Annotated in this window: 53 protein-coding genes (2 of these 53 cut by a window edge); 28 read left to right on the plus strand and 25 right to left on the minus strand. The window is 59.9% G+C overall.

All coding sequences use genetic code 11. The features are described from left to right. Window positions 1-98, minus strand: partial view of a glycolate oxidase subunit GlcE gene (gene glcE / locus ACA079_RS12970; RefSeq protein WP_497703793.1) — the beginning only. Its footprint begins 967 nt before the window's first position; only the first 98 of its 1,065 coding nucleotides appear in the window; its start codon is at window positions 96-98; the stop codon falls past the left edge of the window. Then, a complete protein-coding gene (gene glcD, locus ACA079_RS12975; protein ID WP_497703794.1) occupies window positions 98-1,597 on the minus strand; it encodes a glycolate oxidase subunit GlcD in 1,500 nt (499 codons plus the stop codon). The genes glcE and glcD overlap by 1 nt, the downstream gene beginning before the upstream one ends. A gap of 234 nt (window positions 1,598-1,831) precedes the next feature. On the opposite strand from glcD, the gene glcC reads away from it, so the two are divergent. The 6 genes from glcC (at window position 1,832) to ACA079_RS13005 (ending at window position 7,679) form a co-directional block, all read left to right on the plus strand. Beyond that, a complete protein-coding gene (glcC, locus tag ACA079_RS12980) occupies window positions 1,832-2,599 on the plus strand; it encodes a transcriptional regulator GlcC (RefSeq protein WP_497703795.1) in 768 nt (255 codons plus the stop codon). Next, entirely contained in the window at window positions 2,599-3,510 is a 912-nt protein-coding gene (locus tag ACA079_RS12985; protein ID WP_497703796.1) for a LysR family transcriptional regulator, read from the plus strand. The genes glcC and ACA079_RS12985 overlap by 1 nt, the downstream gene beginning before the upstream one ends. A 105-nt stretch (window positions 3,511-3,615) precedes the next feature. Then, on the plus strand, window positions 3,616-4,545 hold the full coding sequence (locus tag ACA079_RS12990) for a hydroxymethylglutaryl-CoA lyase (protein WP_462005247.1): 930 nt from the start codon (window positions 3,616-3,618) through the stop codon (window positions 4,543-4,545). A 24-nt stretch (window positions 4,546-4,569) separates the two neighbouring features. After that, on the plus strand, window positions 4,570-5,760 hold the full coding sequence (locus ACA079_RS12995; RefSeq protein ID WP_497703797.1) for a CaiB/BaiF CoA transferase family protein: 1,191 nt from the start codon (window positions 4,570-4,572) through the stop codon (window positions 5,758-5,760). A gap of 12 nt (window positions 5,761-5,772) precedes the next feature. Beyond that, window positions 5,773-6,297 carry a gamma carbonic anhydrase family protein gene (locus ACA079_RS13000; protein ID WP_497703798.1) on the plus strand — a complete coding sequence of 175 codons (525 nt, stop codon included), beginning with the start codon at window positions 5,773-5,775 and terminating at the stop codon, window positions 6,295-6,297. A 65-nt stretch (window positions 6,298-6,362) separates the two neighbouring features. Further along, window positions 6,363-7,679: an MFS transporter gene (locus ACA079_RS13005; RefSeq protein ID WP_497703799.1), complete on the plus strand. Its 1,317-nt coding sequence runs from the start codon at window positions 6,363-6,365 to the stop codon at window positions 7,677-7,679. A 49-nt stretch (window positions 7,680-7,728) separates the two neighbouring features. On the opposite strand, the gene ACA079_RS13010 is transcribed toward ACA079_RS13005, so the two are convergent. Then, window positions 7,729-9,492 (minus strand): L-lactate permease, encoded by a 1,764-nt coding sequence (locus ACA079_RS13010; protein WP_497703800.1) that lies wholly within the window; start codon window positions 9,490-9,492, stop codon window positions 7,729-7,731. Window positions 9,493-9,664: 172 nt separating this feature from the next. On the opposite strand from ACA079_RS13010, the gene ACA079_RS13015 reads away from it, so the two are divergent. Continuing rightward, window positions 9,665-9,901, plus strand: a complete 237-nt coding sequence (locus tag ACA079_RS13015) for a hypothetical protein (protein ID WP_008151753.1) — start codon at window positions 9,665-9,667, stop codon at window positions 9,899-9,901. Between the two features lie 42 nt (window positions 9,902-9,943). After that, window positions 9,944-10,360 (plus strand): DUF1801 domain-containing protein, encoded by a 417-nt coding sequence (locus ACA079_RS13020; protein WP_497704320.1) that lies wholly within the window; start codon window positions 9,944-9,946, stop codon window positions 10,358-10,360. A 33-nt stretch (window positions 10,361-10,393) separates the two neighbouring features. On the opposite strand, the gene ACA079_RS13025 is transcribed toward ACA079_RS13020, so the two are convergent. Beyond that, window positions 10,394-11,323 (minus strand): LysR family transcriptional regulator, encoded by a 930-nt coding sequence (locus tag ACA079_RS13025; protein ID WP_497703801.1) that lies wholly within the window; start codon window positions 11,321-11,323, stop codon window positions 10,394-10,396. A gap of 67 nt (window positions 11,324-11,390) precedes the next feature. Next, complete coding sequence (locus tag ACA079_RS13030; protein WP_497703802.1) at window positions 11,391-12,365, minus strand: quinone oxidoreductase family protein; 975 nt, start codon at window positions 12,363-12,365, stop codon at window positions 11,391-11,393. Between the two features lie 691 nt (window positions 12,366-13,056). Here ACA079_RS13030 and ACA079_RS13035 point away from each other — a divergent pair. After that, window positions 13,057-14,460, plus strand: coding sequence for an MFS transporter (locus tag ACA079_RS13035; RefSeq protein ID WP_415768602.1), 1,404 nt, complete (start codon window positions 13,057-13,059; stop codon window positions 14,458-14,460). Window positions 14,461-14,517: 57 nt separating this feature from the next. Here the strand turns inward: ACA079_RS13035 and ACA079_RS13040 are convergent, their stop codons facing one another. The 3 genes from ACA079_RS13040 to ACA079_RS13050 all read right to left on the minus strand — a co-directional run bounded on the left by ACA079_RS13040 (window position 14,518) and on the right by ACA079_RS13050 (window position 17,499). Next, window positions 14,518-15,444, minus strand: a complete 927-nt coding sequence (locus ACA079_RS13040) for a sugar ABC transporter substrate-binding protein (protein ID WP_497703803.1) — start codon at window positions 15,442-15,444, stop codon at window positions 14,518-14,520. 247 nt (window positions 15,445-15,691) lie between these two features. Next, window positions 15,692-16,480, minus strand: a complete 789-nt coding sequence (locus ACA079_RS13045) for a TIM barrel protein (RefSeq protein WP_497703804.1) — start codon at window positions 16,478-16,480, stop codon at window positions 15,692-15,694. After that, window positions 16,477-17,499 (minus strand): Gfo/Idh/MocA family oxidoreductase, encoded by a 1,023-nt coding sequence (locus tag ACA079_RS13050; protein ID WP_497703805.1) that lies wholly within the window; start codon window positions 17,497-17,499, stop codon window positions 16,477-16,479. The genes ACA079_RS13045 and ACA079_RS13050 overlap by 4 nt, the downstream gene beginning before the upstream one ends. A 211-nt stretch (window positions 17,500-17,710) precedes the next feature. Between ACA079_RS13050 and ACA079_RS13055 the strand changes: the two genes are divergently transcribed. Beyond that, window positions 17,711-19,699, plus strand: coding sequence for a sigma-54 interaction domain-containing protein (locus ACA079_RS13055; RefSeq protein WP_497704321.1), 1,989 nt, complete (start codon window positions 17,711-17,713; stop codon window positions 19,697-19,699). A gap of 228 nt (window positions 19,700-19,927) precedes the next feature. Here ACA079_RS13055 and ACA079_RS13060 read toward each other — a convergent pair whose 3' ends face one another. After that, complete coding sequence (locus ACA079_RS13060) at window positions 19,928-20,977, minus strand: substrate-binding domain-containing protein (RefSeq protein WP_497703806.1); 1,050 nt, start codon at window positions 20,975-20,977, stop codon at window positions 19,928-19,930. A gap of 182 nt (window positions 20,978-21,159) precedes the next feature. Here ACA079_RS13060 and ACA079_RS13065 point away from each other — a divergent pair, with 182 nt between their 5' ends. From ACA079_RS13065 to ACA079_RS13080, 4 genes are read left to right on the plus strand one after another with little or no spacing between them, the layout of a single operon-like run. Further along, window positions 21,160-22,272 carry a fatty acid desaturase family protein gene (locus tag ACA079_RS13065; RefSeq protein ID WP_497703807.1) on the plus strand — a complete coding sequence of 371 codons (1,113 nt, stop codon included), beginning with the start codon at window positions 21,160-21,162 and terminating at the stop codon, window positions 22,270-22,272. Between the two features lie 37 nt (window positions 22,273-22,309). Continuing rightward, the gene (locus tag ACA079_RS13070; RefSeq protein WP_497703808.1) at window positions 22,310-22,630 is read left to right on the plus strand and encodes a MocE family 2Fe-2S type ferredoxin; all 321 of its coding nucleotides are present in this window, start codon (window positions 22,310-22,312) and stop codon (window positions 22,628-22,630) included. Window positions 22,631-22,647: 17 nt separating this feature from the next. Then, window positions 22,648-23,889, plus strand: coding sequence for an NAD(P)/FAD-dependent oxidoreductase (locus tag ACA079_RS13075; protein ID WP_497703809.1), 1,242 nt, complete (start codon window positions 22,648-22,650; stop codon window positions 23,887-23,889). Window position 23,890: 1 nt separating this feature from the next. Further along, window positions 23,891-24,733, plus strand: coding sequence for a sugar phosphate isomerase/epimerase family protein (locus ACA079_RS13080; RefSeq protein ID WP_497703810.1), 843 nt, complete (start codon window positions 23,891-23,893; stop codon window positions 24,731-24,733). On the opposite strand, the gene ACA079_RS13085 is transcribed toward ACA079_RS13080, so the two are convergent. From ACA079_RS13085 to ACA079_RS13120, 8 genes are all read right to left on the minus strand, one after another. Next, window positions 24,712-25,983, minus strand: coding sequence for an OprD family porin (locus tag ACA079_RS13085; RefSeq protein ID WP_497703811.1), 1,272 nt, complete (start codon window positions 25,981-25,983; stop codon window positions 24,712-24,714). The two genes, ACA079_RS13080 and ACA079_RS13085, sit on opposite strands and share 22 nt — an antisense overlap. A 73-nt stretch (window positions 25,984-26,056) precedes the next feature. Continuing rightward, window positions 26,057-27,262 (minus strand): 3-(3-hydroxy-phenyl)propionate transporter MhpT, encoded by a 1,206-nt coding sequence (mhpT, locus tag ACA079_RS13090; RefSeq protein ID WP_497703812.1) that lies wholly within the window; start codon window positions 27,260-27,262, stop codon window positions 26,057-26,059. Between the two features lie 91 nt (window positions 27,263-27,353). After that, entirely contained in the window at window positions 27,354-28,406 is a 1,053-nt protein-coding gene (gene dmpG / locus ACA079_RS13095; protein WP_497703813.1) for a 4-hydroxy-2-oxovalerate aldolase, read from the minus strand. A gap of 10 nt (window positions 28,407-28,416) precedes the next feature. Beyond that, window positions 28,417-29,352: an acetaldehyde dehydrogenase (acetylating) gene (locus tag ACA079_RS13100; protein WP_497703814.1), complete on the minus strand. Its 936-nt coding sequence runs from the start codon at window positions 29,350-29,352 to the stop codon at window positions 28,417-28,419. 32 nt (window positions 29,353-29,384) lie between these two features. Continuing rightward, window positions 29,385-30,179 carry a 2-keto-4-pentenoate hydratase gene (gene mhpD, locus ACA079_RS13105; RefSeq protein ID WP_497703815.1) on the minus strand — a complete coding sequence of 265 codons (795 nt, stop codon included), beginning with the start codon at window positions 30,177-30,179 and terminating at the stop codon, window positions 29,385-29,387. A gap of 14 nt (window positions 30,180-30,193) precedes the next feature. Then, window positions 30,194-31,063, minus strand: coding sequence for an alpha/beta fold hydrolase (locus ACA079_RS13110; RefSeq protein ID WP_497703816.1), 870 nt, complete (start codon window positions 31,061-31,063; stop codon window positions 30,194-30,196). 17 nt (window positions 31,064-31,080) lie between these two features. Then, window positions 31,081-32,034: a 3-carboxyethylcatechol 2,3-dioxygenase gene (mhpB, locus tag ACA079_RS13115; protein ID WP_497703817.1), complete on the minus strand. Its 954-nt coding sequence runs from the start codon at window positions 32,032-32,034 to the stop codon at window positions 31,081-31,083. A 1-nt stretch (window position 32,035) separates the two neighbouring features. Next, entirely contained in the window at window positions 32,036-33,694 is a 1,659-nt protein-coding gene (locus tag ACA079_RS13120) for a bifunctional 3-(3-hydroxy-phenyl)propionate/3-hydroxycinnamic acid hydroxylase (protein WP_497703818.1), read from the minus strand. A 134-nt stretch (window positions 33,695-33,828) separates the two neighbouring features. Here ACA079_RS13120 and ACA079_RS13125 point away from each other — a divergent pair, with 134 nt between their 5' ends. Together ACA079_RS13125 and ACA079_RS13130 are read left to right on the plus strand one after the other, a co-directional pair. Beyond that, window positions 33,829-34,605: a DNA-binding transcriptional regulator gene (locus ACA079_RS13125; RefSeq protein WP_497703819.1), complete on the plus strand. Its 777-nt coding sequence runs from the start codon at window positions 33,829-33,831 to the stop codon at window positions 34,603-34,605. A gap of 513 nt (window positions 34,606-35,118) precedes the next feature. After that, complete coding sequence (locus tag ACA079_RS13130; RefSeq protein ID WP_497703820.1) at window positions 35,119-35,559, plus strand: cupin domain-containing protein; 441 nt, start codon at window positions 35,119-35,121, stop codon at window positions 35,557-35,559. Window positions 35,560-35,572: 13 nt separating this feature from the next. On the opposite strand, the gene ACA079_RS13135 is transcribed toward ACA079_RS13130, so the two are convergent. After that, window positions 35,573-37,003: an MFS transporter gene (locus ACA079_RS13135; RefSeq protein WP_497703821.1), complete on the minus strand. Its 1,431-nt coding sequence runs from the start codon at window positions 37,001-37,003 to the stop codon at window positions 35,573-35,575. A gap of 134 nt (window positions 37,004-37,137) precedes the next feature. Here ACA079_RS13135 and ACA079_RS13140 point away from each other — a divergent pair, with 134 nt between their 5' ends. The 6 genes from ACA079_RS13140 to ACA079_RS13165 all read left to right on the plus strand — a co-directional run bounded on the left by ACA079_RS13140 (window position 37,138) and on the right by ACA079_RS13165 (window position 44,159). Further along, window positions 37,138-38,028, plus strand: coding sequence for a LysR family transcriptional regulator (locus tag ACA079_RS13140; protein WP_497703822.1), 891 nt, complete (start codon window positions 37,138-37,140; stop codon window positions 38,026-38,028). Window positions 38,029-38,563: 535 nt separating this feature from the next. Then, window positions 38,564-39,901 carry a TackOD1 domain-containing metal-binding protein gene (locus ACA079_RS13145; RefSeq protein ID WP_497703823.1) on the plus strand — a complete coding sequence of 446 codons (1,338 nt, stop codon included), beginning with the start codon at window positions 38,564-38,566 and terminating at the stop codon, window positions 39,899-39,901. Between the two features lie 6 nt (window positions 39,902-39,907). Then, a complete protein-coding gene (locus ACA079_RS13150) occupies window positions 39,908-41,236 on the plus strand; it encodes a glycosyltransferase family 2 protein (protein ID WP_497703824.1) in 1,329 nt (442 codons plus the stop codon). Between the two features lies 1 nt (window position 41,237). Beyond that, the gene (locus ACA079_RS13155; RefSeq protein ID WP_497703825.1) at window positions 41,238-42,086 is read left to right on the plus strand and encodes a hypothetical protein; all 849 of its coding nucleotides are present in this window, start codon (window positions 41,238-41,240) and stop codon (window positions 42,084-42,086) included. Window positions 42,087-42,092: 6 nt separating this feature from the next. After that, on the plus strand, window positions 42,093-43,208 hold the full coding sequence (locus ACA079_RS13160; protein WP_497703826.1) for an HlyD family secretion protein: 1,116 nt from the start codon (window positions 42,093-42,095) through the stop codon (window positions 43,206-43,208). A gap of 3 nt (window positions 43,209-43,211) precedes the next feature. Next, window positions 43,212-44,159 (plus strand): NAD-dependent epimerase/dehydratase family protein, encoded by a 948-nt coding sequence (locus ACA079_RS13165; RefSeq protein WP_497703827.1) that lies wholly within the window; start codon window positions 43,212-43,214, stop codon window positions 44,157-44,159. Here ACA079_RS13165 and ACA079_RS13170 read toward each other — a convergent pair. Further along, a complete protein-coding gene (locus ACA079_RS13170; RefSeq protein WP_497703828.1) occupies window positions 44,131-44,391 on the minus strand; it encodes a hypothetical protein in 261 nt (86 codons plus the stop codon). The genes ACA079_RS13165 and ACA079_RS13170 overlap by 29 nt on opposite strands. Before the next feature lie 296 nt (window positions 44,392-44,687). On the opposite strand from ACA079_RS13170, the gene ACA079_RS13175 reads away from it, so the two are divergent. Together ACA079_RS13175 and ACA079_RS13180 are read left to right on the plus strand one after the other, a co-directional pair. Continuing rightward, a complete protein-coding gene (locus ACA079_RS13175) occupies window positions 44,688-45,755 on the plus strand; it encodes a hypothetical protein (protein ID WP_497703829.1) in 1,068 nt (355 codons plus the stop codon). Window positions 45,756-45,770: 15 nt separating this feature from the next. After that, window positions 45,771-46,124 carry a DUF1428 domain-containing protein gene (locus ACA079_RS13180; protein ID WP_497703830.1) on the plus strand — a complete coding sequence of 118 codons (354 nt, stop codon included), beginning with the start codon at window positions 45,771-45,773 and terminating at the stop codon, window positions 46,122-46,124. A gap of 14 nt (window positions 46,125-46,138) precedes the next feature. Here ACA079_RS13180 and ACA079_RS13185 read toward each other — a convergent pair whose 3' ends face one another. Then, window positions 46,139-46,333: a hypothetical protein gene (locus ACA079_RS13185; RefSeq protein ID WP_008151815.1), complete on the minus strand. Its 195-nt coding sequence runs from the start codon at window positions 46,331-46,333 to the stop codon at window positions 46,139-46,141. A gap of 60 nt (window positions 46,334-46,393) precedes the next feature. On the opposite strand from ACA079_RS13185, the gene thpR reads away from it, so the two are divergent. Further along, window positions 46,394-46,933, plus strand: coding sequence for an RNA 2',3'-cyclic phosphodiesterase (gene thpR / locus ACA079_RS13190; protein ID WP_415768620.1), 540 nt, complete (start codon window positions 46,394-46,396; stop codon window positions 46,931-46,933). Between the two features lie 252 nt (window positions 46,934-47,185). Here thpR and ACA079_RS13195 read toward each other — a convergent pair whose 3' ends face one another. The 5 genes from ACA079_RS13195 to ACA079_RS13215 form a co-directional block, all read right to left on the minus strand. Further along, a complete protein-coding gene (locus tag ACA079_RS13195; protein WP_497703831.1) occupies window positions 47,186-48,283 on the minus strand; it encodes a polyamine ABC transporter substrate-binding protein in 1,098 nt (365 codons plus the stop codon). A 177-nt stretch (window positions 48,284-48,460) separates the two neighbouring features. After that, entirely contained in the window at window positions 48,461-49,345 is an 885-nt protein-coding gene (locus ACA079_RS13200) for an ABC transporter permease subunit (protein ID WP_497703832.1), read from the minus strand. Then, entirely contained in the window at window positions 49,342-50,223 is an 882-nt protein-coding gene (locus ACA079_RS13205) for an ABC transporter permease subunit (protein ID WP_161990859.1), read from the minus strand. The genes ACA079_RS13200 and ACA079_RS13205 overlap by 4 nt, the downstream gene beginning before the upstream one ends. A 29-nt stretch (window positions 50,224-50,252) precedes the next feature. Next, on the minus strand, window positions 50,253-51,395 hold the full coding sequence (locus ACA079_RS13210) for an ABC transporter ATP-binding protein (RefSeq protein ID WP_497703833.1): 1,143 nt from the start codon (window positions 51,393-51,395) through the stop codon (window positions 50,253-50,255). Between the two features lie 333 nt (window positions 51,396-51,728). Then, window positions 51,729-52,490, minus strand: coding sequence for a gamma-glutamyl-gamma-aminobutyrate hydrolase family protein (locus tag ACA079_RS13215; protein WP_497703834.1), 762 nt, complete (start codon window positions 52,488-52,490; stop codon window positions 51,729-51,731). A 280-nt stretch (window positions 52,491-52,770) separates the two neighbouring features. Here ACA079_RS13215 and ACA079_RS13220 point away from each other — a divergent pair, with 280 nt between their 5' ends. The 3 genes from ACA079_RS13220 to ACA079_RS13230 form a co-directional block, all read left to right on the plus strand. Further along, entirely contained in the window at window positions 52,771-54,147 is a 1,377-nt protein-coding gene (locus ACA079_RS13220; protein WP_497703835.1) for a glutamine synthetase family protein, read from the plus strand. 170 nt (window positions 54,148-54,317) lie between these two features. Further along, window positions 54,318-55,808 (plus strand): aldehyde dehydrogenase, encoded by a 1,491-nt coding sequence (locus ACA079_RS13225; RefSeq protein WP_497703836.1) that lies wholly within the window; start codon window positions 54,318-54,320, stop codon window positions 55,806-55,808. A 52-nt stretch (window positions 55,809-55,860) separates the two neighbouring features. Continuing rightward, on the plus strand, window positions 55,861-56,287 hold the beginning of the coding sequence (locus ACA079_RS13230) for an NAD(P)/FAD-dependent oxidoreductase (protein ID WP_497703837.1). It continues 857 nt past the right edge of the window; only the first 427 of its 1,284 coding nucleotides appear in the window; the start codon lies at window positions 55,861-55,863; its stop codon lies off the right edge, out of view.

Consider the following 56,287-nt stretch of genomic DNA (forward strand, 5'->3'; position numbering starts at 1 on the left):
TTGGCGCCTTGAATGCGCAACGGCGTGGCGTTTTGCAGGGCCTGGTTGACCTGTTCCAGCAGCGAGACGCTGTCGTCGATATCGTGTTCGCTGCGCATCAGAAACGCTCCAGTTCAGGGAAGGGTAGCTGACCCATGTGAACGTGCATGGCGCCGAACTCGGCGCAGCGGTGCAGCGTCGGAATGTTCTTGCCGGGGTTGAGCAAACCACTCGGATCGAAGGCGGCTTTGACGGCATGGAACACGGTCAACTCATCGCTATTGAACTGCGCGCACATCTGATTGATTTTCTCCCGGCCCACGCCGTGTTCACCGGTAATGCTGCCGCCGACCTTCACGCACAATTCGAGGATCTTGCCGCCCAGCGCTTCGGCGCGATCGAGCTCACCCGGTTGATTGGCATCGAACAGAATCAGCGGGTGCATGTTGCCGTCACCGGCGTGAAAAACGTTGGCCACCCGCAGGTCGTACTCGGCGGACAACGCGGCGATCGCGTGCAGCACACCGGGCAACTCGCGGCGCGGAATCGTGCCGTCCATGCAGTAATAATCCGGTGAGAGACGGCCCACCGCCGGAAAGGCATTCTTGCGTCCGGCCCAGAAACGCACGCGTTCGGCTTCATCGCGGGCCTGGCGCACTTCGGTGGCGCCGGCCTGTTCCAGCACCTGGCGCACGCGGTCGCAGTCATCATGAACGTCGGCTTCAACGCCATCGAGCTCGCACAGCAGAATAGCTTCGGCGTCGACCGGATACCCTGCGTGGATGAAGTCTTCGGCGGCGCGAATGGCCAGGTTGTCCATCATTTCCAAGCCGCCGGGGATGATGCCGGCGGCAATAATGTCACCCACCGCGCGGCCAGCCTTCTCGACGGAATCGAACGCCGCCAGCAGCACTTTGGCGGTCTGGGGTTTGGGCAGCAGTTTGACCGTGACCTCGGTGATGACACCGAGCATGCCTTCGGAACCGGTGAACAACGCCAGCAGATCGAAGCCCGGAGAATCGAGCGCCTGAGAACCCAAGGACAGGTGTTCGCCATCGACGGTGAGAATGTCGACCTTGAGCAGATTGTGCACGGTCAGCCCGTACTTCAGGCAATGCACGCCACCGGCGTTTTCCGCCACATTACCGCCGATAGAACAGGCGATCTGCGAGGAAGGGTCCGGTGCGTAATACAAGCCAAACGGCGCAGCCGCCTGGGAAATCGCAAGATTGCGCACCCCCGGCTGAACCCGAGCCGTGCGGGCGGCAGGGTCGATGTGCAGGATGTTGTTGAAGCGCGCCATCACCAGCAGCACGCCTTTTTCCAGCGGCAATGCACCGCCGGACAAACCTGTGCCGGCACCGCGGGCGACTACCGAGACCTGCCGCTCATGGCAAAGTCGGAGCACGCCTTGCACCTCGTCGATGTGGCGCGGCAGCACCACCAGCATGGGCGTGGTGCGGTAAGCAGAAAGTCCGTCGCATTCGTACGGTTTGAGCTCTTCCTGTTGATGCAGGACTTCCAGATCCGGCCACTGCGTGTGCAGGGCTTGCAGCAAGGCAGCTCTGTCGACATCAGGCAGGACGCCGTCGACGCGTTCATCGTAAAGAATGTTCATAGTCGGTTGACGACCCTCAGTTGTTTTTATAGGAGGTCTGTGTCCGTTTACCACTGACTTGCATCATTGGCCTGAGGCGTTCTACTGTCTATGTGTTGTTTGGCTGGTCGAACCAGTTTTTTATTCGATGGTTTTTTATTCGTGTAAAAAAACGTTTTTAAAACATAAGCTTATGGTTGTGTTTGAACATTTGTGGTTTTGGTAGTGAGACTGGTCATACCAGTTGGAGAGTCGATGGAAAGGGCAGAAACGAGCCGTAATCCACAAGTCGCAGACGTGGTCTGTGAACGCATAGAACGGCTGATCGTGGACGGGGTACTCAAGACCGGGCAACTGTTGCCGTCGGAGCGTCGCCTGACCGAAAAACTCGGCGTTTCCCGCACGGCACTTCGCGAGGGTCTGAAGCTGTTGCGTGCTCGCGGGATCATCAAGACGGAGCAGGGCAAGGGTTCATTTGTAGCCGATCTTTCGGGCCACGGTGCTGCGTCACCGCTGATGCACTTGTTCAGCTCACAGCCACGCACGCTCTACGATTTGTTCGAGGTCCGCAGCCTGCTCGAAGGCGAGTCCGCACGCCTCGCGGCGTTGCGCGGAACCGACGCCGATTTTGTCCTCATCACCCGCAGCTACGAGGCGTTGCTCAATGCGCACACCCGTTCGCTGGAGGCGTCCGAACACGCCCGGCTCGATCATGCGTTTCACCTGGCGATTTGCGAGGCCTCGCACAACCCGGTGCTGGTGCAGACCTTGCGCTCGCTGACGGACTTGCTGCTGAACACGGTGTTTGCCTCGGTCAATAACCTCTACCACCGCGAGCCACAAAAGCGTCAGATCGACCGTCAACATGCGCGGCTCTACAACGCCGTCACCGGCCGTATGCCGGAACAGGCACGCAAGGCGGCCATCGCGCACATTCAGAGCATCTGCGAAAACCTCAAGGAAATTGAAAGCGAGGAACAACGTTTGGTCAGGGCCACGCTGCGACTTGAGGGGTGGGCGTAATGCCGCATCTGGATCACTTCTCCTTGCACCTGTTCATTCTGGTCTGCGACGAAGGCACCATCGCACGGGCCAGCGAGCGGGCATTCATTGCGCCATCGGCGGTCAGCAAACGAATCTCCGACATTGAGCTGCGCTTCGGTACGCCGCTGCTCAAACGCAGCAAACGCGGGGTTGAACCGACGCCGGCGGGGCAGGCTTTGCTGCGGCATGCCCGGTCGCTGACGCGAGCGATGGAACGGCTCGACAGTGAACTCAGCGAATACGCGGAGGGTGCTCGCGGGCATGTCCGGGTATTAGCGAACGTGTCCTCGATCATGGAGTTTTTGCCGGAAGAACTGTCCGATTTCATGTTGGCCAACCCGAGAATCCAAGTCGATATCGAAGAGCGTTTCAGCCCCGATGTGGTTCGTGGGGTGGCCGAAGGTAATGCCGACCTGGGCATTTGCAGGCGTTCGATGGCTGTGGGCGATCTGGAGTTTCTGCCTTACCGCCAGGACCATCTGGCCGTTGTGGTGAGTTCGGATCACCCCTTGGCCGATCGCACCAGCCTTGCGTTCGAAGAGACGCTGGATTTTGATCATCTGGGATTGTCGGCCTTCGCCACGCTCAATACCTTCATGCGCGAAGATGCGGAAAAGCACGGCCGGGAGCTGCGTTTCCGCTCCTATGTATCGTCATTCGACGCCGCGTTCCGGTTGGTGCAGTTCGGGCTGGGACTGGCGGTGTTCCCGCTGGAAGCCGTGGCGCGCTACAGGCAACTGTTCGACTTGCGCATCATCCCCCTGACCGATGATTGGGCGCTGGGCGAGTTTGTGATCTGCGTGCGGGATCGTGATGCGCTGTCGCTTTCAGCCCGTCGGCTGCTGGATCACCTGCTGTTACGGGCACCGCCACGACAAACCATGACCTGAATCCATCCATCGCGGTTGACGATGGATCAAGCCGTGAATGACGTCTTTTCGCTGCGTCGGTGTCTCTCTAGTCTGAGCCTGTGCTTCAGCCTGTGAGAGAACTTCATGACAACAATAACGATCAACGAAGTCGGCATGCGCGATGGATTGCAGAGCCTGCAAGCCATCATGCCCACTGCTGCCAAACGCCACTGGATTGATGCCGCCTACGCGGCTGGCGTACGCCATATGGAAGTCGCGTCCTTTGTGCCTGCCAAACTGCTGCCGCAAATGGCCGACGCCAAGGAAGTCGTGGCCCACGCCTTGAGTTACCCCGATCTGATTGTCTCTGTACTCGCGCCGAATCTGCGCGGCTGTCGGGACGCGCTTGAGTCCGGCGCCCACCGGATCATTGCGCCGGTTTCCGTCAGCGCTGCCCATAGCCTGGCCAATGTTCGGCGTACGCCGCTGGAAATGGTCGAAGAGCTGGCGCGGATGTGCCAGTTGCGCACCGAGCTGGGCTTGCACAACGTTCAACTGATTGCCGGAATGTCGGTGGCCTTCGGCTGCACCCGCCAGGGCGATGTGCCGTTGAGCGACTTGTGCGAATTGACCCGACACGTGCTTGAGGCCGGTTGCGATCTGGTCTCGCTCGGCGACACCACCGGATACGCCAATCCCGGCCAGGTGGCGACCACGTTGCAGGCGGTTCGAGCCATCGCCGGTGACAAACTCGGGGCCGCGCATTTCCATGACACCCGCGGTCTGGCGCTGGCCAACAGCCTGGTGGCCGTGCAGCAAGGCATCACCGAACTTGATTCGTCCCTCGCCGGGCTGGGCGGTTGCCCGTTCGCACCGGGCGCGTCCGGCAACACCGTGACGGAAGACCTGGTGTTCATGCTGCACAGCATGGGTTACGACACCGGCATCGATCTGGCCGCACTGATCGAATCACGGGACGTGCTGCATGCCGCGTTGCCGGACGAAACCCTTTACGGCTGCATTGCCCGTGCCGGTCTGCCACTCAATTACACGCCACCCGCCAGCCGCGCTTGAGCTGTCCGATCGAGGAAAACATTCATGTCCAGACTTCCATTGGACGGCATTCGTGTCGTCGAAATTTCTCACATGGTGATGGGCCCGACCTGCGGGATGATCCTCGGCGACCTCGGTGCCGAAGTCATCAAGATTGAACCGACCCGCGGCGACGGTACGCGTCGTCTGCTGGGGGCCGGGGCCGGATTCTTTCGCACCTTCAACCGCAACAAGCAGTGCATCGCCATTGACGTCAACACCCCGCAAGGGCGCGACGCCGTGCTGGAGCTGATCGACACCGCCGACGTGTTCATCGAGAACTTCAAACCCGGGCGCATGCAGGAACTCGGCTTCGGTTACGCCGCGATGCGTGAGCGTAACCCGCGCATTATTTATGCCTCGCACAAAGGCTTTCTCAACGGTCCGTATGACAATCGCCTGGCCCTGGATGAAGTGGTGCAGATGATGGCGGGCCTGGCCTACATGACCGGCCCCGTCGGCAGACCGTTGCGGGCCGGCAGCTCCGTGAACGACATCATGGGTGGGATGTTCGGTGCTATCGGCGTGCTTGCCGCGCTCAATGATCGCCACGCCACCGGTGTCGGCCGTGAGGTGCAAAGCGCGCTTTACGAAAATTGCGTATTGCTCGCGGCCCAACACATGCAGCAGTACGCCGTGACCGGGCAGGCGGCCGCGCCAATGCCAAACCGCATCAGCGCCTGGGCGATCTACGACGTGTTCGAGTTCGCCAACGGTGAGCAGATGTTCGTGGCGGCCACCGGCGAAGGGCAGTGGAATGCCTTGTGTCAGTTGCTCGGTCAGACCGCGTTGCTCGACGACCAGACCCTCGCCACCAACAACGATCGCGTGTTGCAGCGCCCCCGGTTGCTGGCTCACCTGGCCGAAGTCTTTGCCACGATGGATGCTCAGGCGCTGGCTCTGGAGTTGGAGGCCCACAGCATTCCCTTTGCGCCGATCCGTCGTCCTGAGGAGTTGTTCGACGATCCTCATCTGCTGCAAAGCGGTGGCCTGGCGAATCTCGAGCTTGAAGACGGATCGTTCACCGCCATGCCATTGCTGCCGTTGTCCCTGGATGGCGAACGACTGCAACCGCGCCAATCGATTCCGCGCATCGGCGAGCATACGCACAAGGTCATGCGTGAACTCGGTTACAGCGACGAGCACATTGCCGAACTGTGTGCGGCCGGTGTGCTTAAAACCGACGCTCAGGCCTGAGGAGGCGCTGCCATGGCTATCTATCAATACGACACGCTGATTCCCGTCATCCACGCCGAAACCTTCGTCGCCGAAGACGCCACCGTCATTGGAAATGTCACGCTGGAGCAGGGTGTCAGTGTCTGGCCCCAGGCGGTTCTGCGCGGTGACAACGAGCCAATTCGAATCGGTCAGAACAGCAACGTACAGGAAGGTGCGGTCTTGCATGCCGACCCCGGATTTGCGCTGACGGTGGGCAATGGCGTCACCATCGGCCACCAGGCCATGTTGCATGGCTGCACCATCGGTGATGGGGCGCTGATCGGGATTCAGGCGGTGGTGCTCAATGGCGCGGTCATCGGCAAGAACTGCCTGGTCGGTGCCGGCGCGATTGTCACTGAAGGCAAGGTGTTCCCGGACAACTCGCTGATTCTGGGAGCACCCGCCAAAGTGGTGCGAGAGTTGACGTCTGAAGCCATCGCCGGCCTGCAGCGTAGCGCCCAGGACTATGTCGCCAAGGGCCAGGTTTACAAGGACAAACTGATTCGAATCAGCTAAACCCGTTGAGCAAGGTCCTGAAGGACGTTGCCTCTCTCCAATAATTACAACAATGGAGAAACATCATGGTTGCCATGACTGGCGAAATTGCACTGGCGCGCAATGAAGAAACGATCAATGAGCTGCTGCTCTATCGGCGCGTGGCTTGGCGCATCATGCCGTTGGCCATTATCTGCTTTCTGTTCTCTTATTTTGACCGGATCAACATCAGCTTCGCCAAGACCCAGATGCAGCATGAACTGGGCTTGACTGATGCAGCATATGGACTGGCCGCGAGCATGTTCTTCATCGGCTACGTGCTGTTCGAAGTGCCCAGCAGCCTGGGCCTCAAACGCTACGGCGCCCCGGCCTGGATCTGCCGGATCATGGTGTCGTGGGGGCTGGCCACCGCCGCAATGATGTTTGCCTACACCCAATACACGCTCTACTTTTTGCGTTTTCTGATTGGGGTTATGGAAGCCGGTTTTGGCCCGGCAATTCTGTTCTACCTGGCGTGCTGGTTCCCGAAAAAGCACCTGGCGAAGATGAATGGCCTCTGGTTCCTGTCGGTCCCTCTGGCTGGAGCGCTGGGCGGGCCGGCTGCCGGGATCTTGTTGGGCACGATGGATGGCGTGCTTGGCCTCGCGGGTTGGCACTGGCTGTTCCTGATGTCGGGTTTACCGTGTGTGGTGCTGGGTGTGCTGGTGTTATGGAAACTCGATCGTGACATCGAGTCGGCCAAGTGGCTGACCAGGGGAGAGAAAGACCTGCTTGCCGCCAATCTGGCGCATGACAAAGCCAGGCAAAAGCCGATACTGGGGTCGCTGTGGCGAGTGTTGCTGACGCGGGAAGTCGCGATCATGGCGTTCATCTACTTCGTGATCAAGACCGCTTCCTATGGCCTTAATTTCTGGATGCCGCACTTGATCAAGTCGTCCGGCGTGCAAAGCGTTTTTTGGGTCGGCATGCTCTCATCCCTGCCTTATATCGTTGCGTGCATCGGCATGATCTGGCTGACACGACTCTCGGACCGCACCGGTGAGCGCAAGAAATACCTGGTGATGTGCCTGTTTCTGGCGGCCGTGGGGTACTTGCTGGCCTGCCTGTTTTCTGATTCGTCCTGGGCCATGATGGCGGCACTGGTCCTGGCGACGGCGGGCACGTTCATCGCGATTCCAATCTTCTGGACGATTCCGCAATCGACTTTCTCAGGGCTGGCGATTGCCAGTGGAACCGCAGCCATCAACTCCATCGGCCAGCTCAGCGGCATGGTCGCTCCGGTGATGGTGGGCAAGATCAACGATGTCTCCGGCACCAGTTACATGGGCATGCTGTCCATCGCGCCGATGATCCTGATCGCGTGCTTTGTGGTCATGCGTTGGGTCAAGAATCCCAAGCCTTGATCCCTACGATGCACCAGGGACCAAGACTTGAGAATGGCGGGCTAGTCAATCAATGCCCGCCAACAACCATATGACTGAACGGCGCCACATACGCCTGCAACGTCACCAAACCACCGACCAGAATGGCCAGGATGATCGAGTGGAAGAACACATAACGCAGGATTTCCCCTTCATGCCCGTACCAGCGCGTGGCGGTGGAGGCCACCACGATGGACTGCGCGTCGACCATCTTGCCCATGACCCCGCCGGAACTGTTGGCGGCAGCCATCAACACCGGGCTGATTCCCAACTGCTCGGCGGTCACCCGTTGCAAGCCGCCGAACAGCACGTTGGACGCCGTATCCGAGCCGGTCAACGCCACGCCGAGCCAGCCGAGCAGGGTGCCGAACATGGGGTAGAAGATGCCCGTCGCGGCGAAGGCCAGGCCCATGGTGGCGTCCAGTCCTGAATAGCGGGTGAGGAAGCCCAGGGCGAGCATCGCGACGATGGTGATCAGCGAGTAACGCACGACCCAGATCGTTCGCAGGTACTGGTGGATCAGTTGCGGAATGGAGTAACCCATCAGCAGTCCACCGAGGATCGCCGCCAGCAGGATGCCGCTACCGGTGCTGGTGAGCCAGGTGAACTTGTAGACCGCGTCCTCGGTTTTAGGCGCGGGCACCACGGGCGGGACCTTCTCGATCTGCTGGTGAATCGTGGTGAAGGTCACGACCGGGGCGAAGATCGGGTTCGCTTCGCGCATCGGTTTGCCCTGAAGGTCGAGCTTGGCCGAGTTGGTGGCCGGATCAATCGCCGGGCGGGTATCGAACATGTTTTTGAAACCCTGGGTGCCCCAGGCAAACACGAACACCGTGAGGATGATCCACGGCATCCAGGCGCGCATCACCGCAGGCTTGGCATCGCTGGCAAAGGTCGCGCTGGCGACGGGTTTTTCGTCATGCTCTTCGGCAATTTTTGAGTTGTCGACGCGCCCGGACAGTGCGGCGGAGGTATGTACGGTGGCCGGTTTCCAGACCCTGAGGAAACCGGTCAGACAGGCCATGGAAATCAGTGCGGCGATCACGTCCACCAGCATCGGTCCGTGGTAGTTGGACACCAGGAACTGCGGCACGGCGAAAGTGACCCCGGCCACCAGAATCGCCGGCCAGATTTCCAGCATCTTGCGCCAACCGGCGAAGGCCCAGATCAACCAGAACGGCACGATCACCGAGAAGAACGGCAATTGCCGGCCGACCATCATCGACAGTTCCATTTCATCCAGCCCGGTCACCTTGGCCAGGGTGATGATCGGCGTACCCAGCGCACCGAACGCCACGGGTGCGGTGTTGGCGATCAACGCCAGGCCAGACGCGGCCAGTGGCGAGAAGCCCAGTCCGATCAGAATCGCCCCGGTCACCGCCACCGGCGTACCGAAGCCTGCGGCCCCTTCGAAAAACGCACCAAAGCAGAAGGCAATCAGCAGCAATTGCAGGCGTCGATCGTCAGTGATGCGCGCCAGGGAATCCTGCAGCACTTTGAACGAGCCGTTCTCGGTGGTCAGCCGATGCAGGAAGATGATGTTGAGCACAATCCAGCCAATGGGCAGCAAGCCGTTGGCGGCGCCGTACAGTGCGGCCGAGCCGGCCATGTTCGCCGGCATGCCGAAGGCGAAGATCGCGATCGCCAGCGCAGACGCGAGGGCCATCAATGCGGCCAGATGCGCCTTGACATGGAAAAACGCCAGGGCTGCCAGCATCACCACGACCGGCACTGCTGCCATGAGGGTTGAAAGTATCGGGTTGCCGAACGGATCGTAGATTTGCTGCCAGACCATGTTCCACCTCTGCTTTTTATTGTTGGGAGTGCAGACCCCGAGGGGGCGGTGGCTTCTAGTATAGGTGGCATTACGCCGCTGTCCTGGCAGGCCTTTTAGTGGGCCGCACTGAGCTAACATGGCCAATGGGTAAATGCGCTACTCGGACTTCAACGACGGGAGAAATGCAGCCATGACTGAACGCCATATGCACCACAAGGAAACGCTGTCGAACGGATGCAAGATCGAGGTCAAAGCCGAGATATTGAAGGACGGCTCACTGGGGATGTTCATCGGTGTATACCGGCCGGACGGCACGGCCATTTTTGAGGACCATGATCCAAAACCGCATCTGCTGGACATGGAGGCTGCCTTTGACTGGGGGATCGAGAAGGCCAAGACCCTCGGCAACAGTCAAAAAACGCTGTAAAGCCCGGGTTTGGACACCCTCATGAAGAAGGCGACAATCACCATGAAGAACGAGCAGGTCGGTGCAAAGGAAGAAGAGGGCGCAGATTCGGCCTCTCAGCTGATAGACGCGAGAATCAAGGAGCTGGGAGATTGGCGGGGCGAGACGCTCGCTCGGGTCCGAACGCTCATCCAGCAGGCCGACCCCGACGTGGTCGAGGAATGGAAGTGGCGGGGGGTTCCAGTGTGGTCGCACGCCGGAATCATCTGCACCGGTGAGACCTACAAGCAGGTCGTGAAACTGACTTTTGCCAAGGGCGCCTCGCTGGACGACCCTTCAGGTCTCTTCAACGCCAGCCTCGAAGGCAACACCCGACGTGCCATTGATTTGCACGAGGGCGACACGCTTGATGAGAAAGCATTAAAGGCGCTCATTCTCGCCGCCGTGGCGCTCAACACGAACGGGCGTGCGAAACCCTGACGCGGCCTCGCCGACAGGGTTAGGTTTCAAGCGCTACGGTCGGGGCAACTGCCATGGCGCACCTCGCGCAAACGCTGCCTCGATCCAGTGTTTGAACGCCGTCGTCGTTGCCGTGTTGTACTTGGCTGACGGGCGCACCAGATAGACACCCGCGTCTGCATCCAGCTGCCAGTCGGGAAGCACTCTGACGAGATGACCGCTATCGATGTCCCTCGTCATGAGCCACTCACCGCCGGCAAGAATGCCCAGCCCCATGCGGGCGGCGGACAGCAGCGCTTCATTGTCGTTACTGACCATGGCGCTGCGCACCCTGATGCTCTGCTGATCGCCGTCGCGTGTCAGCTTCCATTCCGGGTACGAATGCAGTCCGGTGAAGCCCAGACAATTGTGCTCAGCGAGGTCTGCCGGCGTCTTCGGTTCGCCCCGGCGTTGCAGGTAGGCGGGTGCAGCACAGAGGATTCGGCGGTGATCGCACAACTTCCTGGCAACCAGTCGATTGTCTGATAGCTCACCAATGCGGATCGCGGCATCGAAACCCTCCGCGACGATGTCGACGAATCGCTCTGAGTATTCAACCTCTAGCGACACCTCGGGGTAAACCAGGGCGAACTCCGACACCACCGCGCTGAGCCATAATCGCCCCATCGCGGCGGGCAGGGCGAGTCGCAACCGGCCCCTGACCTGTGCCGCGCCTTGGGCTGCCTCTTGCTCCGCTTGGGAAATTAAACTGACGGCATGACCAAGCTGCGAGACCAGACGCTGTCCCTCGTCGGTAAAGCGCAGTTGCCTTGTCGTTCGCTCGACCAGACGTATTCCGAGACGAAGTTCCATCGCGCTGAGCCGTTTGGACAGCACCGACGGGTGCCGTTGCAGCATTCTTCCGGCGGCGGCAAAAGAGCCGTGTTCGGAGAGCGCCAAGAGTGTGGCGAGTTCATCTGCCTGTCGGCTATCGAACAGATCCATGCAACGGCAAACCTCGCAAATACAAGGAAACAAGGGCTCGGGACACAGGCTTCGTCCCGGCTTCTACTCAGGGTGTCAGGACAATTGCACCTTGCGACAGTCCACTTTCCATATCGGCGTGCGCCCGTGCTACGTCAGCCAATGGGTAGCGACGCCAGATTCGAGGTTGAATGATACCGGCGGCTACCGCTTGCAACACCTCCTGTGCGCGCAGCTGATACTCGTGCGCGGTGGCCGTATGCGCGGCGAGAGACGGTCGGGTCAGGAACAGAGAGCCCTTGGCATTGAGGGTGCTGATCTCGACAGCCGGCGGGATTCCCGAGGCCATGCCGAAAGACACCATCAAGCCACGCGGGCGAAGGCTGTCGAGGGAGGCTTCGAAAGAAACCCGCCCGATGGGGTCATACACGACGTCAACCTTTTGCCCGTGGGTGACTTCCGCAACCTGGGCGGCCAGTGTCGCTGCGTCGAACACCAGCACTTCATCACAACCGGCGGCCTTGGCCCGCTCGACACTGTCCTGTTTCGAGACCACGCCTATCACGAAGGCGCCAAGGTGTTTGGCCCAAGGCACCATGATTTGCCCCAGCGCACCCGCCGCTCCATACAAAAGCACTCTCACGCCTGGGCCAACGGGGAAGGTCGTCTTGAGCAGGTAGTGCGCGGTGATGCCCTTGAAGAGCAGGGCCGCCGCTTCGTCGAAACCGAGGTCATCGGGAATCTTCACCAGTCGATTGGCCGGATAGAGGCGACCGCTTGCATAGGCACCCATCGGGCCAGTGGCGTACGCGACCCTGTCCCCCACGGCGACTTCGGTGACGCCTGGCCCAATCGCCGTCACCTGTCCGGCGCCTTCCAGGCCGAGTCCGGAGGGCAGGGGAACAGGGGCAGCTCCGGAGCGTTGGCTCACGTCCAGAGGGTTGAGCCCAATGGCCGCTTGCTCCAGCCAGACTTCTCCGGCACCCGGTGATTGCGCAGTGGTTGTTTCGAACCGCAAAACCTGAGGCCCGCCAGTTTCCTGAATTGTGACGGTGCTTACCATTTGGAACTCCCGATGCGTTGGTCGTCCTGAGAGTCTATTGAGTTGCCAGTGAAGCACTAGTAAGGGTAATTGCAGTTCATTGTTGTAACAGGTGCAGCAATGGGTGCTGAGTGGATACGGTCTGGTTTCGGCCAGTCATCGTTCTGGATGTCGTTGTCGTACGACTTTGCCTGGTATCAAAACACCCAGATCTTGCGATCACCCCCCGAAAAACAAAAACCTTACGGGCCCACAACCAGCGGCATCTGTACGAAGTTGCACTTTTAATGGGCAACCCATGTCGAGACGAACGGCAATTTTTCAGATTGACAGCCCGGTATTGATCTCGATATAAAAGACACGGTTGTACGACGACAGACGATTATCGGCTGTTAAACCCTAAAAATAAAAAAGAGTGTCGGCCCCATCATGAATTCAACCCGCCTGCGCGCCTCCCTGATTGCCGCTGCATATGGTTCGACCTCGACTGCTTGCCCATCCCCACGGTCAGGCCTGTCGCATACGACTGTCCCACCAAACGCCTGTTAGCTCTTGCCAAATGTCCAACTCCAGCCGCTGAGCATGGAGTACCCATTTTCGAGCCCGCAATACAGTGGCGTGGACCCATCGCGTTTTGGCGGTGCTCTACGACACAATTGATCTCGCTTGAAACCGAGAGATCATCACCATAATCCAACAATAAAGTGATGCCATGAATCTGAACGAGCCCATCAATCCGCAACGAATCGGCCAGGCCGTCGGCAAGTACCGCTGGACGATTTGCGCGCTGTTGTTTTTTGCCACCACCGTCAATTACCTGGACCGCCAGGTACTGAGTCTGTTGGCGCCGGATCTGTCGACGCAATTTGGCTGGAGTAACACCGATTACGCGAACATCGCCTCTGTCTTTCAGTTTGTGTACGCGATTTCCATGCTGTTCGCCGGGCGCTTTGTTGACAAGATCGGCACCAAGAAGGCCTATGTGGTAGCGATCTGCATCTGGTCGACCGGCGCGATCATGCACGCCTTTGCGGAGCCGATGGGCGAGGGTATTGCAGGCATCAGCAGCGCCTTGGGCCTTGCCGTCATCCCGGTTTCGATCGCAGGTTTCATGCTAGCGCGCGCCGTGCTGGCGATCGGCGAAGCGGGTAACTTCCCGATCGCGATCAAGGCCACCGCCGAATACTTCCCGAAGAAGGAACGCTCCTTCGCCACCGGTATCTTCAACTCCGGCGCCAATGTGGGCGCGATCCTCGCACCGATCAGCGTGCCGCTGATCGCCGGCCTTTGGGGCTGGGAAGCGGCGTTCATCGTGATCGGTGCGTTGGGCTTCGTTTGGGTGGCGGTGTGGATTGCACTGTACGAAAAACCGGAGCAGCAAAAGCGTCTGTCGGTGCAAGAGCTGGCCTACATCCGCAGCGATCAGGGCGCGCAAGCGCTCACCGCCACAGACTCGGGTGCCGCCGCTAAAAAAGTATCGTGGTTCAAGCTGCTGACCTACCGCCAGACCTGGGCCTTTGCCTTCGGCAAATTCATGACCGACGGCGTGTGGTGGTTCTTCCTGTTCTGGCTTCCGACCTATCTGTCGGCGCAATACGGCATGAAGGGCCAGGCCATCGTGTTGCCGCTGGCCGTGTTGTACAGCATGACCATGGTGGGCAGCATCGGCGGCGGCTGGTTCCCGAGCTATTTCATGTCACGCGGCGATGCGCCGTATGACGGTCGTATGAAAGCCATGCTGGTGATCGCTTTCTTCCCGCTGCTGGTGTTGCTGGCGCAGCCATTCGGCTACATCAGTTTCTGGGTGCCGGTACTGCTGATCGGCGTGGGCGCATCGGCGCATCAGGCGTGGTCGTGCAACATCTTCACCACCGTGTCTGACATGTTCCCGCAAAAATCCATCGCTTCGGTGGTTGGCATTGGCGGTTTGGCCGGCGGCTTGGGCGGGGTAGTGATGACCAAGACCGGCGGGTGGGTGATCGACCATTACAAACTGATCGGCGATATCCATACCGGCTACATGATCATGTTTGCCATCTGTGCGCTGGCCTATCTGGTGGCGTGGAGCGTGATGAAGGCGCTGGTGCCACGTCATAAGGAAATCACCGATCTGTAAACGGTGACGCGATTGGCCTGCTGACTTCCCGTCCGCAGGCCATTCGACTGTTTGACGTTATTTGTAGCGTTGCTCAAACACGGCCACTTGCTCCGGCATGATCAGCTGGAAGGGCACCCAGACATCCGCCTCGACCGGCTCCCCTTTGATCATTTTGATGGCTGCTTGCAGCGCACTCGTCGCTTGCGCTTTGGGGTCTTGAAATACCGAGGCGACGAGCATCCCGCGCTTGATGGCCGCCAGGCCGTCAGGCAGCCCGTCGATACCGACAATCGCAATCTCGCCCTTGGCTTTGCCGGCTTGCTGCAATGCCATGGCGGCGCCGATGGCCATCTCGTCATTGTTGGCAACGATGGCATCAAAACTGGTACCTGCCAGCAACCAATTGCTGGTCAGGTCCATCCCTTTGTTGCGCTGCCACTCGGCACTTTGTTGTTCGACGACCTTGATCTCGGGATAGTCCTTGAGCACCTGTTTCACACCTTCGGTGCGGTCGTGCGTGGAGTTTTGCGCCAGGTCGCCCATGATGATCGCGATGTTGCCTTTGCCCCCCAATTTGTCCGCCAGGTAGCGCATCTGCAGTTGCCCGGCCTCAATGTCATTGGACGCCACCGTGACCACGCCTTTGGGCAGGACGCGCTCATCCGGGTGGCGGTTGACGTAGACCAGCGGTGTCTTCGCCTCGACGGTGGCGCGAGTCATGTTGGCGGTGGCGGCGGTGTCCACCGGCAAGACAATGACGGCATCCACTTTCTGGCTGAGAAAACCCTCGACCTGATTGAGCTGGCGAACCACATCGCCCTGGGCGTCCTCGAACTGGATCTGGACGTTCTCCTTTTTGGCGGCCTCTTCGAGACCGCTGCGCACGTAGGTCATGAAGTTGTCGTCGACCCTGGCAATGCTGACGCCGATGCGATAGTCGGCGGCGGCCCATTGGCTGACGAGTAATAACAGCGTGGCAAAAAGCAGTGTGCAACGACGCATGATGGTTTTCCTTTTGTTGTTATGAGTCGACATTCATCAAGACCAGTCAGTTAAGCCGCAATGCGATCTGTAGCAGCTGTCGAGCTTGCGAGGCTGCGTTCGGCTGCGAAGCAGTCGTCAAACCAGAAGCCGCGGTGCGTCAGGCAGACCGTATCAGCCGGATTCACGACTGCTGCGCAGCCGAACGCAGCCTCGCAGGCTCGACAGCTGCTACAAAGAGTGCGTTGCAGCTGAAATTGCTTAAGGCTCAATCCAGCGTGAAGGCCTGTCGAAAGCGTTCCAGTGCCGCTTCGCTGTCACCGCTGGCCCAGCCCTCGAGCCCGACGACCCCGGTGTATCCCATGCCAAACAACGCTTTGGCAATGGCCGGATAATGGATTTCACCGGTGCCCGGTTCCATGCGGCCGGGGACATCGGCGACCTGGATTTCCCCGATGGCGCTGCCGGCGCGCTGGATCAGTTCGATCAGGTTTCCTTCGCCGATCTGCGCATGGTAAAGGTCCAGGTTCATCTTCAAATGCGGGCTGCCCACGGCCTCGATCAACGCCAGGGTATCGTCGGCGCGAGCGAAAGGGGTGCCGGGGTGGTCCACCTCGGTATTGAGGTTTTCCAACAAGAATACCCGGCCTGCGTCTTCGCCCAGGCGGGCGATTTTTTCCAGGGTCTTGCAAGCGCTCAACCACATGCGTCCCGTGGTGAGGGCCACGGGTTTGACCGGCAAGCCTTTGTCGCCCAGGCCAGTGCCATGCAGGTTGAGGCTCGGGCAATTCAATTGGGCGGCGACGGCCAGCGATTCGCGTGCGCTGTCGAGCAGGTGCTGGATGTCGTCGGGATCGGTCAGGTTGCCCGAGATGTAACCCGTCATCGAGGTGAAATCAGCGCCGGTGGCGACAAGGGCTGGAATGTCTTTCTGCGTCCAGTCCCAGAGTTCGGCGCTGAAGCCCAGCGCGTGAATCCGTTTGACGCGTTCGGTGAACGGCAGGTCGAGAAAGACCATCTCGGCACTGATCGCCAGTTTGAACGGTATGAAACTCATGAGCGGGCTCCTTGTACTCGCACAGGTTTGCCCTGCTGGAACGACTCGATGCATGCGCGGGAAATGGCCAGTGCAGCCCGGGCATCTTCGCCGCTGGCGAGTGGTTTTTCGCCGGTGCGCAGGCAGTCGACAAAGTGGTTGAGCTCGGCCACATACGCATCACGCAGCAGGTCGGTGTCCAGACGCTGGGTGTCGGCCTGGATTCCATTGGCCAGATAACGGACCAGGTCAGACTCATTGACGCTGCCCATGGTCAGCATGCCGGCGCTGCCGAACACTTCTCCCCGAACATCGTAGCCATAGACCGCCTGGAAGTTGGCCTCGGCTGTTGCGATGGCGCCGTTGTCGAAGCGGATGGTGACCACGGCAGTATCCAGAAACCCTTTGCTCTTGTAGTCCGGTGCAATCAGGGCATCGGCCATGACAAAAACCTCAACCGCTTCGGTGCCGGGATTCAGGTAGCGCAGGGTATCGAAATCATGAATCAGGGTTTCTAGGAAAATCACCCACTGCGGCGAGGCGGCCGGATTGTTCAGCGCAGGGTCGCGCGTGAGCGAGCGCAGCAGTTGCGGCGTTCCGATACGGCCGGCGACCACGTCCAGGTGAGCCGTTCGGAAGCTTTTGGCAAAGCGGCGGTTGAAGCCTACTTGCAGCGTCACCCGTGCGTCGGCAGCGGCGGCGATGGCACGGTCGGCTTCGTCGAGGGTAATGGCCATGGGTTTTTCACAAAACACCCCTTTGCCGGCGCGGGCTGCGCTGATCACCAGTTCGGCGTGGCTGCGGGCCGGGGCGGCGATCAAGACACCGTCGATTTCCGGGTCATCGAGCAATTGCTGTGGATCGGTATAGACCCGCTGCACACCTAACTCGTCCGCGAGGCGGGCGGCCTGGCCGGGTGTCGGGTCGGCGATGGCAGCCAGGCAGGCGCCGGGAATGTGCCGCGCGGCAGTCAGGCCGTGAAAGCTGCCCATGCGGCCAGCACCGATGAGACCCAGGCGGATGATCTTGGACGTACTCATGAAATGACTCCCTTTTATTGTTGTTCAATGACTCGACAGCAGGAATGTCCTCGCTGGTACAAAGCAGGGAGCAAGGGCTGTGCCAATATTTAAGTCATTGATATTTAAGGGAGTATTCAAAGCACTTTAAAATAAGTGTTCATTCCGATGACATGTCTATACTGACATGTCGAAAATATGAACATAGGAGCGAACGGTGATCTCACAGCCAATGGCCTTCAGCGTGCAAGACCTCGATTACATTACGGCGCTCGGTCCGGCGTCGTTAAATGAAGGACCGATCGCTGAGCTGGAGCAGGCCTGGCTGGCGTGTCTGAACGGTCGCACCGATCGACATGTCGGGGTCAGGCAGGTGATTTGGGACTCCTGGTTGCGCAGCGTCAGTGCTGGTCTCGATCCTGATGATGGTCAGTACCGATTTGTCGCCCCCGAGGTGCTGGCCGCAACGCTGGCGGCCAATCGTGTGTTGATCACGGCCGCGGCGGAGGTCATGCGAGGGTTGCTGGCTTACAACCCCAGAGGCCATATCAATCTGACCGATGCCGAAGGGACGACGTTGTATTTCTGTGGCCTCGATCTCACGCCTGTGGGCAGCCGACTGCTGGAATCAGTGCAGGGCACCAACTGCACGGGGCTGGCGCTTGCCGAAGACCGCTTGGTGTATGTGCTGGCCGAGGAAAACTTCGGGATCGGCCTGCGTCGGCGGCGCATGCATTGTGCCGCCGCGCCGATCAGGGATGCGCAGGGCCGGACACTGGCCATGCTGACCCTGACCGCAGAGCCGGGCTGGTTTCATTTCCATACGCTGGGCACCGTGCAGGCAGCGGCCGAAGCGGTCTCGCGGCAGATGGCGCTGCAAGCATTGCTGGAAGAACAACAAACCGTGCTTGAAGTGCTCAACGAGGGGCTGGTGGTGCTGGATGAACGGGGCTGCATCAAGGCGCTCAACCGGTATGCCCGCCAGTTGTTCCGCGTGGGCCGGGATCTGCTGGGCAGCCCGTTCCAGCGCCTGGGCCAGAGCGAACTGACCGATGAGATTCTGCTGCGCGGCGGGGAAGGGCTGCGAGATCTGGATTTCACGTTTGAGCTGCATGATCGCAGTCAACTGGCGTGCCTGGTGTCCGTGTGTTCACTGGAGCAGGGTGGACGCATTGTCTCGTTGCGCGAGAACCGCCGCATCCGGGAAATTACCCGGCGGATCATCGGCACCCAAGCCAGCTACACCTTCGAAACCATTCAGGGCAGTTCGCGCGCCATACACGACGCGTTGCACCTGGGGCGTATTGCCAGCCGCAGTGATTCGACCACGCTGATCCTGGGTGAAAGCGGCACCGGCAAGGAGCTGTTTGCTCAGGCGATCCACAACGCCAGTGACCGTTGCAGCGGTCCTTTTGTGGCCGTCAATTGCGGGGCCATTCCGCGCGATCTGGTGCAGAGCGAACTGTTTGGTCATGTCGAGGGCGCCTTCACCGGATCGGCGCGCGGAGGCTCTGCCGGGAAGTTCGAACTGGCCGATGGCGGAACAATCTTTCTCGATGAAATCGGTGACATGTCGTTTGATGCCCAGGTCAGCCTGCTGCGCGTTTTGCAAGAAGGCGAGGTGACGCGCGTGGGGGCGAAAAAGTCGCAGCAGGTGAACGTGCGCATCATCGCTGCTACTCACCGCAACCTGAGTCAGGCGGTGGCCGAAGGAGCCTTCCGCGAGGATCTTTACTACCGACTCAACGTACTGAACCTGACGGTTCCGCCGCTGAGGATGCGCCACGAAGATGTGCCGTTACTAGCGCGCCATTTTCTCAGCCGTTGCGCCCGCTCGCTGCGCAAATCGGTGCAGGGCATCTCGCCAGAGGCGCTGGATATCCTGTCGGCCTACCACTGGCCGGGTAATGTTCGCGAGTTGGAAAACACCATTGAACGGGCTACCAACCTGGCCGTTACCGAACTGATCCAGCCGGCTGATCTACCGCTTGAAATCAAGCAAAGGCAACGGCCGTCGGCGCCGGGAAATGCGCCCGAACCCCGGGCCGCCCTGGACCTTGGCGCCCATGAAATGAATGCGATCATTGCGGCCCTGAAGGATACCCGGGGCAACATTCGCCTGGCCGCTAAACAGCTGAATGTTTCTCGGGGTGGGCTGTACAACAAGATGAATCGGTTCGGGCTGAGTGCCGATGCTTTTCGTGTGGGAGCCAACCTCTGATAAGTAATGCTGTTCAGTTAAGCCGTAATGCGATCTGTAGCAGCTGGCGAAGCCTGCGTTCGGCTGCGAAGCAGTCGTGAGTCGGGCTGCCGTGGTGTACCTGACGCACCGCAATTGCTGATTTTACGACTGCTTCGCAGCCGAACGCAGGCTTCGCCAGCTGCTACAAAGAATGTGTCGCGGCTGAAATTGCTTAAGTGAACAGCGTTAACCTTTGATGGGGTGAGTTCAGCCTCGAGTGTTCTCCGAGGTGACGATCTGCAACGGAATATGGACCCGATGCCGGGCCGGATCAAAGTCCGGCGCGGTCTGCAATTCCACCAGCAAATCGACCAGCGCCGCCGCCAGCAATCGCGGCTGGGAATCGATGACCAAACTGATCAAGCCCTGCGACAAAGCCTGGCGCGACAGCTCGGTCGATTCCTGCAGAATGCAGCACAGCGACGGCCGCTTCGGTAACTGCGAAAGGGCACTGATGATGCCGTCGCCGCCACCGCCGACCACGCACAAACCCCGCAAATCGTCATGCCGTGCCAACAGTTCCAGCGTCGCTTCTTCGGTGATGTCGCAGTTGTCCAGGTTGATCACCGCTTCAAGCAGCCGCAACCCGGGTGCACGCTCCGCCAGGTAACTGCGTAGCCCTTCGACCCGAGCCTGATGGCCAAGAAAACGGTGGCCGCCGAGCAGGACCCCGACGCTGCCTTTGCGCGCACCACAGGTGTGAGCTATCAGCCAGCCCATGGTGCGCCCGACCTCAAGATTATCCTGGCCGACGTAAGGCTCATTCGCGGCCTCATCGATGTCGGACAGCAGGGCAATCACCGGCACGCCGGCCTCTCTGATCTGGGCGATGGCGGCATTGATCATCGGGTGAGCGAAGCTGACCACCGCCAGGCCATCGCACTGCACCGCCAGTTGTTCAATCTGAGCAACGATGGCGTTTGGTGTGCGATCGAATACGTACTCAAACTGACAGCTCAGGTTGGCGCCGGTCTGACGCTGCGCCGCCTCGGTGATTGCGGCGGCAACATTGGAATAGAACGCCTGGGCGGTACCGAGCAAGAGGATGCCGAAACGATAGCTGGGACGACGTTCGCGGATCCGCTGCCCGATCAGCCGAGCGGCGAAATAACCGACGGCTTCGGCGGCCTGGAATACCTGCTCGGCAGTGGCCGGGTTGACCGGTGCTCTGGCATTGAGTACCCGGTCGACGGTGGCGACACTCAAGCGAGCGTGCTCGGCGACCGTGGCGATGGTGGGGCGTTTAGTGTTGTTCATGGCGGGTCCCGAAAGCGCCTTGATAGAAAACTATCAAGCCTTGCTGGGCCTGGATGATAGCTTGATAGGGAATGTATTCAAGGGCTTGAGGGTAATCTTTGGGCTCTCTATCTTTTCTCCAACGATGTGATCCCGCGTCGAAGCAAGTGCCTAAAACCATCAAGCTTGCGGAGAACAATAAAATGCCTGAACAAAACGCAGCCTATGAAAACCGCGGTAAACCCGTGCCTCGGGATTATCGATTGATCGGTCCCGAAGCCGCCGAAGCGGCGCAAAAAGGCTTGGTGTCGGCCAACTGGTACCAATCGCCCATTTCTCGTAAACGCATGAAGGAACTGATGCAGCGCCGCGACGGCCCGGCCTTGCGTGATACCGCGATATGGTTGCTATCGATGGTCGTCACCGGCTTCGGCGGTTACTGGTTCTGGGGCTCCTGGGCCTGCGTTCCGTTCTTCTTCGTCTATGGGCTGCTTTACGGCACGGCGTCCAATGCCCGTTGGCACGAAGCGGGTCACGGTACGGCGTTCAAAACCCGCTGGATGAATGATGCGGTCTACCAGTTGTCGAGCTTCATGTTCATGTTCGAACCCCAGGTCTGGCGCTGGAGCCATGCGCGGCACCACACCGACACCATCATCGTCGGCCGCGATCCGGAAATCGTCGAGCCGCGTCCGCCGAGCCTGATAAACATGGTGCTGAGCCTGTTCAGAATGCCCTACGCGTTGAAGACGATGGGGTCAGTCTGCCGGCATGCAGTCGGGCGGATGGATGAAGAAGAGCAGACGTTCATCCCGGAATCCGAGTGGCCCAAAGTGGTGAGGGACGCGCGCGTCTGGCTGGTGATTTATGGGCTTGTCGTGGGCGCTGCACTGTATATGCAAAGCTGGTTGCCGCTGATGTTTATCGGTCTGCCGACGCTGTACGGTGGCTGGCTGTCCTACCTGTTCGGCCTGACGCAGCATGTCGGCCTGGCTGAAGACGTACTCGATCACCGCAGCAACTGCCGCACGATTTACATGGGCCCGGTGATGCGCTTCATCTACCTGAACATGAACTATCACCTTGAGCACCACATGTATCCGATGGTGCCGTTTCACGCGTTGGCGCAACTTCATGAAGAAATCCGCCACGACTGCCCGCCGCCGTACACCAGCCTGTTCGAGGCCTTCAAAGAAATCCTCCCGACCATCTGGAAGCAGCGCAAAGACCCGACTTATTTCATCCGTCGCCCTTTGCCCCAACGCGCAGAGCCTGCCGCAACCGCTCGGGCGGAAGCTGAAGTAACGCCGGCCTGACACCTTCCTGGCTGTACCCCTAACAAGAGAAAACACCATGACCGACCAATGGATCGATGTATGTGCCGTGGGCGAGATTAATGAAGAAGACGTCATTCGTTTCGACCATGGCCAGCACACCTATGCCGTCTACCGCTCCGCCGACGACGAGTTCTTCGCCACCGCGGGCCTGTGCACCCACGAATCCATCCACTTGGCCGATGGCTTGGTGATGGAGCATGTCATCGAGTGCCCCAAGCACAACGGTCGCTTCGACTACCGCTCCGGCAAAGCCCTTGGCGCACCGGTGTGCGTCAACCTCAAGACCTATCAGGTGCGGGTCGAGGCGGGGCGTGTCCTGCTCGCCATCACGGTTTAATGCAGGGAGTCTGTGCCATGAATTCTGCCAATGCTCCACTGGTCATCGTCGGCGCCGGGCATGCGGGTGGCCGCGCCGCGCTGACCCTGCGTGCTGAAGGTTATAGCGGTCGCCTGATACTGATCGGCGACGAGTCCCACCCTCCGTATGAGCGTCCGCCGCTGTCCAAGGGGTTGTTGCAGGGCACGGTAGATCTGGCGGGCTACAGCTTGTGCGACAGCGCTCGGCTCGCCGAACTGGACATCGAACACCTGGCTGGCAATCCGGTGAAAAGCCTGGACCCGCAGCAGCATCGTCTGCAGTTGGCCGACGGTAGCTGGCTGGTCTATGCGCGTCTGTTGCTCGCGACGGGAGGGCGCTCGCGGCGACTGGCCTCTGTGCCCGAGCATCTGGGCAACGTGCTTTATCTGCGGACCCATGACGAAGCGCTGGCGCTGCGCGCTTCGTTGCAGCCCGGTGCTCGGTTGGTGATCATCGGCGGCGGCTTCATCGGCCTCGAAGTCGCCGCGACTGCCCGCGCCTTGGGTTGCTCGGTGACCTTGCTCGAAGCCGGACCGCGTCTGGCGGGTCGCGTCCTGCCGGAGCGATTGTCCAGCGTCCTGCTGGAACTGCATCGCAGCCAAGGCGTGGATGTCCGCTTGAATGTGGTCATTCAGGCGGTGCAAGGCAACGCTTGCGTCGAGGCGGTGCAACTGATCGACGGCGAGCTTCTGCCCTGCGACCTGGTGGTGGTGGGTATCGGCATGCAACCCAACACTGAATTGGCCGCGGCGGCGGGGATCGAGGTCGGGCAGGGCATCCGTGTCAATGCTCAGTTACGCACCAGCGCGCCTGACATCTTTGCGGCGGGCGATGTCTGTGAATTTCAGTTGCACCCGCAAGGCGTTTTCCAGCGTCAGGAAACCTGGCGCAACGCCGAGACTCAGGGCCATCACGCTGCCCTGAATCTATTGGGCGGCGAGCAGCCCTTCGAGGTCATTCCCGGTTTTTGGTCTGATCAGTACGACTGGGGGCTGCAGATCGTCGGCGTGATCTCAAACACAGAACCCACGGCGAGCCGGGCAACCCCGGAGGGCGGTTTCCTGTTGTTCTACCTCGATGCCGAGCACCGTCTGCAAGGTGCTTGCGGTTGGGGCCAGGGCAATAGCGTCGCCAAGGACATCAAGCTGTGCGAACGGCTGATCGCCAACCATAACCCCCTCTCGACGGACGCGTTGGCGGATGCCGGTGTGCCACTCAAACAACTGCTCAGGAGCTGACATGCGTGAATTTCTGGTATTTCAGTCCCTGTGGGCCATGCAGGATCAGCACGGCCAATGCGACCTTCCCCTGGAAGCGCAGCTGGAGAAAATCGCCGCCGCCGGCTTCGACGGAATCACCGACCATTTCTGGGTCGCGCAACATGCAGCACGCCTGAGTAGCGCCGCCAAGGCGCAGGGCCTGCAAATTGAAGGTCAGCTGTTCCCCCGCACCGTGGATGATCTGGCGGCGGCGATTGATGTCGCCTCCTGTTACGGCTGCCACCACCTCACGCTGCAAGCCGATGTGAGGCCGCGCACGCTGACGCAAGCGATCAAACTGATCGAAGGCTGGCAGCGTCTGGCCGAACAGGTGGACTTTCCGATCCTGCTGGAAACCCACCGCTATCGCCTCACCAGCGACCTGTTATTCACCCTCGACATTCTTGCTGAAATGCCCGATCTCAAACTGTTGGCCGACTTGTCCCACTATGTCGTGGGCCGCGAACTGCCAGAGCCGGCCGTTGCCGAGGACGACGAACAGATCCATACCATCCTGCGTCACAGTTGGGGTTTTCATGGTCGTGTCGCCAACGGCGAACAGGTGCAGGTGCCTTTGAGTTTCGCCCAGCATCGACCCTGGCTGGAGCGTTTCCTGGGCTGGTGGCGCTATGGGATCGAAGATTGGCTGGCCCGACCAAACACACCCGCGAGTCTGTCCTTCACCTGTGAACTCGGCCCACCGCCGTATGCAATTACGGGGGCCGACGGAAGTGACATCACCGATCGCTGGGCCGAGGCGTTGATGCTGAAGGAGCTGATGCGCAAGGTCTGGAAGGAGTGTCACCATAACTTCCACGTGTAATCGACGTTAACTCGCAGCTCATTGTCATCCCGATGACTGGCCTGGGCGCTGAAGTCGTTGCGGTACCAGGCATTGCGCACGCGCAGTGCCAAGCCTTTCAGTTGGCCGCTCTGCAGCACGTAGGACACCTCGATGTCCTTTTCGCTCTCGGTCAGGTTGGAGCCTCCCAGCTTGGCCAGTTCGATATTGTCGCCACTCACGTAGCGCAGCATGCCATTGAGTCCCGGCACGCCAAGGCCTGCAAAATTGTAGTCATAGCGTACCTGCCAACTGCGCTCTTTGGGGTTGAGAAACTCAGAGCTCAGCGTGCCTTCGGTGATCACCAACGGTTCGGTGCCGAACAGGTAGGGCATGGCTGTCTTGCCGGTCAGTTGCATGTAGCCGGCACCGAATTTGTGGGCGCCCACGGCATACGTCAGCATCAGTGCCGCATTGCGGTTGTCCACCGCGCCGGCCTTGGCCGCGCCATCCTCGCCGGTGACGAACAGACGGAAATCGCTTTTCAGGCTGCCGGGGCCGAGAGGGCGGTTGTCGACAAAGCCGTAGAAGTCCTTGCGGTACAGGTCTGCGAGTTCTGCGTGGTAGTACTTCAGCGTCAGTTGCGGCGACCAGGCGTAGTCGCCGCCTACGAAAGAAAAACGGTCCGACTCGGCGGCGCCATTGAAGCGTCCGTTAGGAGAACCGACCGACATTTTCTGGTAGTCGGTGGAGTCGCGCAGGTTGATGCGATCCAGCCAGCCAACGTGCAGGGTCAGGTTGTCGATTTCCTGGGACTTGAGGTACGCGCCGCGAAAGGTCTGTGGCAGCAGGCGGGTAGGGCTGGCGAAAGCAATCGGCAGAAACGTGCTGATGGTGCCCAGTTGCAGCTCGCTTTTCGATGCCCTGACTTTGGCTGTCAGGCCCAACTCCGAGTATTCATCGGCCGGCTCACGGGTGGTGGCGCTGTACGGCAGCAGGCCGGTGCCGGTGCGAGCGCGTGAAGAATCCAGGCGCACACCCAGCAAGCCTTGGGCGTCGAGGCCGAACCCCACAGGCCCTTCCGTAAAACCAGAGCGCACGTTGAGAATGAAACCCTGGGCCCACTCGCGGGCGGCGGCCTGAGGGGTTGCGTTCACGTAGTTACGATCGAAGTAAAAGTTGCGCATCGTCAGATCGGCGTGGCTGTCATCGACAAAACCGCTGGCACACGCCTGGCCAAAGGATAAAACGCAGGTGCAGGCGCTGAGCGCCCGAAGAGAAGTCTTGAGCATGCCGGTGTTCACTTTTATTGTTGTTGGGGGTGAACCCGCACCGTTTCCGGCACGGGGTGTTACGCGGAAGTTGTCAGTCAGGCTGAGCGCCGTTGCGGCGCACTGACAGGTAAAACATCGCCACTGCGGCGATGACGATCCCTGGCGCCGAAGCCAGCATCACCCCTGCCGTGCCGGTGCCCAAGGCGAGCATCTTGCCGGCCACCAGCGGGCCGCTCATTGCGCCGAGTCTGCCGATGGCCACCGCGCTGCCCACGCCCGTGGCGCGCACAGACGGGCGATAAAAATGCGGCGCCAAGGCATACAGCACGCATTGCCCGCCGGTGGCGAAAAAGCCCGCGACGAAACCCGCTGCCAGCATGCTTTCCAGGTGGCTGGCCATACCCAGAGCGGTCAGCGAAGCGAGAATGCCGATATAGATCAGTGCGGATAGGGCCCAGGCTGACAGTCGGTCCATCACCCAGCCCAGCAGCAAGGTACCGACCGCAGCGCCAAGCTGCAGGGCAAACATCACCCAACTGGCCTCGCGGCCGCTGAAACCCTGGCCGACCAACAAGCTGGGCAGCCAGTTGATCAAGATGTACACGACCATGAGCGTAAAGAAATAACTCACCCAGATCATTGCGGTCGGCAGGGCTGCGCCCTCGCGGAACAGGCCCCGGACCACGCCGATGGGCGCGGCGTCCTGGACGCTGCGAAACTGCGCCGATTCCGGTAGATAAAGCCCCAGCAGAGGCACGATCAACAGCGGTACCAGGCCACCCACGTAAAACACTATCTGCCAGCCACCGGCCAATTGAGCGATGCCAATGCTGGCCGCCACCGCAGCACCCAGCGGCACGCCGCAATACATCAGGCTCACGGCCATGCCGCGCAGGCGCGGGCCAGCCACTTCACTGGTCAGTGCGATCAGGTTGGGCAAGGCGGCGCCCAAACCCACGCCCGTGAGACAACGGGCAACCAGCAAGCTGTTGAAGTCCCAGGCCATGGCCGTGACCAGCGAGAACAGCCCGAACAGGGCCACCGACGCCATCAGTACACGTTTGCGGCCGATGCGGTCAGCCAGCAAGCCGCCCAGGAACGCACCGGGCAGCAGGCCGAAAATTCCGGCACTGAAGACCCAGCCCATGTGTAATTTATCCAGCTCGAAAGCGGCCGCCATGCCTTGGGCAGCGATCCCGGAGGCTTGCAGATCAAGGCCCTCCATCAGGGCCACGAGGAAACACAGACCGATGGTCCGCGTCATTTGCAACGGTGTTGTCAGTTTTAGCGCAGTCATGGGTAGTACCCGTTTTATTGTTGTATGGGCAAAGCAGGGCCGCCCGACCGCTGCGTGGGCGGTCAGTCGGTGTGGTGCTTCTTGTCAGGTTTTACGACTGCTTCGCAGCCGAACGGGGGCAAGCCCCCTCGCCACAGAGATCCAGCGCAACGTCGACGATCATGTCTTCCTGACCGCCGACCATCCGCCGCTTACCCAGTTCGACGAGGATGTCGAGGGTCTTGAGGCCGTACTTGGCCGCAGCGATTTCAGCGTGGCGCAGGAAGCTTGAGTAGACGCCGGCATAACCCAGCGCGAGCGTCTCGCGGTCGACTCGAACCGGACGATCCTGCAGCGGACGAACGATGTCATCGGCGGCGTCCATCAGCGTGTAAAGGTCGGTGCCATGGTTCCAGCCCAGGCGCTCGGCGGCCGTGATAAACACTTCCAGCGGCGCGTTACCGGCACCAGCACCCATGCCGGCGAGGCTGGCGTCGATGCGGTCGCAACCTTCCTCGACGGCAGTGATCGAGTTGGCCACACCGAGTGACAGGTTGTGATGGGCGTGCATGCCGGTTTCGGTTTCCGGCTTGAGCACCGCCTTGAACGCACGGAAACGGTCCCGCACATCCTGCATGTTCATCGCGCCACCGGAGTCGGCCATGTACACGCACGTCGCGCCGTAGCTTTCCATCAACTTGGCCTGCGCGGCCAGCTGCTCGGCCGGAATCATATGGCTCATCATCAGGAAACCGACGGTGTCCATGCCCAGCTCGCGGGCATACTCGATGTGCTGTTTCGACACATCCGCTTCGGTGCAATGGGTGGCGATGCGCACCACCCGGGCACCGGCGTTGTAGGCCGCTTTCAAGTCATGCACCGTGCCGATGCCAGGTAACAACAAGGTCGTGATTTTGGCGTGACTGATGACGTCGGCGGCGGCTTCGATCCACTCCAGATCGGTGTGCGCCGCGAAGCCGTAGTTGAAGCTGGAACCTTGCAGGCCGTCACCGTGGGCCACTTCGATGCTATCGACGCGCGCCTGGTCCAGGGCGCGGGCGATGTCCTGCACGTTTTGCAGCGAATACTGATGGCGAACGGCATGGCTGCCATCGCGCAGGGTCACGTCGGAGATATAGAGTTTTTTGCCGGGATTAAAAGTCATGTCGGTCTCCTCAGGCGTTCAGCATCGACTGCGCCATGCGCTCGGCGGTGGCCAAGGCAGCGGAGGTCATGATGTCGAGATTACCGGCGTAGGCCGGCAGGTAATGGGCGGCCCCTTCGACTTCGAGGAACACCGAAGTCTTCAGGCCGGAGAATTTGCCGAGGCCGGGGATGTGCAGCGGCGCGTCTTCCGGGATGACGTCGAACTGGACTTTTTGCTTCAGGCGATAGCCCGGCACATAAGCCTGTACGGCGGCCGCCATCTCGACGATAGAGGCTTCGACCAGCGCCTGATCGGCGGCTTCGGACAGCACAAACACCGTGTCGCGCATCATCAGCGGCGGTTCGGCCGGGTTCATCACGATGATCGCCTTGCCCTTGGCCGCACCGCCGATCACTTCGATGGCCTTGGAGGTGGTTTCGGTGAACTCGTCGATGTTGGCGCGAGTGCCAGGGCCAGCGGATTTGCTGGCGATCGAGGCGACAATTTCGGCGTAGTGCACCTTGGCCACTCGCGATACGGCTGCGACCATGGGGATGGTCGCCTGGCCACCGCAGGTGACCATGTTGACGTTGAGCTGATCCAGATTCTGTTCCAGATTCACCACCGGCACGCAGTACGGGCCGATGGCTGCCGGGGTCAGGTCGATCAGGCGAATGCCAGGTTTGATCGAGCGCAGGAACGCATCATTCTTCACGTGGGCGCCCGCCGAGGTGGCATCGAAGACGAATTCGATGTCCTTGAAAACGTCCATGCGGGTCAGGCCCTCGACCCCTTCATGGGTCACGGCTACCCCGATGCGCTGGGCGCGGGCCAGGCCGTCGGAGGCCGGGTCGATACCGACCATGACCGCCATTTCCAGGTGTTTGGCATTACGCAGAATCTTGATCATCAGATCGGTGCCGATGTTGCCGGAACCGATGATGGCGACTTTGAGTTTGTTCATTGTTGTTGCCTCATTTGCACGCAAGTCGCCGATCACTCGGCGGTGAACCCAATACCAACCCGACCGATGCCTTCGATCTCGGCCTCGAAACGATCACCGGCAGCGACCGGCACCATCGGCCCGAGTGCCCCGGTGAGAATGATGTCGCCCGCACGCAGCGGATCGCCCAAACGAGCCATGGTGCAAGCCAGCCAGACGGCCGCATTGAGTGGATGACCAAGGCATTCGGCGCCACTGCCGCTGGAGACCTCTTCACCATTGCGGGTCATGCGGATGCTGGCCTGGCGCAGGTCGAGTCCATCGATACGTCGAGCCGGGCCACCCAATACAAAGCAGCCACTGGAGGCGTTGTCGGCCACGGTATCGACGAAGCGGATGTTCCAGCCCTGCACGCGGCTGCCAACGATTTCGAGTGCCGGGACGACCCAGCCGGTGGCCGCCATCACGTCGGCAAACGTGGTGTCGGCGCGGGGCAGATCGCGTTCGAGGATCAAGGCTATTTCCGCCTCGATCTTCGGTTGCAGTACGCGACCTACGGGCACGCTTTCGTTGTCGCCGTAGCACATGTCGGCGAACAGAGTGCCGAAGTCCGGCTGGTCGACGCCCAGTTGCGCCTGAACCTTGGGATTGGTCAGGCCGATTTTGCGGCCGACCACACGACGGCCGTTGGCCACGGCGTGAGCGACGTTGATCTGCTGGATGGTGTAAGCGGCCTCGGCGTTGTCTTCGCCAATCTGTTCGCGCAGAGGGGCGATGGCTTCGCCGTTGGCCTCGGCATGGCGCAGGTCAGCGGCCAGTCGTTCCAGCGTGTGTTGAGTCAGGGTCATGTCAGCCTCGGTGATCAGTGGGTCAGGAAGTCCAGGACCATGCGGTTGAAGGTCTCGGCGTGTTCCCACTGGGCCCAGTGGCCGCAGCGATTGAACACATGCAGTTGTGCATCGGGCAGGCCGGCGAGCAGACGCAGGCCGGTGTCCATGGGCACGAAGCGATCTTCGCGGCCCCAGACGAGCAGCGTCTGGGCGCTGATTTCGTGCAGGCGGTGGCTGAAATCCGGGAACTGTTTTGGATTGAGGGTGCTGCTTTTGACGAAGTTTTCCAGGTGGTCGCGGCGCGCGAGGATGTTGTCCAGGCGGGTCTGGAACAGTTCGTCGGTCAAGCTGCTGGCATCGAAGACGAAGACGTTCATCATCTTCTTCAGGTTTTCAATGGTCGGTTCGCGGTACAGCGCGCCGATCAACTTGATGCCTTCGGTGGGCTGTGGCACGAAGGCGCTGGGGCCGCCGGTGCCGCCGCCCATCAGTACCAGTTTGCCAATGCGCTCAGGGTTTTCCAGGGCGAAAGCGACGGTACTGTGGGCACCCATCGAGTTACCAACGATGTGCACACTGTTCAGGTCCAGCACATCGAGCAGCCCCTTGAGCGCTCGTGCGTTGAGGTCTGAGCGCGAGCCGTCGCAAACAACCGGGTCGCTTTTACTCCAGCCCGGGCAATCCATCAGGATCACTCGGTAACCGGCAGCCACCAACGGTTCGATGTTGCGATGGAAGTTGGCCCAACCGCTGGCACCGGGCCCGGAACCGTGCAGCATGACCACGGTTTCTTCTCCCTGGCCGACGTCGTTGTAATGCAGTTGCAGGTCCAGGTCGCCTTCCTTGATGTGTGCAAAGCGGCTAGTGGAGGCTTCGGTGAATGCGGATTCAGTGGCAGTCATGGCAGTGTTCCTCGGATTCAGTGGTTGTTGTTGCGCGGCTGGGCGCCAAGGGCGGCGAAGCCTGCGATCCATTCGGGAATCGGACGGTAGTAGCGCCCTTCGGTCTGATATGGGCCGAAGGCGCGAAGGGCAGCGAAGGCGGCGACCCAGGTTTTCACTTCGTGAGTGGACTTGCCGGCCAGTGCCGACAGTTCGTCATTGCCCAGGGCATCGAGGTCGCTCAGGCGGCCCTGTTCCAGGGTGTCGAGAAACTGCTGATCCCACGCGGGATTAAGCGGATGCAGGCTGCGTTGGTCTTCAACGAAATCCCGGGCGGCCTGGATCACTCGTTGCTGGCGCGCCTGTCGCTCATCCGCCGGTAATTGGCGACCGCTGCCCATCAGTCGATCGGCCATACGCGCATCGACCCTGGCCAGTTCCGGCACCGGAGGTTGATGGGACAGCCCCCCGGAAGCCAGGAACAGCACGCGCTTGTTCAGCGACTGCGCCCACTGGCCAATCGCTTCACCGAGCAGGCGGGAACGCTTGAAGCCGGGCAACGGCACGGCGACCGAATTGATGAACACCGGAATCACCGGGCAGCCTTGTAAGCCGCCCAGCAACAGCTCCAGCGGTTGGGCGAACGCGTGGTCGACCTGCATGCGATAGGACACGGCGGCGTCGACACCGGCATCCAGGACCGCCTGGGCGCAGGATTCGGCCAGCGCTTTGGGCACGTCCAAGGGGCCGGCGGCGGTGTCGAAATCACCGATGGCGTGGGCGGCCATGCCGATGCAGAAGGCCGGCATCACGTCGTAGAAAAAGCCGTTGTAGTGGTCGGGGCCGAAGAGCACGATCAGCTCCGGCTCGAAGCGGGCGATACGCTCACGGGCCTCAGCGATCATGCCATCGACCTCGGCCAGCACATCGGGCGTCGGGTCGACGTAGCCCACCAACGGCGTGTGGGAAAGGCAATGCAGATAGGCGCTCATGTCAGGCCACCTTGCTGGCGGGGATCGCCACTTCGGGTTGCGGCAGTGCCTTGAGCGCCAGGGCCAATTCATCACAGGCCTGGCCGACGGTTTGCGGAATGGCCAGGCCGGCAAGGAAGCGATCCGGACGCACCAGGGCGATAGAGGCAGAGCCGCGGGCGAACCATTCCTTGAGGCGGCCGGTGCTGTCACCGATGCGGATCACACCTTGGCTGACGTCACTGGCGGCTTTGAGCTGGACGTCCGGCAGTACCTGGATAAAACGCGTGCCCAGTGTTTGCCATTGATCGATCTGTGCAGCCGTCAGGCCCCAGGTCGGGTCGCAGCCCCAGGCGATAATCGCGAAGTTCTCGCCGATTACCTCATCCAGCAACACGGTTTTGCCAGCTTCGGTCAGTACCCGGGGCTGAATGAACATCTTGCCCACCGGTGAGCCTTTTTCGCTGGGTACGATCAAGGCGCCCTGGGCGTATTGCGGCATCGGCTTGAAGCGCATTTCCACGAAGTAGCGTTTGACCGGCGGCACATAGTTGAGCAGCCACGACACGCCATCACGCAAAGTGCCTTGCCAGCGTTTGGGCGGTGCCAGCACGTGGCCGGCCAGCACAGAAAGGTCGATCATCGCCTTGGCGTGGTCGCGGCGTTCTTGTTCATAGCTGTCGAGCAGGCTGTCGGCGGCCAGGCCTTTGATCACCAGTGACAGTTTCCAGGCCAGGTTGGAGGCGTCGCGCATGCCGCTGTTGTAACCCTGGCCCTGCCATACCGGCATGATGTGCGCGGCATCGCCGGCCAGCAGCACCCGGCCCTCACGGAACCGACCGGCCAGGCGAGCGTTGTGGGTATAGACGCGGCTGCGGATCAATTCGATGCGATCCGGATTCGGCAGCACCTTGGCCAGCAGCTTGCGCATGTTCTCGGGTTTGCTCAGTTCGGCCTCGGTCTCGCCGGGCATGACCATGAACTCGAAACGGCGAACAGCGTGGGGCAGGGCGGCGGAAACGTAAGGGCGCACCGGGTCGCAGCACAAGTAAACATGGGGCGTGCTCAGCGGGTCGTTGGCGATGTCGACGACGATCCACTGATTAGGCGCGGTCTTGCCCTCGAAACTGATGTTCAGACTGCGTCGCACCAGGCTGTTGCCGCCGTCGCAACCGATCAGATAGCGGGCTTGAAGACGCTCGCCGCGACCGTTCTGATCCTTGAGGTTGAGCACCACGGCGTTGTCACTTTGTTCGAAGCCTTCGAGCTCACGGCCGAACAGCACCTTGACGTTGTCAAAACGCTGCAGGCCTTCGAACAGTACGCGGTCGGCCAAGGGCTGGATGAAGGCGTTGCGGCGCGACCAGCCGAACTCATCGGTCTTGGGCTGTATATCGGCAAAGCAGCGACCCTTGGGGGTCAGGAAACGCATGGCGTGCCAGGGAGTGGTGTGCGGCAGCACGTTGTCGGCCAGTCCGACGGCCTGAAAAGTACGCAGGCTTTCGTCGTCCAGACCGATGGCGCGGGGGTAGTCGATCAGGCTGTCGAGCTTTTCCACCAAGGTGACGTTCACACCACATTGGCCCAGGTAATTGGCGATCATCAAGCCGACAGGTCCGGCACCAACGATGGCGACGTCGGTGGTCAGGTCCAATGTGGAAGGAGTGGGTGCAGAACTCATGGTCATCTCCGTACAGCGCTTTTGGATTTCTTGTTGGGCGCAGTATGGAAATCACAAGGCTGGTCGACAATGACAACCCTTGTTAGTGTGCACTGGGTGCACATGATTGATTTACAAGAATAAAGGGCTTAGCTATGAGCGAGACCGAATACAAAGCCGTGCGTGGCCTGATGCGAGGTCTGGCACTGATCAATGGCTTGAACCGCTTCGACGGCGGCGCCAGCACCGCGCAACTGGCGGAGCAGAGCGGGCTGCACCGCACCACGGTTCGGCGGCTGCTGGAGACCTTGCAGGCCGAAGGTTATGTACGGCGTAGCGAGTCGGATGACAGCTATCGACTGACGTTGAAAGTTCGCGAACTCAGTGAAGGTTTTCGCGATGAGCAATGGATCTCCTCAATCGCCGCCCCCTTGCTCGGCGAGTTGCTGCAGGAAGTTGTCTGGCCCACCGACCTGTGCACGCTGGACGGTGACGCCATGGTGATTCGCGAGACCACCCATCGTTTCAGTCGCCTGTCTTTTCACCGATCCATGGTCGGCCGGCGTCTGCCCTTGCTGATGACCGCGACCGGGCGCGCGTACTTTGCGTATTGCCGACCCGCAGAGCGAGAAGAGCTGATTGAGTTGTTGATCAGTCGGGAAGATGCGCAATCGGCACTGGCTGCCGACCGCCGATTTGTAGACCGGTTGGTGGAGCACACGCTCAGCAAGGGGTATGGCGAAAATAATGCCCATTGGGGCGAGGAACGCAAAATTGCCGCCATTGCGATCCCGGTGATGCACGCGGACCAAGTGATGGGTTGCCTGAATCTGGTCTACATTGCCAAGGCTATGCCCGTTGAGGAAGCCGCTCGCCGCTACTTGCCAGCGATGCGAGGCGTAGTGGAAAAAATCCAGGCTCAACTGGGGTAGTTTTGAGGTGCACCACTGGCGATAGCATTTTTCCCTCCTGCCACGCTTGCTACAGGAAAAAATCGTTCTAAAAAGCCCGCCTTGCGCTTTGGAGTTTGTACTACTCTTGAAGTTGTAGGTGAAGACGCAGACTGATGCGCAAGCGGATGGCGAGGAAACGTGGGGCGCGTTCCGAAGGGTACACGGTTAGAAAGATCTCCGCGCTGAGATCCAGCCCTTATGCCGTGTGAAGCAGGACAGCACAAAACTGTTCTGTGGGAAGCCTGATAAACCTTGTAAGCCGGAGACCAGCACCGGCCACCTACTCGATTTACAAAGCCCGCCTTGTGCGGGCTTTTTCGTGTCCGCGGGGTCCGTTTGTATCGGAACGTATCCAGCACGCTTGCAGCTAACTTCGCATACAAATCCAGGGCATTGGCGACACTTGCGCGATACACGGCGGCCTCTGAATAGAGCCACCGCACCCGCGGCAACCTCCGCGCGTCATTCCCGCGCACCCCTTGGAGAAATGCCATGTCCCGTTTCAACAACCGTATCTCCGCTGGCATGCTCGGCGTCGCCGTTGCCGCGGCACTCACTGCCTTCGCGGGCCTCGCTCAAGCTGAAGAGGCGCCTCCAGCAAAAAGCTGGCAGGCGGGCCTTCATCGCACCGATCTGCTGCGCAAGGACCTCGACGTCGCCGGTCGTGAAGTGATCCAGGTTCTCGTTGATTTTGAGCCGGGTGTGGTATCACCCAAGCATTCTCATCCTGGCGTGGAAGTGGCCCACGTGATTGAAGGCACGTTTGAATATCAACTCGCGGGTCAGCCTCCTATAACGCTCAAGGCTGGCGATTCCTTGTACATCCCCGCAGGCACTGCGCACGTCGCGAAGAATATCGGCGCGAACAAAGCGTCGGAGCTGGCGACGTACATTGTGAAGAAAGACACGCCGCTGGTAGTGCTGGAAAAGTAAACGACCTGTCGGCTTACCGGCGGTCACGACGCACTGCCAGCGCGCGGCTTCCCTGCGCGATGGCCAGTGCGACAGCGATCAGCACCAACGCCACGGCGAAGGTGATCCGCAGACCGCTGGCAACCGCTTCGGGTCGCGCCGTTGCAATGTCGACCGAGGTCGATGCGAGCGCGAACACCGCGCCCAAGGCGGACGCCCCGGTGATGAGCCCCAGGTTGCGCGACAGATTCAGCATGCCGGAGATGACGCCCCGTTGGTCCGGCTGAACATCCGTCATGACTGTCGTGTTGTTGGCGGTCTGGAACAGGGCATAGCCGATGGTTATCACGACCATGGGGCCGATGTAGCCGCCGATGCCGAACGTCTCCGGCAATACCGACAGCGTGAGGCATCCAGTCGCCATTGCCGTGAGCCCGGCGAGGGTCATGCGTTGGGCGCCAAAGCGGTCGGCAATACGGCCTGCGGGCACCCCCGTCATTGCCGCGACAAACGGCCCGACCGACAAGACCAGTCCAACCAGAACGGCATCGAGCCCCAGCCCATGGGCGAGGTAGAAGGGCCCGACCACGAGCGTCGCCATCATCACGGTCGCGACGAGCAGGCTCATGGCGAGGCTGCCACTGAGCACGGGATCACGGAACATCGCCAATCGAATCAACGGTGAGGTGACTCGAGCCTCGGCGAACACAAAGAGGCAGGCGCCGCAGCCCGCCCCCAACAGCAAGGCGATGTTGAACGGACCGAAACTGCCTCGCCCAAGGGTCATCGCCAGCGCATAAGCGGCAAGCGTCGACGCCAGCAGCAACGTGCCCAGTGGGTCGAAGCCGACGCGATCGGTCTTGGGCTTCTGGCGATCGGCGGGCAAGTAACGATGCGCGAGTACCAGCGTCAGCAAGCCCAGCGGTACGGTGATGAGGAAGATCGCCTGCCAGCCAAACACGCCAATCAACAGGCCACCGAGCGACGGTCCCATCGCGGTGCCAATCGCCGACATCGTCCCGAGCAAGCCCATGGCGCTGCCGGTTTTCGTCGTCGTCACGGTCTCGCCGACAAAGGCCATGGTCAGCGCCATCATGATTGCCGCACCGATTCCCTGTAGTGCCCGGGCGCCAATCAGCATCCAGAGTGTGGGCGCCAAACCGCACAGGGCCGACGCCAGCGTGAATAAACCGATGCCGGCCAAGAGCAGCCGCCGACGGCCAGTGATGTCACCGAGCCGCCCAACACTGACAATCAGAGTGGTAATCGCCAGAAGGTAGGCGAGGACGATCCACTGCACGTGCTGGAAGGAGGCGTTGAACACCTGGGCCAAGGTCGGCAAACCCACATTGGCGATGCTGGTACCGAGCGAGGACAGCAGCATCGACAGCGAAAGACTGGCCAGGGCCCACCGAACCGACGGTGTCTGTTGCGCACGCTCTGCGATTGCACTGAGTGATTTCATGCTGTTCCTCTTTTCTGGCCACTCCCGAAGCGGAGCTATCAGAAATCTACGCCCCGGCCTAACATGGCGTAAGGCGCACCGTTTGCACTTGATACGTGCGTTCAACGCCATATCACTCTGCCGCGGGGCGCAACATGTCCACTCCCGATTTCAACTTGCTGATCACCCTTGATGTGCTGCTCGCCGAAGGTAGTGTGGCGCGCGCCGCCAAGCGCTTGCGCCTGAGCCCGTCGGCCATGAGCCGGGCGCTGGCGCGATTGCGTGAAACCACTGGCGATCCACTGTTGGTCAGGGCCGGGCGCGGTCTGGTTGCCACTCCGCGAGCGCTCGAACTGCGCGAGCGGGTCAGTCAACTGGTGCAGGACGCCGAAGCGGTCCTTCGGCCTGCCGAGCAACCCGATCTCAGCCAGCTGAACCGCACGTTCACGCTGCGCACCAGTGAAGGCTTTGTCGAGAATTTTGGTGCGGACCTGATTGCGCGCATCGCCGAGCAAGCCCCTGGCGTGCGGCTGCGCTTCATGCACAAACCCGACAAAGACAGCGCGTCACTGCGCGACGGGACGGTCGATCTGGAAACGGGTGTGGTGGGGAAGACCGCTGGGCCGGAGCTGCGTACGCAAGGCTTGTTCCGCGACCGTTTTGTAGGCGTCGTGCGAATGGGGCATCCGCTGAGCGAAGGCGAGATATCCCCCGCGCGTTATGCGGCAGGCAGCCACATCAGCGTCTCTCGGCGGGGGCTCGACAAGGGACCCATTGATGGAGCCCTTGAGCTCCTGGAACTGGAGCGGCACATAGCAACAATCGTTGCAGGCTTCTCCACTGCGCTGGCGCTCGCCCGGGCCACTGATTTGATCGCCAGCGTTCCCGAACGCCACACCGCCAGCCTGCGCACCGGCATGCACAGCTTTGCACTGCCGTTGTCTCTTCCGGCGTTTACCGTCGCCATGCTCTGGCATCCGCGGCTGGATGCCGACCCTGTGCATCGCTGGTTGCGGGGTTGCCTTCGAGAGGTTTGTTCCGAGTAAAAAATTGTCAGATTTGATCTAATGTTCATTATTGAAACTAGGATGTTTCGCTTGTGTAACTACTGCATGATTATTCTGGTTATATAAGTGGGTAATTTTGGTATAAAAATACCTTGAACTTATTAATATATAGGCGGTAGCTGCAAGGAATTGGCGTAAATGGGAATTAACCGCTGATACCATTCAATGGCGCAACGCTATCAATGGTGGCCATTAACTAGTAGTGAGTATAGTTGTAATTCTTGAGTTACTTAGTGTGTATAACTTGATGAAATATATATGAATATACTTTGGCGGCGATCAGCCGCTATGCCAGGCTGCAGCGCAATCAGCAAGTTTGGATCCAATTAAGATTAATGGCGAAATATTGGCAGCCGATATATCAAGAAAATAACTTCATAATAATACTGACGCATTTCCGATGCGGTGCTAGTGTTTCTAACTCCTTTTAACCGTACTTGTCTGTCTGCAGAGGCCATGCGTCATGCCGACTTCAAATCCACGGATTGCGATACTGGGTAATAGAGTTCCAAGCTTGAATCTTCCGGAGCTTGAGCACTTCGCCGATCTGGGCAGCTTGTTGGCTGCACCCGCATTTGATGTGGTGCTGCTGGACCTGCCAGCGGTTTATTCCGGGCGAGTGCTTCGCAAGTTGCGCACCCTTCACCCTTATCGCTACAGCCTCATTTACTGTTGCCGTGATCAGAACGGCTGGTGTGAAGCCTTGGGTGATGGCGCGTGCCCTGTCGAATCCAGCGAGATAAGAACGCTCTGGGGGGTGTGGCAAGAACGCTACCGGTTGTTCAAACGGGGTTCTGCCCCCGAGCGTTTTGAAAGTCGGGTGCTTTCATGGTTGTGGTTGCGCGACAACGCTCAAATCTATGCCCTTCGAGACCCGGAGGTGCCTCAGCATTATCGCTATCCGTTGCTGGATGCCCTGGCTGATAACGAACAGGTCAACTCGTTTGTCTGGCTCAGTTTGATGGTGCAACAGGACTGGCTGGAGGAGGGGGTTCTGGTCGATCGCGTTCGCCTGTGTTCGGAGTGTGGCTCGGGCCGGCTCAATTACATTGATGTGTGTGCCGAATGTCAGGCCCTGGACATTTCACGGCAGCCTTCATTGCACTGCTTTACCTGTGGGCATGTGGGGCCACAGGAATCCTTTCTCAAAGACGGTGTGTTGTTGTGCCCCAACTGCTTGAACCGGTTGCGCCATATCGGCAGTGATTACGACCGCCCTATGGAGAACTATCGCTGTCGGTCATGTCAGGCGTTTTTTGTCGATGCCGACGTGCAGGCGCGCTGCCTGGATTGCGGCCTGTCACACACGCCTGACAAGTTGCGAGTACGCGAGGTCAGAGACTTCCGCCTGGCCGAGGCCGGCCGTTTCCGCTGCCGCCAGGAGTTCAGCGATCAAACGGTCCATCACTTCGGTCGACTCAATCTGTTAGGTGGCAAGGATTTCTATGACCTGCTGACCTGGCAGATGCAGGTCGTACGCCGCTACCAGACGCCTGCCTTCTCACTGCTCGGTCTGCGCTTCGTCAACCTGGCCGGTACGTTGACTCGCCTGGGTGAACACCACGGCCATGCCTTCATCGATAGCGTGGCTGATCGGTTGAAGGAAACCGTCAGGGAAACAGACCGCTGCTCTCGAAGTACCGAAGAGTACTTCTGGATCATGCTTCCCCATACCGATGGCAAGGGCCTGGAGACCGTCAAGCAACGCTTGGGCCGGGTCGCCGAGTTGTTTTCCGCACCGGAGGTCAGTGACATTTCCCTGCGTGTCGTCAGCATCACGGCGCCCCACGATCTTCTCGAACAAGAAGATGGCGAACTACTACTGGCCCGTCTGGCCAGTGAGTTGGCGTAATCCGCCATGAGCCCTTTACTGGAGCAACTCTACAACGCACTCAGCGGGCTCATGGGGCCGGATGGTTTGAGCCGGTTGTTTTTCATGCTTTTCCCTTTGTTTCTGATCTTTGAATTGCCCCTGATGATCATGGTGATGCTGGGTGTTTTGCGCTGGTTCACTCGTCGGCGCACTCGTGTGCCGAAGATCAGTGTCTATCGGCCCAAGGTCTCTTGCATCATTACTTGCTACAGCGAAGGGATGGATGTTCAGACCACGCTGTTAAGCCTGTGCGAGCAGACGTACCCCGGCCACATCGAGATGATTCCAGTGGTGGACGGGGCCACGGTGAACCAGCCGACGCTCAGCGCCGTGCGCAGTTTCAACGTGGATCCGCAGTTGTACCCCCGGCGCCATTTGCGCCCGATCGCCAAATGGCAGAGGGGCGGGCGGGTGTCGTCGTTGAACGCCGGCCTGTCGCTTGCCAGCGGTGAAATCGTGATGGCGCTCGATGGTGACACGTCCTTCGACAACAACATGGTCAGCTCCATCGTGCGCCATTTCGAGGACCCGTCAGTGCCTGCGGTCGCCGGTAGCCTGCGAGTGCGTAATGTCTGGGCTTCCTGGGTGACCGCGATGCAGGCGCTGGAATACCTGTTGTCCATCCATATGTCGAAAATCGGTCTGGCCGAATGGAACCTGGTCAATAACGTTTCGGGGGCCTTCGGCGCATTCCGCCGCAGCTTTCTGGTGAAAATCGGTGGCTGGAACACGCACACCGCGGAGGATCTGGACCTGACGTTGCGCATCAAAAGTTACTTCAAGCGACACGACTTGAGGATTCCCTTCGAGCCAGAAGCGATTGGACACACCGATGCACCGTCGACGCTCAGTCAGTTTCTGATGCAGCGCTTGCGCTGGGATGGCGACCTGTTTTTTTTGTACATCAGAAAGCATAACCACAACATCAACCCCAGCTTGTTGGGCTGGCCGACCTTTCTGATGATCCTGCTCAGCGGCTTCTTTTTTCAGCTGGTGCTGCCGTTCCTGATCTTCAGCTACACCTTGCTGGCGTTATTTGTTCTGCCGGGCAAGACGCTGTTGTTTCTGTTTGTACTGATCTATGCGCTGTACCTGACGATCACCGCGCTGTTGTTCGGCGCCATGCTGTTGATGGTGTCCGACCGACCTGGAAAGGACATGACCCTTGGGTTGTTGGTGCCTTTCTTCCCGCTGTTCATGCTACTCCTGCGGTGCTGGAGCGCAGTGGCCATGCTCAACGAGATCTTTCGCCGGGGCCACGAAGAAAGCTCGATGGCGCCGTGGTGGGTGCTTAAACGAGCCACGAGGTTTTGATATGCGATCGATACTTCTGCTGCTGACGCTGTCGTTGCCCCCGATGATACTGGCCGCACAACCCCTTTCGGCTCAGGCAGTGGGGGCGCCGTCGAGCCAATGGTCCCAGGCCAGTTATGTCTGGGACAGCGAAGCGTTGCTCGATCCCGATCAACGAAAGGCAGAGCTCGAGCAACTGCGTAAAGCCGGGATGGACAAGATCTACCTTGGCCTCAAGTCCGCCCAGTTGAAAGACCTTGCCACCACGCGCCAACGGCTGGAGCAATTGCTGCGGGACGCGACCGGCAAGGGGGTGCAAGTCAGCCTGTTGCTCGGCGATCCGGCCTGGATCGAGCCGCAGGAACGCCATCAGCTCACCGATTTACTGGCGAAGCTGAAGGGGCTTTCATTCACCAGCCTGCACCTGGACCTGGAACTCGAGCAACTGGGCGTGCCGGTCCCGGATCAACGCTTGAAGGACTTGCTCGATACCTTGCGCGCAGCCTCCGCAGCCAGCCCTTGGCCGGTAGAAATCTCCAGCCACCATCGCTGGTTCGCTGAGGCAAAACCCGGAAAAACCTGTCTGCCGTGCGCGCTTCCCGAGGCGGGCGTGCGTCAGGTCAGCCTGATGATCTACACCCGTAACCCGAAAAACAGCGCACGAATGGCAGAGCAGATCGCCCAACGTTGGCCCGATCTGCAGTTTCGCCTGGCGCAAAGCACGGAGCCGCAACTGGATGCCACAGAATCCTGGGCCGGCGCGTCACCTGAGCAGTTGCAGCACCAGACCAATGTCTGGCGCGAACAGCTGCAACCACGGGGGATTGCCGGCATTGACTGGCAAGCCTGGCGAGACTTTCCAAAACGGTGAGCCGTCATGAAGATTCGATTCGACAGTCGCAAAGAACTGAACCCCACCCAGGAGCAGGGTTTGACTGTGCTCTACGCGCCGGGCAAGCGCATGGCGTTTCGCGTGCGTTGGTATTTGATCCTGTTCCTGGTTGCGAGCCCCTTGATCTGGCTGGGAGGGAAGCTGGCTTACGGCATGGTGATGATCGACGCACCGGCGCAATTGCGCCTGCCGATTCTTGAGGTGCGCGCGCGGGATGCCGGTCGGGTCGATCAGCTGTTCGTCATGGCCGGGGAGCAGGTCCAGATCGATCAGCCGTTGGTCAGTCTCGACAATCCCGAATGGCGTGCGCGGCTCTCGCAGCTCGCCGCGATGCCGACCAAAGCGGTGCCCGCCACCAACACCAAACTGGACGCGAGGGAGCGTCAGTTGCTCAGGACCCGAGTGAGCAGGACGGAGGAGCGCGTGCAGGTGCTTGAAGACCTCGTTGAATCAGGCGCCGTCTCTCGTGGAGAAGTGCTGGCCGCCCAGTCCGAACTCGACGCTTTTAAAGCCGACCTGTTGGCGTTCGAGCGCCGCGAACAACTGGCTCGTCAGTCGCCGTTGAGCGTTGAGCGCGAGATTATTCAGCAGGCCGCCGAGCAACAGTGGCTGAAGACGCGCCTCGCCGCGTTGTCGGTCAAGGCTACGCAGAGCGGTCGAATTGCGGAGGTGTTGGTCACGCCCGGCGAAAACGTCGGTGCGGGTACGTTGTTGATGCGCCTTGAGCGGCTGGAAGAGCCTCTGCTGTGGATTTATCTGGAACCGCTGAACATCAGCTACGCCGCGATTGGCCAGCCGCTGCGCGTGCGCATGCCCGATGGCGAGTGGTTGGCGGCCCATGTTGTCCAGGCCGTCGACAGCGCCGGTCGCACGCCGACGGTGTTGCGTGGGCCATTCGCTGCCAGCGAGATGGGTTTGCAGGTCGCCGCCCGGTTTGATCGCCCCCTGTCGCCGCGCTGGAGAATCGATCAACTGCCGTTGAATGTTCGCTTTCCCACCGACTGGCAACAGATGGTCAGTAACAGCCGTGAACTCATCGAGCAATTAGGCGACTTCATTGCAATGGATCGAACACCCACCACCGCACCGGGGAGTAAATAAATCATGACTGCTGATCGAATTCTTGTGACGGGCGGTGCCGGTTTCATCGGTTCGCACCTGGTCGAAGCACTGCTTGAAAGCGGTTATAGCGTTCGGGTTCTGGACGATCTTTCCAGTGGAAAATTGTCGAACTTGCCGATTGATCGCTGCCATTTGACCCTGGTGGTGGGGGATGTCGCCGACGCGCCGACGGTGGAGCGGGCGATGAAAGACTGCAACGCGGTGGTGCATCTGGCCGCAGTGGCGTCGGTGCAGGCGTCGGTCGATGACCCGGTCGCGACTCACCAAAGCAATTTCGTCGGTACGCTGAACATCTGCGAAGCCATGCGCCAGGCCGGCGTAAGACGGGTGGTTTACGCGTCCAGCGCGGCGATCTATGGCAACAATGGCGAGGGCATGGCGATTACCGAGGACACGCCCAAGAATCCGCTGACGCCGTATGCCGCCGACAAGCTGGCCAGCGAACATTTCCTCGATTTCTATCGCCGCCAGCATGGTCTCGAACCGGTCATTCTGCGGTTTTTCAACATTTATGGACCCCGTCAGGACCCTACATCGCCTTACTCCGGTGTCATCAGCATTTTCAGCGAGAGGGCGCAAAAAAAGCTCCCCATCACGGTTTACGGTGATGGGGAGCAAACAAGGGACTTTGTTTACGTCAATGACCTCGTAAAGGTCCTGGTACAGGCGGTGGGTGAGTCAGAGCCGATTATCGAACCGGTCAATGTCGGGTTTAACCGATCCACCAGCGTTAACGAATTGGTGACGACGTTAAGCGAACTCCTGGGACGACCCGTAACGTTGCACCACGACGCGGCGCGTTCCGGTGATATCAAACATTCGCGCGCCGACAACAGTCGCCTGCTTGAGCGTTTCTCCTTGAGTTCACCGACCTGTTTTACCGAGGGTCTGGGTCAACTGCTCAGAAGTATTGATTCCGGGGGGCGGTAGCGGCGAGCTCGGTCGCCAGCAGGTGCTCCTCCAGCACATCGCTCAGGAACCGGAACTGATCATTGAGCCCAATCACTTCATTGTTGAAGTGATTGGCGGCGGACGGCATCAGCAACGCCTCGAAGTTTTTGTCGAACACCAGTTCGAACGTTTTGCGCGAAACGAATGTCTGGGAATAGTAGTTGTTGCCGAACACCGCAAAGCTTACGGCCAGGGTCACGGAGTGAATCATGACGTGCGCTCCTCGGACAGGACGTACCAGGAGAAAACGCTCAGTGTGACGGCCGTCAGGGCCAGGCAGGTCAGGAGATGGATAATCATGATTCGCCCCTCCGATGCGGGGTTTTGCGTTGGGTTAAGGCTGATCCTACGCTGACGGTTTTTGAGCGGAAGGCATTCGCGGCGATGGTGAATATCGACATAAGTGATGGTGGGATCATCGCCGACTGTTCCGGCCCCAGGGTGGGCAGCCACCTATACTCAGGCATATAGCCCTTGATCTGATTTCAACACGAGAGAACCGCGATCTTGAACGTGCGTTCGCTGATCGTCGCCTTGTTGGTGGTGCTGGCGGGATGCGCCACGCCTGTGCGTGCGCCAGTGGAAGTGGTGCCGGTGATTGTTTCCCAAAGCACCTGGCAGATGGTCGACCAGGAGATTGTCGCGGCGTCGCAATCGGCCACCGAGCAGACCAAAATCTACGCGCGCGGTGCCATGGATTACTGGCGAACGCGGGTCTATCAACTGACCGAAGAGAACTTCATCCCCTGGTTCAGCAGTTACTGGACCCAGGAATGGCTGTCGATGAAGGTCAGCTGGTACACGCTCAGCGCCAAGGGCGAGCAAGATGCCTCGGCCAAGCGCCTGGCCGCCTATCTGCTGGAGCAATATCAAGAGCGCGTGCTGGCGCCCGTCGCGGTGGAAATCGATCCCGACGCGATTCTCGGCCTGGCAACGGCGTTCTACGTGGACATCGTTCAGGAAGAACTGCAGAAAATCTCCCAGCGCCACGGCGTGCCGATGGCTCAGCTCAACGGCCGAATCCAGAAAGTCCCCGCCATCGCCCTCGGGCCACCTCCCGCCAGAGACGCCTCGCTTTACCAGGTCGTGCACACCCAACCGCTGAACACGCTGCCGGCCTATGCGGCGCTGATCGAGAAAATCCACAAGGCGGGCGGCGACAAGGGCGTTGATTCGACAGACACCGCCATGGCGCCGGTGGCCAAGCGTGCCAGTAAGCGGATTGAAGCCGAAATGGTCCCGCGAGGTGCGGCCAGTGCGGTGGCTGCTGCAGCGGGCAAATTGGCCGGGGGCTTGATTTCCGTGGGTGTGGCGGGGATTCGCGCGATTATCCAGGCCAATGACCGGCCTGACAGCGAGGCACTGATTCGCAGCAGTCTGGGTAATACGTTCGACAAGGCCTGGCTGAAGCTGGTGCAAAACCCGACCACCGGCGTGATGGCCGGTACGTTGTACATGGCGGCGCAGATCGAGGGCAATCTGGCGGGGAGCGTCGAAGTACCGTCGGTCAGTTCGGGCAGCGGATCTGTCGATTGGGGGCCGACGGAATCGACTAACCAGCAGATCACCCCATAACCAAGGAGAACGACCATGTCCTACGTTGATGGCTTTATCGCTGCCGTACCTACCGCCAACCGCGAAAAATTCAAGAAACACGCCGAAACCGCCGCTGTCATTTTCAAGGAAAGCGGTGCCCTCAGCGTCGCCGAATGCTGGGGCGACGACGTCCCTGACGGCAAAGTGACCTCGTTTCCGATGGCAGTAAAACTCAAGGAAGACGAAACCGTGGTGTTTTCCTGGATCATCTGGCCCAACAAGACCACCCGCGATGCCGGCATGGAAAAACTCATGACCGATCCGCGCATGCAGCAGGACGTCAACCCGATGCCGTTCGATGGCCAGAGGCTGATCTTTGGCGGGTTCGAAATGATCGTAAAAGCCTGAAACCAACGACAGGATCACTCCGGCGTCGGGGTGGTCCTGCAACTCTTGCGATTACGAATCTCGCTGTCCGTCGGCCGCTCTTTGATGAACTCGAAGCGCGGCTCACCTTCGTTGTAATGAACCAGCCAGCCCCATTCCAGCTCGGACTCATCCTGACCAGGTTTCGGTGGCACAGCCCACCATGGCTCCTTGCTGATGATCTCGCGCATGGCCCCCTCCAGTTGAATCGTTTGCATGAACTATAACTTGGATGTCAGGAGGTGCCAGATATGAGCGACGAATCCCATGAGCCGTTAAAACGACTGTTTTTTGCCCTGAACTGCACACCCGAGCAACGTCGGGCCATTGCCCAATGGCGCAGCGCACTTGAGCTCAGGAGCGGACGCCCGGTGCCGGTGGAGAACTTTCATCTGACGTTGATGTTTTTGGGCGCTGTCGAGGTGGCGAAAATCGCCGATATCTGCACGGCCGCTGCCAATATTCGAACGCCGGGTGTGCCTTTGAGAGTTGCGCTTGATCGGCTGGATGTCTGGCGCAGGGCAGGGGTGTTGGTGCTCGCTCCAGAGCAGGCATCACCGGAGTTGCTGCGGCTGGTGTATGCGCTTGAGCAGGCCATGCTGCCGTTCGGGTTTGAGGATTCGCCAAAGGAGTTTCGGCCGCATCTGACGCTGATGCGTGATTACCGAGTGCCGGTGCCCGAGTCCGCGACGCCGCCCGAGTTCTATCTGCGGGCCGATCACTTCACCCTGTTCGAATCCCATAAAGGCCGCTACCGAGCGCTGGCCGAGTGGCCACTCGTTCCCTCATAAAAAAAGGCGCCCGAGGAGGGCGCCCAAATTCACCTTAACCGAGGAAGCCAGGTGAGGCCGTTCTGCAGATAGGAGTGCAGCGGTGGTAAGGCGCTGCGTGAACGGAAATCAGAATTTAGGGTGTCTACAACCCCTGTAGGAGCTGTCGAGTGCAACGAGGCTGCGATCTTTTGATCTTGATCCGGAAAAACAAGATCAAAAGATCGCAGCCTCGTTGCACTCGACAGCTCCTACAGAACAGGATTTTCGTGGTTACTTGCCCAGCTTCACCCGCGTCCAGCCCCGGGTCATCACCCGCTGAACGCCAATCGGCATATCCGGAATGGCATACAACGTCGCCATCACAGCCTGCGACGGATACGACCCCGGATCATTCCGAATCGCTTCATCCACCAAAGGTGTAGCCGCCGCGTTGGCGTTGCTGTAGCCGATGTTGTTGGTGATCTCGGCGATGATGTCCGGGCGCATCAGGAAGTTCATGAACAGGTAAGCGTTCTCGACGTTCGCTGCGTCCCGAGGGATCGCGACCATGTCGTAGAAACTGCCCGCGCCTTCCTTGGGAATGCTGTAGTCGACCTTCACCTTATCGCCCGCTTCTTGGGCGCGCGCCTTGGCTTGCAGCACGTCACCGGAGTAACCGACCGCTACGCAGATATTGCCGTTGGCCAGGTCCGAGATGTATTTCGACGAATGGAAGTACGCCACCGAAGGACGAATCTTCATGAACAGCGCCTCAGCTTCGGCGATCTGATCTTTGTCCTGAGAATTCACCGGGTAACCCAGATAGTGCAGGGCGGCCGGGAGCATCTCGGTCGGTGAATCAAGGAAACTGATGCCGCACGCTTTCAGCTTCGCGGCGTTTTCCGGTTTGAACAGCAGGTCCCAAGAGTTGGTCGGGGCGTTGCTGCCGAGCACTTCCTTGACCTTGTCCGGGTTGAAACCGATGCCGATCGAGCCCCACATGTACGGGAAGGCGTGACCATTATCCGGGTCGCTGGCGGAAGCATTTTTCAGCAGAACCGGATTGAGGTTTTTCCAGTTCGGCAGCTTCGACTTGTCCAGTTCCTGATAGACGCCCGCCTTGATCTGCTTGGCCAGGAAACTGTTGGACGGCACGACGATGTCGTAGCCGGATTTGCCGGCGAGCAGCCGTGCTTCAAGGGTTTCATTGCTGTCGAACACATCGTAGGTCACGCGAATACCGGTCTCGTCTTCGAACTTCTTGACGGTATCCGGGGCAATGTAATCCGACCAGTTGTAGACGCGCAGTACCTTGTCATTGGCCTGGGCGCCGGTGGCAATCGCGCCCAATAAGGACAGTGTCAGCAGAGTCCTGCCAAACATTTTCATCGGTACAACTCCATTTCTCTTTATTCAAGTACGCAAAGCAAAATTGCAATGAACATAAAACCTGTGGCGAGGGAGCGGGCCCCATCATCTTGTAGGAGCTGTCGAGTGAAACGAGGCTGCGATCTTTTGATTTTTAGAAGCAGGATCAAAAGATCGCAGCCTGCGGCAGCTCCTACATTAGGCCGTTGCCCCAACCATCTGCTTTTTAGGTTGCTGCCAGGATTCGCTGGCGGTCTGGTCCATCGCTTCCTGGATCGCACGTTTGCGGGTGGCTTCGGCGCGGCGGCTGAAGAACCAGACCATGAAGGTCACGATCGATACCGCCAACAGAATCAAGCTGGCCACGGCATTGATCTCAGGCTTCACGCCCAGACGTACCGCCGAGAACACTTCCATCGGCAGCGTCGTGGAACCAGGACCGGACACGAAGCTCGCCAGCACCAGGTCATCCAGCGACAGGGCAAACGACATCATGCCGCCGGCCGCCAGTGACGGCGCGATCATCGGAATGGTGATCAGGAAAAACACCTTGAACGGCTTCGCCCCGAGGTCCATGGCGGCTTCTTCGATGGACAGGTCCAGCTCACGCAAGCGCGCCGAAACCACCACCGCCACATACGCCGCACAGAACGTGGTGTGAGCGATCCAGATGGTGACGATGCCACGTTCCTGCGGCCAGCCAATCAACTGCGCCATCGCCACGAACAGCAGCAACAGCGACAGACCGGTGATCACTTCCGGCATCACCAAAGGCGCCGTCACCAAACCACCGAACAACGTACGGCCCTTGAAGCGCGTGACGCGAGTCAGCACAAACGCCGCCAACGTCCCCAGCGCCACCGCGGCAATCGCGGTGTAGCAGGCGATTTCCAGCGAGCGCACCACCGAACCCATCAGTTGCGAGTTATCGAGCAGGCCGGCGTACCACTTGAACGACCAGCCGCCCCATACGGTTACCAGTTTCGAGGCGTTGAACGAGTAGATCACCAGAATCAACATCGGCAGGTAGATAAACGACAAGCCGAAAATCAGCATGAACTTTGAAAATCCGAAGCGTTTCATCCCCGTGCCTCCATCTCTTTGGCCTGACTGCGGTTGAACAGCAGAATCGGCACAATCAGGATCAACAGCATCACCACCGCCAGGGCAGACGCCACCGGCCAGTCGCGGTTATTGAAGAACTCTTGCCACAGCACGCGACCGATCATCAGGGTCTCCGGGCCGCCCAGCAGTTCTGGAATCACGAACTCACCCACCACCGGAATGAACACCAGCATGCAGCCGGCGATGATCCCGTTCTTGGCCAGCGGCACGGTGATTTTCCAGAAGTTGTTGAAGTTGCTCGAGCCCAGGTCCGAAGCGGCTTCCAGCAGGCTTTGATCGTGCTTGACCAGGTTGGCGTACAGCGGCAACACCATGAACGGCAGATACGCATACACCACGCCGATGTACACAGCGGTGTTGGTGTTGAGGATCTCGATCGGGTGATCGGTCAGCCCGGTCCACATCAGGAACGCGTTGAGCAAACCGTTGTTGCTGAGGATGCCCATCCACGCATAAACGCGGATCAGGATCGCCGTCCAGGTCGGCATCATGATCAGCAACAGCAGAACGTTTTGCGTTTCCTTGCTCGCCTTGGTGATCGCGTAGGCCATCGGGAAGCCGATCACCAGGCACATCAGCGTGCTTAAAAACGCGACCTTCAACGAGCCGAAGTAGGCCGAGATGTACAACTCATCCTGAGTCAGCAGCGAGTAGTTGCCGAGGTTCAGCAGCAGCTGAAATTTCTGCTCGGCGAAGGTGTAGATCTCTGAATAAGGAGGAATGGCCAGGGCCGCTTCCGAGAAGCTGATCTTCATCACCAGGAAGAACGGCAGCATGAAGAACAGGAACAGCCACAGGAAAGGAACCCCGATGACGAGCTTTCGACCACTCGGCATCAGCCGCATAAACTGCTGATTGAGTGTTTTCATGAGCGCAGTACCACGCCGCTGTCGTCTTCCCACCACACGTAGACCTTGTCGTCCCAGGTCGGACGGGAACCACGGCGTTCGGCGTTGGCCATGAACGACTGCACAACCTTGCCGCCAGGCAGTTCCACGTAAAACACCGAGTGGCCGCCGAGGTAGGCGATGTCATGCACCTTGCCGCTGGACCAGTTGTAGCGGGTATCCGGTTTGGTGGTGCTGACCAGCAGTTTTTCCGGGCGGATGGCGTAGGTGATCGACTTGTCCTGCACCGAGGTGCTGACGCCGTGACCGACGTAAATCTTCTGCTCCAGGTCCGGGCTGTGAATGATCGCGTGACCTTCAAGGTCTTCCACAACGGTGCCGTCGAAGGCGTTCACGTTGCCGATGAATTCGCAGACCATGCGGCTGACCGGCGCTTCATAGATGTCCACCGGGCTGCCGATCTGCGCGATCCAGCCGAGGTGCATGATGGCGATGCGTTGGGCCATGGTCATGGCCTCTTCCTGGTCGTGGGTTACCATCACGCAGGTCACGCCGACGCGCTCGATGATTTCTACCAACTCCAGTTGCATCTGCGAACGCAGCTTCTTGTCCAGCGCGCCCATCGGTTCGTCGAGCAGCAACAGTTTCGGACGCTTGGCTAGGGAGCGAGCAAGCGCCACGCGCTGACGCTGACCACCGGACAACTGATGGGGTTTGCGCTTGGCGTACTGGGTCATGTGCACCAGTCGCAGCATCTCTTCGACGCGGGCGTCGATTTCGCTGGCGGACAGACGATCTTGCTTCAGGCCGAAGGCGATGTTCTGCGCCACTGTCATGTGCGGGAACAGCGCGTAGGACTGGAACATCATATTGATCGGCCGTTCGTACGGCGGCATGTCGGTGATGTCGACACCGTCGAGCAGAATCCGCCCTTCGGTCGGGCGCTCGAAGCCTGCGAGCATGCGCAGCAGGGTCGATTTACCCGAACCGGAACCGCCGAGCAGGGCGAAGATTTCCCCTTGATGAATCTCAAGCGAGACATCGTCCACTGCGGTGGTTTCGTCGAATTTCTTGGTGACGCGGTCGACTTTCACCAGCACCTTTTTCGGTGACTGGTGACCTTCAAGAGCCTTCCTGTAGATGCTGGAGGCGTTTGCCATGTGAAACTCCCAACAGGTTTCAGTCGTCGGGCCAACGCGGCCTGACTTAATAGTTGATTGCAAGCCCGAGCCGGGTACGGTCCCCGTAGGAGCCGAGCTTGCTCGCGATGAGGCCCTGACAGCCGACATTAATGTTGAATGTTCGGCCGCCATCGCGAGCAAGCTCGGCTCCTACAGGTTTATCCATACCGCTCGGGCTTATTCGGCGCCGCCGTCCTGGCTGCCTGGTAGTACTTGTTGTTATTGCAGTGTGTTGTTTTCGCGAGTCACGGATGCGCAAAGGCACGCCCGCCTGACTCACGGGGGCAGTAAATTGATTAATCGAGTGTTAAGTCAGCGCTTGTTACGTAACGCCGCCCGTTGCCGGCACGCGTCGCCAAACGCCTGGAAAATACTCAAGTAGGGCGGATTCGACAGAACCTGCCATTCCGGGTGCCACTGCACACCGACGGCGAAGGTCGGGCTGTGTTCCACCGAGATCGCCTCGATCAAACCGTCCGGCGCAATCGCTTCGGCACGCAGTCCGGGAGCCAGTCGGTCGATGCCCTGGCTGTGAATCGAATTGACCTGGAACACCTGCGGCAAATCCAGCGCCTCGAACACACCGCCCGGTTGCACGTTGACCGCATGCGCCGGTGCGTACTGCACGGCCAGGTCCGGATGAGTCGCTTCCCGGTGATCCAGCATGCCGGGGAGTTCGTGGACCTTCTGATGCAGGCTGCCACCGAACGCCACGTTCATTTCCTGAAAGCCGCGGCAGATGCCGAGTACCGGAACGCCCGCCGCAATGGCTGCACGCAATAAGGGAAGGGTGGTGGCGTCCCGTTGCGGATCGTGATCCGTGCCGGGGGCGCTGTCGGGGCCTTGATAGTGGAAAGGTTCCACATTCGAGGGCGAGCCGGTCAGCAGCAGACCGTCGAGCTGCGCGAGCAGGTCATCGATTTCGGTCAGATCGCCTAAGGAAGGAATGACAACCGGCAGCCCCAAAGCCGCGACGCTGACAGCACGCAAGTACTTGTCGCCGCTGACATGGTAGGGGTGCAGGCCAATCTGTTTGACGCACGCTGTAACGCCGATCAATGGCTTGAATGCCATTTTTATCACCTCGAAGTTTCACACTTGAACGAGCTTTTCCGGAGCTTAGCCTTGTTGATTTTAATTAACAACTCTCATGTAAAAAATTCTAAACGCCGCACGTCCGATCTTCAGGATTTACACGGTGCGCAAGACTGATTTGGCACTCTCGTGCCCAAGAAAGGCCCGAAAATAAAGGTTGAGAGGTCAAGTGTTCGCTATTGACTTCACTTTGCCGTTCGGGTTGACTGGGCTCGCAACAAGGTAGTGAACATAATAATTAACAGCTAATAGGTGCATCATGTCGGTCCCTCTGCGTACCGTTCAACTCAACGAAGCAAACGCATTCCTTAAGAAATATCCTGAGGTTTTGTACGTCGACCTTCTGATTGCGGATATGAACGGTGTGGTGCGCGGCAAGCGCATCGAGCGCACCAGTCTTCATAAGGTTTACGAAAAAGGCATTAACCTCCCGGCGTCGCTGTTTGCTCTGGACATCAACGGTTCTACGGTGGAAAGCACCGGCCTGGGTCTGGACATCGGTGACTCAGATCGAATCTGCTTCCCCATCCCGGATACGCTCAGCATCGAGCCTTGGCAGAAGCGCCCGACCGCGCAACTGTTAATGACCATGCACGAACTCGAAGGCCAGCCGTTCTTCGCCGACCCTCGCGAAGTGCTGCGTCAGGTCGTGAGCAAGTTCGATGCAATGGGCCTGACCATCTGCGCCGCGTTCGAACTCGAGTTCTATCTGATCGACCAGGACAACGTGAACGGTCGTCCGCAATCGCCACGTTCGCCGGTCTCCGGCAAACGTCCGATGTCGACCCAGGTGTATTTGATCGACGACCTGGATGAATACGTCGATTGCCTGCAAGACATCCTCGAAGGCGCGAAAGAGCAGGGCATCCCTGCCGACGCCATCGTCAAGGAAAGCGCCCCGGCGCAGTTCGAAGTCAACCTGCATCACGTCAATGACCCGATCAAGGCCTGCGACTACGCGGTGTTGCTCAAGCGTCTGGTGAAGAACATCGCCTACGACCACGAGATGGACACCACGTTTATGGCCAAGCCGTATCCGGGCCAGGCGGGCAATGGTTTGCACGTGCACATTTCGATTCTCGACAAAGAAGGCAACAACATCTTTGCCAGCGAGGATCCCGAGCAGAACGCCGCACTGCGTCACGCGATCGGCGGTGTGCTCGAGACCCTGCCGGCGCAGATGGCGTTCCTCTGCCCGAACGTCAACTCGTACCGTCGTTTCGGCGCGCAGTTCTACGTGCCGAACTCGCCGAGCTGGGGCATCGACAACCGTACCGTTGCAGTGCGTGTGCCGACCGGTTCGCCGGACTCCGTGCGCATCGAGCATCGTGTAGCCGGCGCCGATGCCAACCCGTATCTGCTGATGGCGTCGGTCCTGGCCGGTATTCACCACGGCCTGACCAACGAAATCGAGCCGGGCGCACCGGTCGAAGGCAACAGCTACGAGCAGAACGAGCAGAGCCTGCCGAACAACCTGCGTGATGCCTTGCGTGAGCTGGACGACAGCGAAGTCATGGCCAAATACATCGACCCGATGTACATCGACGTGTTCGTGGCGTGCAAGGAAAGCGAGCTGGCCGAGTTCGAGAACTCCATCTCGGACCTTGAGTACAACTGGTACTTGCACACGGTTTGATTGGCCAACACCCATCTTTGATGGCGGGCGAATAACCCTGTAGGAGCTGCCGAAGGCTGCGATCTTTTGACTTTGCTTTTTAAGATCAAGATCAAAAGATCGCAGCCTTCGGCAGCTCCTACAGGGCATTCATTCCAACGATCACTAATTTTCTGCGTCGAGTCACAACCATGACAAACACTCGCAGCGACTGGGAGCAACGCTTCCAGTCCCTAACCATCGAAGGCCGCGCATTCATCGACGGCCAATACTGCCCGGCACTCAGCGGCGACACCTTTGAATGCATGAGCCCGGTCGACGGCCGCTTCCTGGCCAACGTCGCCAGCACCGACGAAGCCGACGCCAATGCGGCCGTCACCGTCGCACGCCGCACCTTCGAATCCGGCATCTGGGCCAGCCTCGCCCCAGCAGAACGCAAGCGCATCCTGATCCGCTTCGCCGACCTGATCCTGGCCAACCAGGAAGAACTCGCCCTGCTCGAAACCCTCGACATGGGCAAGCCGATCAACGATTCCATGAACATCGACATCCCAGCGACCGCCAATGCGATCCGCTGGAGCGCCGAAGCCATCGACAAGATCTACGACGAAGTCGCCGCGACACCACACGACCAACTCGGCCTCATCACCCGCGAACCCGCCGGTGTTGTCGCCGCCATCGTGCCGTGGAACTTCCCGTTGATCATGGCCAGCTGGAAGTTTGCCCCAGCCCTCGCGGCCGGCAACTCGTTCATCCTCAAGCCTTCGGAAAAGTCGCCACTGACCGCGATTCGCATCGCCCAATTGGCGCTGGATGCCGGCATCCCGAAAGGCGTGTTCAACGTCCTGCCGGGCTACGGTCACACCGTCGGCAAGGCACTGGCGTTGCACATGGACGTCGACGTGCTGGCCTTCACCGGCTCGACCGCGATTGCCAAGCAACTGCTGATCTATTCCGGGCAAAGCAACATGAAACGCGTCTGGCTCGAAGCAGGGGGGAAGAGCCCGAACGTGGTGTTCGCCGACGCGCCGGATCTGCGCGCGGCAGCACAAGCGGCGGCCGGTGCGATTGCCTTCAACCAGGGCGAAGTCTGCACCGCCGGTTCGCGCTTGCTGGTGGAGCGCTCGATTCGCGAGCAGTTCATTCCGCTGCTGGTGGAAGCGCTGCAAGCCTGGAAACCGGGTCACGCTCTCGATCCAGAAACCACCGTCGGCGCAGTCGTCGATCAGCGTCAACTGGACAACGTGCTGCGCTACATCCAGATCGGTAAAGACCAGGGCGCGCAACTGATCGCCGGCGGCAGCCGGACCCTCGAAGCCACCGGTGGCCTGTACGTGGAACCGGCGATTTTCGACGGCGTGACCAACGCCATGACCATCGCCCGCGAAGAAATCTTCGGCCCGGTGCTGTCGCTGATCACCTTCGACACCGAAGAAGAAGCGCTGGCCATCGCCAACGACAGCATCTTCGGCCTGGCCGCAGGCGTGTGGACCAGCAACCTCAGCAAGGCCCACACCTTCGCGCGCGGCTTGCGCGCCGGCAGCGTCTGGGTCAACCAGTACGACGGCGGCGACATGACCGCGCCGTTCGGCGGGTACAAGCAGTCGGGTAACGGTCGGGACAAATCGCTGCACGCGTTCGACAAATACACCGAACTCAAAGCGACCTGGATCAAGCTCTAACACCTCTACAACGGCGGCCGCCGGCAGGTGCCAGCGGCCATCGGAGAAACTTATGAAACAAGCACATGTAAATAGCTACTACGCCGCCACCCGCAACTTCACCGGCGACTTCCCGGTACTTGAAGAGCTGGTGGAATGCGACGTCTGCGTGATCGGCGCCGGCTACACCGGTTTGTCCTCAGCGCTGTTCCTTGCCGAAGCAGGTTACAGCGTGACCGTGCTCGAAGCCGCCAAAGTCGGTTTCGGCGCCAGCGGTCGCAACGGCGGCCAACTGGTCAACTCCTACAGCCGCGACGTCGATGTCATCGAAGAACGCTACGGCGACAAGACTGCCGAAGTCCTCGGCAGCATGATTTTCGAAGGCGCCGACATCATCCGTCAGCGCATACAACACTACGACATCCAGTGCGACTACCGCCCGGGCGGCATCTTCGCCGCGTTGAACAAAAAGCAGCTCAAAGGCCTGGCCGAGCAGAAAA

It is taken from the genome of Pseudomonas sp. LBUM1645 (assembly GCF_059716185.1).

What these genes read in the sequence shown, in the direction of transcription:
- ACA079_RS13205 (WP_161990859.1), bottom strand. Translation starts at nt 50,223, where the DNA reads ATGCCGAGTGGTCGAAAGCTCGTCATCGGGGTTCCTTTCCTGTGGCTG.
- ACA079_RS13100 (WP_497703814.1), bottom strand. Translation starts at nt 29,352, where the DNA reads ATGAACAAACTCAAAGTCGCCATCATCGGTTCCGGCAACATCGGCACC.
- glcC (WP_497703795.1), top strand. Translation starts at nt 1,832, where the DNA reads ATGGAAAGGGCAGAAACGAGCCGTAATCCACAAGTCGCAGACGTGGTC.
- ACA079_RS13185 (WP_008151815.1), bottom strand. Translation starts at nt 46,333, where the DNA reads ATGCGCGAGATCATCAGCAAGGAGCCATGGTGGGCTGTGCCACCGAAA.
- ACA079_RS13040 (WP_497703803.1), bottom strand. Translation starts at nt 15,444, where the DNA reads ATGCGTCGTTGCACACTGCTTTTTGCCACGCTGTTATTACTCGTCAGC.
- thpR (WP_415768620.1), top strand. Translation starts at nt 46,394, where the DNA reads ATGAGCGACGAATCCCATGAGCCGTTAAAACGACTGTTTTTTGCCCTG.
- ACA079_RS13210 (WP_497703833.1), bottom strand. Translation starts at nt 51,395, where the DNA reads ATGGCAAACGCCTCCAGCATCTACAGGAAGGCTCTTGAAGGTCACCAG.
- ACA079_RS13180 (WP_497703830.1), top strand. Translation starts at nt 45,771, where the DNA reads ATGTCCTACGTTGATGGCTTTATCGCTGCCGTACCTACCGCCAACCGC.
- ACA079_RS13160 (WP_497703826.1), top strand. Translation starts at nt 42,093, where the DNA reads ATGAAGATTCGATTCGACAGTCGCAAAGAACTGAACCCCACCCAGGAG.
- glcD (WP_497703794.1), bottom strand. Translation starts at nt 1,597, where the DNA reads ATGAACATTCTTTACGATGAACGCGTCGACGGCGTCCTGCCTGATGTC.
- ACA079_RS13065 (WP_497703807.1), top strand. Translation starts at nt 21,160, where the DNA reads ATGCCTGAACAAAACGCAGCCTATGAAAACCGCGGTAAACCCGTGCCT.
- ACA079_RS13030 (WP_497703802.1), bottom strand. Translation starts at nt 12,365, where the DNA reads ATGGTAAGCACCGTCACAATTCAGGAAACTGGCGGGCCTCAGGTTTTG.
- ACA079_RS13110 (WP_497703816.1), bottom strand. Translation starts at nt 31,063, where the DNA reads ATGACTGCCACTGAATCCGCATTCACCGAAGCCTCCACTAGCCGCTTT.
- ACA079_RS13140 (WP_497703822.1), top strand. Translation starts at nt 37,138, where the DNA reads ATGTCCACTCCCGATTTCAACTTGCTGATCACCCTTGATGTGCTGCTC.
- ACA079_RS13000 (WP_497703798.1), top strand. Translation starts at nt 5,773, where the DNA reads ATGGCTATCTATCAATACGACACGCTGATTCCCGTCATCCACGCCGAA.
- ACA079_RS13035 (WP_415768602.1), top strand. Translation starts at nt 13,057, where the DNA reads ATGAATCTGAACGAGCCCATCAATCCGCAACGAATCGGCCAGGCCGTC.
- ACA079_RS13170 (WP_497703828.1), bottom strand. Translation starts at nt 44,391, where the DNA reads ATGATTCACTCCGTGACCCTGGCCGTAAGCTTTGCGGTGTTCGGCAAC.
- ACA079_RS13220 (WP_497703835.1), top strand. Translation starts at nt 52,771, where the DNA reads ATGTCGGTCCCTCTGCGTACCGTTCAACTCAACGAAGCAAACGCATTC.
- ACA079_RS13020 (WP_497704320.1), top strand. Translation starts at nt 9,944, where the DNA reads ATGAAGAACGAGCAGGTCGGTGCAAAGGAAGAAGAGGGCGCAGATTCG.
- ACA079_RS13010 (WP_497703800.1), bottom strand. Translation starts at nt 9,492, where the DNA reads ATGGTCTGGCAGCAAATCTACGATCCGTTCGGCAACCCGATACTTTCA.
- ACA079_RS13215 (WP_497703834.1), bottom strand. Translation starts at nt 52,490, where the DNA reads ATGGCATTCAAGCCATTGATCGGCGTTACAGCGTGCGTCAAACAGATT.
- mhpT (WP_497703812.1), bottom strand. Translation starts at nt 27,262, where the DNA reads ATGACTGCGCTAAAACTGACAACACCGTTGCAAATGACGCGGACCATC.
- ACA079_RS13075 (WP_497703809.1), top strand. Translation starts at nt 22,648, where the DNA reads ATGAATTCTGCCAATGCTCCACTGGTCATCGTCGGCGCCGGGCATGCG.
- ACA079_RS13200 (WP_497703832.1), bottom strand. Translation starts at nt 49,345, where the DNA reads ATGAAACGCTTCGGATTTTCAAAGTTCATGCTGATTTTCGGCTTGTCG.
- ACA079_RS13165 (WP_497703827.1), top strand. Translation starts at nt 43,212, where the DNA reads ATGACTGCTGATCGAATTCTTGTGACGGGCGGTGCCGGTTTCATCGGT.
- ACA079_RS13150 (WP_497703824.1), top strand. Translation starts at nt 39,908, where the DNA reads ATGAGCCCTTTACTGGAGCAACTCTACAACGCACTCAGCGGGCTCATG.
- ACA079_RS13015 (WP_008151753.1), top strand. Translation starts at nt 9,665, where the DNA reads ATGACTGAACGCCATATGCACCACAAGGAAACGCTGTCGAACGGATGC.
- ACA079_RS13125 (WP_497703819.1), top strand. Translation starts at nt 33,829, where the DNA reads ATGAGCGAGACCGAATACAAAGCCGTGCGTGGCCTGATGCGAGGTCTG.
- ACA079_RS13055 (WP_497704321.1), top strand. Translation starts at nt 17,711, where the DNA reads ATGGCCTTCAGCGTGCAAGACCTCGATTACATTACGGCGCTCGGTCCG.
- ACA079_RS13225 (WP_497703836.1), top strand. Translation starts at nt 54,318, where the DNA reads ATGACAAACACTCGCAGCGACTGGGAGCAACGCTTCCAGTCCCTAACC.
- ACA079_RS13070 (WP_497703808.1), top strand. Translation starts at nt 22,310, where the DNA reads ATGACCGACCAATGGATCGATGTATGTGCCGTGGGCGAGATTAATGAA.
- ACA079_RS12995 (WP_497703797.1), top strand. Translation starts at nt 4,570, where the DNA reads ATGTCCAGACTTCCATTGGACGGCATTCGTGTCGTCGAAATTTCTCAC.
- ACA079_RS13080 (WP_497703810.1), top strand. Translation starts at nt 23,891, where the DNA reads ATGCGTGAATTTCTGGTATTTCAGTCCCTGTGGGCCATGCAGGATCAG.
- ACA079_RS12985 (WP_497703796.1), top strand. Translation starts at nt 2,599, where the DNA reads ATGCCGCATCTGGATCACTTCTCCTTGCACCTGTTCATTCTGGTCTGC.
- ACA079_RS13135 (WP_497703821.1), bottom strand. Translation starts at nt 37,003, where the DNA reads ATGAAATCACTCAGTGCAATCGCAGAGCGTGCGCAACAGACACCGTCG.
- ACA079_RS13005 (WP_497703799.1), top strand. Translation starts at nt 6,363, where the DNA reads ATGGTTGCCATGACTGGCGAAATTGCACTGGCGCGCAATGAAGAAACG.
- ACA079_RS13025 (WP_497703801.1), bottom strand. Translation starts at nt 11,323, where the DNA reads ATGGATCTGTTCGATAGCCGACAGGCAGATGAACTCGCCACACTCTTG.
- ACA079_RS13155 (WP_497703825.1), top strand. Translation starts at nt 41,238, where the DNA reads ATGCGATCGATACTTCTGCTGCTGACGCTGTCGTTGCCCCCGATGATA.
- mhpD (WP_497703815.1), bottom strand. Translation starts at nt 30,179, where the DNA reads ATGACCCTGACTCAACACACGCTGGAACGACTGGCCGCTGACCTGCGC.
- ACA079_RS13060 (WP_497703806.1), bottom strand. Translation starts at nt 20,977, where the DNA reads ATGAACAACACTAAACGCCCCACCATCGCCACGGTCGCCGAGCACGCT.
- ACA079_RS13130 (WP_497703820.1), top strand. Translation starts at nt 35,119, where the DNA reads ATGTCCCGTTTCAACAACCGTATCTCCGCTGGCATGCTCGGCGTCGCC.
- ACA079_RS13120 (WP_497703818.1), bottom strand. Translation starts at nt 33,694, where the DNA reads ATGAGTTCTGCACCCACTCCTTCCACATTGGACCTGACCACCGACGTC.
- ACA079_RS13045 (WP_497703804.1), bottom strand. Translation starts at nt 16,480, where the DNA reads ATGAGTTTCATACCGTTCAAACTGGCGATCAGTGCCGAGATGGTCTTT.
- ACA079_RS13085 (WP_497703811.1), bottom strand. Translation starts at nt 25,983, where the DNA reads ATGCTCAAGACTTCTCTTCGGGCGCTCAGCGCCTGCACCTGCGTTTTA.
- ACA079_RS13050 (WP_497703805.1), bottom strand. Translation starts at nt 17,499, where the DNA reads ATGAGTACGTCCAAGATCATCCGCCTGGGTCTCATCGGTGCTGGCCGC.
- mhpB (WP_497703817.1), bottom strand. Translation starts at nt 32,034, where the DNA reads ATGAGCGCCTATCTGCATTGCCTTTCCCACACGCCGTTGGTGGGCTAC.
- dmpG (WP_497703813.1), bottom strand. Translation starts at nt 28,406, where the DNA reads ATGACTTTTAATCCCGGCAAAAAACTCTATATCTCCGACGTGACCCTG.
- ACA079_RS13195 (WP_497703831.1), bottom strand. Translation starts at nt 48,283, where the DNA reads ATGAAAATGTTTGGCAGGACTCTGCTGACACTGTCCTTATTGGGCGCG.
- ACA079_RS12990 (WP_462005247.1), top strand. Translation starts at nt 3,616, where the DNA reads ATGACAACAATAACGATCAACGAAGTCGGCATGCGCGATGGATTGCAG.